Origin of the sequence: Natrinema sp. CBA1119, assembly GCF_002572525.1 — an archaeon.
In the GTDB taxonomy this organism is placed as follows: Archaea; Halobacteriota; Halobacteria; order Halobacteriales; family Natrialbaceae; genus Natrinema.
In genome coordinates this window covers 3,099,131-3,155,699 of sequence record NZ_PDBS01000001.1, presented here as the reverse complement: position 1 = coordinate 3,155,699, position 56,569 = coordinate 3,099,131, and the positions used below count along the sequence as shown (strand labels likewise).

Below are 56,569 nucleotides of genomic sequence, written 5' to 3'. Positions count from 1 at the left end.
CGAGGTGACGCCGACGGACTCGGTCGACGACGCGGAGCCAGCGGAACGCGAGACGATCGACGTCGAGCCGTCGGACGAGCCGATCGACGGCCCCGAGTACGTCCTCTACGGCGGCAAAGGCGGCGTCGGGAAGACGACGATGGCAGCTGCGACGGCGCTCGACAGCGCCCGCGGCGGCACCAGGACGCTGGTCGTCTCGACCGATCCGGCGCACTCGCTCTCGGATACCTTCGAGACCGACATCCCGGCCGACCCCGGACGGATCCGCGACGACATCCCCCTCTACGCGGCCGAAATCGATCCCGAGGCCGCGATCGAGGAGGGCGAGACTCCCTTCGGGGGCTCGAGCGCGAGTACGGACGCGAATTCGGGACCCGGACCTGGATCCGACGAGGGAACGCCCTTTGGCGGCGATGACGCCGGCAGCTCCCCGTTCCCCGGTGGCGCTGGCGGCGATGGCGGTCCGCTCGGCGGCCTCGGCGAGATGCTCGGCGGCGAGTCGCCGATGGACGCCCTCTTCGGCGGCGCGATGCCCGGAGCCGACGAGGCCGCCGCGATGCAACTCCTGCTCGAGTACATGGACGACGACCGGTTCGATCGCGTGATCGTCGACACGGCACCGACGGGCCACACCCTCCGACTGCTCCAGTTGCCCGAGATCATGGACACGATGATGGGCCGGCTCGTCAAGTTCCGCCAGCAGATCGGCGGAATGCTCGACGGCGTCAAGGGGATGTTCGGCGGGGGCGAAGACACCGAGAAGGACGATCTCGAGGATCTGGACGTGTTGCGCGAACGCATCGAGCGCCTGCGGGCGGCCCTGCGCGATCCCGCGCGGACGGACTTCCGGATCGTTATGGTCCCCGAGGAGATGAGCGTCTTCGAGTCGAAGCGCCTGCGCCAGCAACTCCGAGAGTTCGAGATCCCCGTGGGCACCGTCGTCGTCAACCGAGTGATGGAGCCGCTGTCGAACGTCACCGACGACGTCGACGGCGAGTTCCTGCAGCCGAACCTCGACGACTGCGCGTTTTGCCAGCGGCGCTGGGACGTCCAGCAGAACGCACTGGCGGAGGCCCAGGACCTTTTCCGCGGCACCGAGGTCCGGCGCGTCCCGCTGTTCGCCGACGAGGTCCGCGGCGAGGCGATGCTCGAGGTCGTGGCGGCCTGTCTGCGGTAGTCGATCGGCCGCTCCTCGCTCGTGGCCTATTCGTCGGAAACGACCGTCACCGGCCGATCCCCCTCGAGAATCACGGACTGGGCGACGCTCCCGAAGAGCGCCTTGCCGACGGGCGATCGGCCTTCGACGCCGACGACGATCGCGTCGCTGTCGGACGCCGCTGCCGCCTCGAGGATCGCGTCCGCGGGATCTCTAGTGGCCGTGCGGACCCGCCACTCGAGATCCCCCTCCTCGAGTGCGTCGACCGCCGCCTCGACCGACGCGGGGAGCGAATCGTCGTCGGTGACTCGCGCCATTTCATCGGCGTACTCCTCGGCGAACCCGCCCGCCGCCCACTCGGCGTCGGTTCCTCCCGTTTCCTCGCGGACGTGGAGGACGTCGACCGACACGTCCGTCGCCGCGCCCGGGAGGTCGCGGACGGCGGTGGCCTGGGCCCGCGCCCGCGATTCGTTCTCGTCGACTGGCAGTAGAACGCGGTACATGGGCATACGTACGAGAGCGAAACGGATAGTGGTTTCAGCGGCCGCGGAACGGCTCCAGTGCACTCATCGCTGTCCTCGGACCGAACACTGACGCATCTCGGATCGAAGCGATTGCGGACTCGAGGATCACTCCGCGCCGCCGTCCTCGTTCCACTCGCCGCCGACGCGGTCGACGCCCATCATCGACTCGCCGGGGTGTTCGGTGAAGACGGCCTTCATGTTCTCCTCGGGGATGTCGAAGCTATCCCCGACGTACCCAAACGTAGCGAGCGCGAACGCTCGCTTCCGCTCGAACGAACGGCCGCGGCGGATCTCCGCGTCGAGAAAGAGCAGCGGTCCGTCGACGGCCCGCCCGAGGTGGAGATCGGCCTCGTCGCGTTCGCGGATCGTCACGGCGACGTGTCCCCGCGTCGTCTCCATCTCAGACGTGTACAGCTCCGTTACCCGGTCGGCGAGGGCAGCCTTTTTCTCATCCGAGAGCGACAGCGTCGTATCGAACTGCAACAGCGGCATACTCCGGTTTGGCCGGTCAGCGTCTTGTGTGTTCCGCGGTCGAACCCGATCCGAAATCCGATCAGTGCTGCGTCTCGGTCCGCCCTGTTCGCTTCCGTTTCCGCTCGCGCAATCGACGTAAGCGATCACTAGTTATACGCCGTCCCGTGGGAGCATCGGAGAGGATGGAGACGGAGCGAGCGTCGACCTCCAGATCGGTCACACGGCGGTTGTGGTCGTACCTGTGGGTCGTCAACGCCCGAACGAAGGCGTATCTCACGCTCGACGCGCCGGCCATGATCGCCGATATGGACGATCTCGAGCCCGAAGAGCGACGCCTCGCTCAGCGGGTGTTTCCCGACGGCGGTCGCGATCGCGACGAACGCGGCGATCTCGATCCCGCCGACGGGACCGGAACCGACCCCGATGACGGCGGCTCCGGAGGCGACCGTGGCGACGGCGGTGGTTCCCCGTTCGACGTCGGCGGGACGTACGATCTCCGGCAGCGGATTGGGTTCGTTCTCGGGCCGCTCCTGTTCGCGCTGATCTTCCTCTCGCCGACGCCGGACGGCCTCTCGGCCGCGGGGAAGGCGGTCGCCGCCGTCACCGCGTGGGTCGCCGTCTGGTGGATGTCCGAGGCCATCCCGATCCCCGCGACATCGCTGTTGCCGATCGTCCTCTTTCCGCTGACCGGCGCGCTGCCCGTCGCGGACACGACGCCCTCCTACGGCCATCCGTTGATCTTCCTGTTCATGGGCGGGTTCTTCCTCGCGATGGCGATGCAGCGATGGGGCCTCCACCGGCGGATCGCGCTGCGGACGATCAAGGCCGTCGGCACCGAGCCCTCGCGGCTCATCCTCGGCTTCATGCTCGCCACGGCGTTCCTCTCGATGTGGGTCTCCAACAGCGCGACCGTGATGATGATGGTCCCCATCGCGCTGGCGGTCATCTACCAGACCGCCGATCTGGTCGACGAGGCCAACCTCGAGGTGGACACCAGCGAGGGGAACTTCTCCTTCGGCATCGCGCTGATGCTCTGTATCGCCTACGGCGCGTCCGTCGGCGGCGTCTCGACGCTCATCGGAACGCCGCCAAACGTCCTCTTCGCGGGCCAGGCCGACGCGCTCTTCGACCAATCGGTTTCCTTCGCGGAGTGGATGCTCTACGGCGTCCCGATCTCCGCGATCGGTCTCGTCGCCGTCTACGTCTACGTCACTCGCGCGGTGTCGCCCGAGTTCGAGGAACTCCCCGCCGGCGCGGACACGATCGACCGCGAACTCGAGCGGCTCGGGCCGATGGTTCGGCAGGAAAAAATGGTCGCCGTCGTCTTCGTCGGGATGGCGGCGGCCTGGATCGGTGCCAGCCTGATCGATCCCCTCCTCGGGATCACGCCGCCGGAGGACGCCGACACGATTGTGGCCATCGGCGGCGCGATGGTCCTGTTTACCCTACCGACGGAGACCGAAGACGGCGACCACACCTTCCTGCTCGACTGGACGAACGCCGTCGACATCCCGTGGGGCGTTATCCTGCTCTTTGGCGGCGGCCTCGCGATCGCCAGCGGCTTCGGTGACACCGGGCTCGCGGCCTGGATCGGCGAGCGCCTCGAGTTGCTCGGCGGCGTCCCGATGATCGCCATCCTGTTCGCCGTGGTCGTGATGACCATCTTCCTGACGGAGGTCACCTCGAACACGGCGACGACGGCGATGTTGATGCCCATTCTCGCGGGCGTCGCGGTCGGCATCGGCGTCCACCCCTTCGGACTCATGATCGCCGGCGCGACCGCGGCCTCCTTCGCGTTCATGCTCCCGGTCGCGACCCCGCCGAACGCGATCGTCTTCGGCAGCGGCTACATCACGCTGCCCCAGATGGCCAAGATCGGCGTCGGATTGAACGTCATCGGAATTATCCTCATTACGCTCGTCGCGGTCGGCTGGCTGCCGATCGCCTGGGGAATCGAGATCGGAACGCTCCCGACGGAGTTCGCGGACGCGTTCCAAGGATAACCGGTGCGGTTAGCGGTCCGAAAACACCGATACTTCCGCGAGCGCCGGCGGCGCGAGCGGGCCGACGACCGATGTGAGCGAGAGCGCGGCACGTGGTGACGCGAAAGCGAGCGGCTTCGCCGCGAGCAACGAGCGAACGGAGGGAGGAGTGCTTTTGATCGAAATTTTGTCGAGCGAGCGAGGCGCGTCGCGCCGCTGCTCGCGCAGAACAAAATTTCGTTGTTCTAGTCGTCCGCGGGCAACTGCGTCCCGCCCACATCGGGCCGGCTCACGTCGCGGTCGGTCTCCTCGCCCTCGATATCGTAGGGGTACTCGCCGGTCACGCAGCCCAGACAGAGGTCGAGTCGGTCCTTCTCGAGCACGTCGGCGACGGCGTCGGTCGAGAGGTAGGCGAGACTGTCGGCGTCGATCTCGTCGCGGATTTCGGCGGTCGATTTGTCGGCTGCGATGAGCTCCTCACGGGTGGCCATGTCGATGCCCATGTAGCAGGGGGCGACGATGGCCGGCGCGCCGATGCGGACGTGGACTTCCTCGGCCCCGCAGTCCTTGAGGAGCTGGACGAGCTGTGTCGAGGTGGTCCCGCGGACGATGCTGTCGTCGATGACGGTGACGGTCTTGCCCTCGATCGTGGATTTGATCGGGTTGAGCTTGAGCCGCACCGCGCGCTCGCGCTCGTCCTGGGTCGGCATGATGAACGTCCGGCCGACGTAGCGATTCTTCATCAGCCCCTCGGCGAACTCGACGCCGTCGTCGTCCGCGGCTCGGGGCTCGCCGTCGGCAGTCGTCTCGCTCGCGGCGTCGGCGTAGCCCGAGGCAAAGGCCCGCCCGGAGTCGGGGACGGGCATCACGACATCGGTTTCGACGCCGCTTTCCGACCAGAGCTTCCGGCCGAGATTGCGGCGCGCCTCGTAGACGAGCGTGTCGTCGATGACGCTGTCGGGGCGCGCGAAGTAGACGTGTTCGAAGAAGCAGTGGGCGGTGTTCTCCTGTTCGACGAGTTGGTAGGAGTCGAAGCCGTCGCCGTCCTCCTGCAGGACGACGAGTTCACCCGGCCGGACGTCGCGGACGAGTTCACCGTCTAACGTGTCGATCGCCGCCGACTCCGACGCGAGAATGTAGCCGTCCTCGAGTTCCCCGATGCACAGCGGGCGGTTCCCCTGCGGATCGCGGACGCCGAGAACGGTGTCGTCGTGGGTGATCGTCAGCGAGTACGAGCCGTGGATCCGCCCCATCGTCCGTTTGACGGCGCGGACGAGGTCCTCCTCGAGGAGGTTGCGCGCGAGGTCGTGGGCGATGACCTCGGTGTCGCCGTCGCTGGTGAACGCGTGGCCCGCGGCGGCGAGTTCGTCGCGGATCTCGTCGGCGTTGACGAGGTTGCCGTTGTGCGAAAGGCCGAGCGAACCGCTCTTGAACGAGACAGAGAACGGCTGTGCACAGGAGGAGTCGACCGAGCCGGCAGTCGGATACCGAACGTGCCCGATTCCTGCCGATCCGTTGAGCGCATCGAGATCGTCCTCGCCGAACGCGTCGCCCACGAGCCCCATCTCGACATGGCTGTGCTGCTGAAAGCCGTCGTGGGTAACGATTCCTGCGGACTCTTGCCCGCGATGCTGGAGTGCGTAAAGCGCGTAGTACAACGGTCGCGCCGCGTCCCGACCGTCAAGTGAGACGCCGACGACGCCGCACTTTTCGGTCATTCCTGTTCGCCGGGGAGTTTCGCCCCGCCCATCAGTCATGGGAGTCAGTAGGGCATCGAGCCGATAAAAATCCCCGTGTTTGTGCTTCTTCGACTCCCTCCGAATGTGAATTGTATCCACAATCGTGCATATTGATCGAGAAATTGCGCGACAGTAGTCTTTCCGTCCGACGGCGCTCGATGAATCGTTGCTATCGGCGTCTCGAGACGGAATTGACGGGATCGCACCAGTTCAGTCCGCCGAGCGTTCGTTCGCCCATTCTCGGCGCGAACAAAACACAACTCCAGTAGTGAGTGGCATTTATTTTAGCGAGATCGATACAGTTGGCCGAAACAGATAAACAATCCTGGTTTCTGATATAGGCCGATGCAACGACGACAGTTCCTGGGGACGGCCGCTGTGGCAACGGTCGGACTCGCCGGCTGAATGGGCGTTCTCAACGATAGCCCAGGCGAAGTGGTCGAGAAGTTCTATCAGGCAGCGAACGACGGGGACAGAGCGACTGTCAACGATCTTCTTCACTCCGACTCACCATCCGGCGAGATTTCGGAAGAGGAGATGTCCAATCTCGAGGACACGGAAATGACGGTCGAGGAGACTGAAGTCGTCGATGAAACGGACAGCATTGCCGAGGTCCGGACCGAGATAACGATGGAACAGGACGGCGAATCGACGACCAACGAGATGACGATCGAGCTCAGAACGGAAGACGGCGACTGGAAAATCTACGAGTGACCGCTCGACGACTCCCGCGGTGAGATTTTTGTGGGTCGAGTATCACGGCGCTCGAGACACAGCGTTCAAGAGCGTTGCCTCGAGTTCACAGCGTATGCGACTCGAGGAGTACTGGGGGGTCGGCCCGAAGACGCGGGAGACGTTGATCGAGGAGCTGGGTCACGAGCGGGCGATCCAGGCGATCGAAAGCGGAGACGTACGGGCGCTCGCCGACGCCGGGCTCGCCCGCGGGCGAGCGACGCGGATCTTGCGCCGAGCGACCGGTGGTGCGGGAATGGACGTTCTGGCGACCAGCGACGCGCGGTCGGCCTACAAGGAGCTGCTGGACCTCGCGGTCGACCACGCCGTCACGCAGCGCGCGGCGGACCGAATTCGGGTGCTGACACCCCTGGATAGCCGGGCGGCGATGGACGACCGACTCGACGACGTGCTTGCAGCCCGGGACGCCTGGGCTGGCCTCGCCGACGACGACCGCAAGGCCGTCCTCGCGGCCTACGAACGCTACGACGAGCGCGCCGGGAGCGAGCACGCGGCCGTCGAGGCCGCGCTCGCGTTGCTCGCAGCCGGCGTCGATTCGGGGCCGTTCGCCGCGATTGCCGACCTCGAGCGCGACCGGCTCGGGGCGGCCGCCGACGCGCTGGCGGCCTTGGACGGCGGCCGAGTCCGCGAGGATGCCGACGAGGAACTCGACCGTCTCCGGGACGCGCTGGGTGCGGTCGAAGACATGGACGCCGACGCCCTCGCGCTGATCGAGGACCTTCGCTCGGAGGGCGTCCACGACGTCGAGGGCTTTCGCCAGGCCTTCGAGGACCGCCTGTTGAGCGAGACCGACGTGACGATCGATCGGGTTCGGGACGCGATGCCGACCGACGCGGCGGACGCGACCGATTTCGTCGGGGACACGCTGCGAACGCTGCGGACCGATCTCACGGCGGCGGTCGACGAACGGGAGGAAACCGTCGCGAGCGAGCTCCGGGAAACGCTCGCGGACGCCCGCGATGCCGTCGATCAGGCGGTCGAAGCGGTCGACGATATCGCCTTGCACCTCTCGCTGGCCCGCTTCGCGCTCGAGTACGATTGCACTCGCCCCGTCTTCGTAACGGGCGAGGACGCGGCCGTCTCCGTGGTCAACGCGCGCAACCTCACGCTCGCCGCGCGAGACGACGAGTCGGTCCAGCCGGTCACCTACGGGCTCGGCGAGCACGGGATCGCGAGCGTTCCGGACGGTGTGAACGCGGTCCCCGGCGAACAGCGCGTCGCCGTCCTGACGGGCGCGAACAGCGGCGGGAAGACGACCCTGCTCGAGACGCTGTGTCAGATCGTTCTGCTGGCGACGATGGGGCTGCCGGTCCCCGCGGATCGGGCCGAGGTGACGCCCGTCGACTCGCTGGTCTTCCACCGCCGGCACGCGAGTTTCAACGCCGGCGTCCTCGAGTCTACGCTGCGGTCGATCGTCCCCCCGCTCTCGTCGGACGGCCGCACCCTCATGCTGGTCGACGAGTTCGAGGCGATCACGGAGCCGGGCAGCGCGGCGGACCTGCTTCACGGACTGGTCACGCTCTCCGTCGACCGCGAGGCGCTGGGCGTCTTCGTCACCCACCTCGCGGACGACCTCGAGCCGCTGCCCCCGCAAGCGCGGGTCGACGGCATCTTCGCGGAGGGGCTGAACCCCGACCTCGAGTTGCTCGTCGATTACCAGCCCCGCTTCGGCACGGTGGGCCGGTCGACGCCGGAGTTCATCGTCTCGCGGCTCGTCGCGAACGCGAGCGATCGGGGCGAGCGCTCTGGGTTCGAGACGCTGGCCGAGGCCGTCGGCAACGAGGTCGTCCAGCGGACGCTCGCGGACGCTCGCTGGACCGCCGGCGAGTGAGTTACGACGGTCCGCTCCGGTCCCCGTCGTCCGTCCGGTCCCCGCGATCGGATCGATCCTCGAGGCGGTCTTCGGTATCGGACCAGTTTTCGTCCTCGAGCCAGCGGTCCGGCGTGGGCTCGTACCCGGTTCCGGGTTCGGTATCGATCGACTCGCCGTAGGTGTAGAGCGTTCCGTCGTACTCCTCGCAGATCCGGGCCTCGAGGTACGCCTGCGCGGCTCGCCGCGAGAGCGCCCCCATCTCGATGACGTCGGCCAGTGCGGTCTTGGTCGCGCGAAACCAGCGCCCGACCGAGTTCTTTGCCTCGGAATCGGCTTCGACGATCGCGCCGCGGCCGCCGTCGCGGCCGTCGCCCCACTCGAGCCAGCAGACCCGATAGGCGTCGACCGCGTAGTCGGTCGCCGGATCGACCAGATAGAGGGCTTCGTGGACGCAGGGATCGAGATGATCCGTCAGGATTCGATCGCGGCTGATCGAGTCCGCCACCAAGGGCCCCGCGACCGAGCCGTCGGCCAGCGGCGTGGCGGACGTGATCTCCCCGGCCAGCGACAGCGTCTCGCCGCCCCAGTGGCTGTACCGCAGGTCGTAGAGCCGATCCGGTCGCCGGTAGGCGACGAGCGCCCTATGCCCCATCGTCCACCCTGTCTGCCGCGGTCGAGTCGGTTCGCTCGAGGCTCGAGCGGGGATCTGTGTGACGGGTCACGGCGACTCTGGCCGCCCGTCCGTACTTGAACCTGCGGACATCTGCGTTCTCGAGATCCGTCGGGATAGTGGTCCAGTCAGTGGAACTGTGGGGGATGGACGCCCGTTCCGGGACACCTCAGCAGGACGTCGAGATCCGCTCGCGGGGAACCGGTTCGCCGACCGGGCCGTCCGCGTCGACCGGCTGATCGACGCGGTAGACGGTCACCGACTCGACGTCGTCGGGGGCGCGGTCACAGAAGTACGCCGCCGCGGGATCGAGGTGGGCGTCTCCACCGCCGCCGCGTAGCTTCGTTCCGTAGCGCTTCCAGAGCGTCGACGGATAGCGGTCCATGGCGTCAGGCGGGCGATCGAAATCGACCGTCCCGCCGTCGACGAGATCGATCGGCTCGCCCGATTCGCGCTCGGCTTCGACGACGTACCAGCTGTACTCGTCCGGCGGATCGGGCGCGAAGAAGGCCCAGCTCGCACCGCCCAGTTCCTCGCCGCCCGGAGCCGGCCCGGTATCGACGAGGCCGGCCGCGGTCACCTGCCAGCTCACCACGGAGAGAAGGACACAGGCGAACAGCACCGTCGTCCCGAGTCGAATCCCGCGCCGGACCCGGGGCGCGCCCAAGAAATCACGCGGACCAGTTCCGCCTTCGTCCCGTGACGTTGCGAGCGCCTCGAGACGGCGTCCCGACGCGGTCCGCGACACGAACTCGTCGACGGGATCCCAGAGCCGCGGCGGGAGGAACAACAGCAGGGCGGCGATCATCACGAACGGAAAGGCACCCAGGCGCATCGTCGCCGCCATCCCGAGGTGCGCGCCGACGAACGCGCCGACGGTCGCGATCCGGAGCCGGCCGGTCGCGAGCACGAGCAGCGGCGACGTCGACAGGACGGCGATCCAGAGCCAGTTGGCCGCAGTGAGCAGCGCCGGATACTCCGCGGCGGTCGGGCCGAGCAGGAAGACGAAGTCCTGAAGCTGGAAGATGCGCCCGACCGCCGTACCGCTCATCCAGGCGTCGCTCCGGAACTTGAGGACGGCGTTGAGCAGGTAGATCACCGCGACGTGGAGGAGAACGGTCGCGGTCGCCGCCGAGACGACGCGCGGATCGCTGGGATCGGAGCGTCCGTCCGCGAGGCGACGCGGGCGAAGCGACCAGCGCCGCTCGAGCGGAAGCGTCGCTGCGAGGACGAGCAGGGAGAGGAGGATCGTATCGCCGCCGTTGACGAGATACGGATTGCGGGCGAACAGCGACGCGAGGAGGAGTGTCGAGACGACCGCCGCGAGTCGGTGTCGGTAGCCGACCAGAAGGCATGCGGCGGCACCGCCCGCGGTCGCGACCAGCAAGGCCTGTAGCCACACCGAGCCGGAGAGGGCGTGCAGGGACCATGTCGCGAGCGTCGGAGACGCCTCCGCGAGGGCGGACCGGGGGAGGACCCCCTCGTCGGTGTAGAAGGTTCCCAGCCCCGGAACGCGGAGGAAGAGGAGATCACAGAGGACGACGAGCCCCAGTCCGATCCGGAACGCAGCCAGTGCGCGGGGATCGATCCCCAGTCGCGACCGACCGAACGTGCGAAGCGACGCAAGCGTCGTCGACTCGCCGTCGGCAGTCGTGAGTGTCGATCGGTCGCCAGTCATACGGAGCAGTCGGATCGACCCCGGATTGTCAACCGGAATATAAGTATTTTCTCCTCTCCGGCGCTCGAAAACGTGAATGAACCGTCCCGACGGGAGGACCCGTCTCGGTTACGCTGGCGTCCTCGCCCGTCGTTCGGCACGGGCCGCGATCGACTCGTTCATCGCGACGAACGCGCGTTCGACCCGCCCCTCGTCGAACAGCAGCGGGACGAGCGCACCTCTGACCGTCTCTCGCTGTAGCAATCGCGTCCGCCGCCCGTCGTCGATCGGTACGAGGTGAAACTCGTGGTAGCGATCGAGCGCGAACGGGAGAACGAACCGCTCGAGCCAGGCGAGCCGTCTGTACGGCTCGACGGTGACGATCATCGGCCCGTCGAGGGATCGACGGGAATCGACGGGCGGGTACCGGCCCCGTCGCTCCGTCCCGTCGATCGCGATTCCCTCGACGGTCCGACTGACGGGGTTCCACTCCGGGTAGTATTCGAACTCGAGCAGCGCCTCCCAGACGACATCGGGCGGCGCGTCGATCTCGACGAACACTTCGACAACGTTCATAGATAACGTAGTACACACATGGGGATGGCTGTACCGGTCACCCGTCGGTGATTTCGGTCACGGCTCCGGAACGGTGAGGAGACGCGGTATCGACCACGGGAGCGATCGGTTCGGGCCTCGATCGGCCTCGAATCGCAGGCGCGTGACGAGCCGATCGGCTCGAGCGGGCTACGCGCTGTCGTTGAACCGACGGTTCGTCGAGAGCGGCGCGTCGCCGGGTTCCCCGCGGACGAAATGACCCGCCGGGTTCGTTTCGGCGTCCCGTTCCATCGAGGGGGGTCCTGCCGCGTGTGGTTTTTCGTTGGACATCCCACCGATCGACTCCCATAACTCGACGAATCAATCTTTGCTTGCGACTGCCGTACCGACCCACGTAGCGTCGACAGTCGGTCTCGCCCGACAACCACCGGTCGGCTGTCCGTCGTCCGGCCAATCGGTGTGACCGCAATATCCTTAGTTGCCAACCCCTGAGGGTCGTGTATGAACGGTTCGGATCGCGGACTCTCGCGTCGCGCGTTCGTGCGCAGCGCCGTCGCCATCGGCGGTGCGAGCGCGCTGTCAGCCTGCCTCCAGCGCGAGGAGACCGAGGACGTGCCCCAGGCCACGCTCGCCCCCGATGCGCTCCCGGATCGCCAGCACGCGTGGAACGAGTTCCTCGGGACGGACGACGACGGAAACGTTCGGCCGCCCGAACACCACCTCCTGCTCGGCCTCGAGTACGTCGGCGACGGTCCCGCCGACGCGACGGCCGAACGCGAACGACTCGAGGCCGCGTTCCGAACGCTCGAGAAAGCGTACAAGCGCGGTAACGAGGGACTGGCGTTCACGATGGCCTACGGCCCGGCCTACTTCGACCGCTTCGACGCCGACCTCGCGGGGATTGATCTGCCCGAGCCGACGTCACTGACGCCGTTCGACGATCCGGAACTCGACGAGTACGACGCCTTGCTTCAGGTGGCCAGCGACTACGGTCACGTCACCCTGAGCGTCGAGGAGGCTCTCAAAGGTGAACTCGAGGAACTCAACGGGATCGAAGTCGAGGGAACGTTCGACGGGATCTTCGAGGTGCGCGACCGCAGAACCGGGTTCATCGGCCGCGGCCTCCCGGCCGACAATCAGTCCGGCGTCCACGGCATCCCCGACGGCGATCCCGTTCCGGAGGACGCGCCGATGTTCATGGGGTTCAAATCCGGCTTCAGGCAGAATCAGGCGAGCGAGGACCGCGTGACGATCGACGAGGGACCGTTCGCCGGCGGGACGACGATCCACCTCTCGAAGATTCAGTTGCACCTGCATCAGTGGTACAATCAGGACAGCCGCGGTCAGCGCGTCTCCAAGATGTTCTCGCCGAACCACAACGCGGCGGATCTCGTCGAGGGGGCCGGCCACAATCTCGGCGACTCGAGTCGCGTGACCGAGGTCGGCGGCGACCCGGCTTCGACCGGCACTGGAACTGTCGGCCACGCCCAGAAGGCCGCTCGCGCGCGCGAAGACGGCGAACCGATCATCCTCCGGCGCGACTTCGATTCGACCGACGACGAGACCGCTGCAACCCACTTCCTCTCGCACCAGCAATCGATCGAGGACTTCGTGAAAACCCGCAAAGCGATGACCGGGACCGATCTCGATACCCCGATGTTTAACAGCGGTATTCTCCAGTACATCAGCGTCACGAACAGAGCGAACTACCTCGTTCCGCCACGGGAGCTTCGGTCCCTGCCCGCGCCGAATCCGTCGTCGGAGTGAACGGCGACGAGACGATCGGCTCGCGAGGACTCAGTCCGAACCGGTCGGGACGTGCGTTCGACTGCCGCTGGCCGCGAGCGCATCGAACAGCGCCGCGGCGTCGTCGGCCAGCGATCGGATGACCGCGAGCCGCGGCGGCTCAGTCCCTAGGATCTTTGCCCTCGAGACCGACTGGGAGAGTGATGCGAGCCGCAGCCTTCACCGACTTGATCGGCCCCGAGGGAGTAAGCGTGATCGAACGAGACGACCCCGAACCCGGCCCCGACGAGGCGCTGGTGAACGTCGAGGCCTGCGCGATAAACCGTCACGATCTCTGGATCCTCGAGGGAGATTCTGCGATGGTCGACGCCGACGACCTCCCGTTCGTCACTGGCCTCGACGTGGCCGGCGTCGTGAGCGACGTCGGGGACGGTGTTCGCGGTCTCGAGCCCGGCGAGAGGGTCGTTCTCTGTCCGAACGAGACCTGTGGATCCTGTCGATTCTGCCGCGAGGGGCCCGAGAACGTGTGCGAGCGGTTCTCCTTGTTCCACGGCGGCCTCGCCGAGACCGCCAGCGTGCAGGCTGATCGGCTCGTTCCGTTGCCCGAGGGGATGGACACGACGACGGCTGCCGCGATCCCGACGGCGTACATGACCGCGTTCCACATGCTCCGGCGGGCCGAGGTCGGCCCCGGCGACCTCGTTTTCGTCCCCGGCGCGACGGGCGGCGTCGGCGTCGCCGCGATCCAGCTTGCGGACGTTTTCGGTGCCGAGACGATCGGGACCTCCTCGTCGGCAGCGAAACTCGAGCGGGTCCGCGAACTCGGTCTCGATCACGGAATTCGATCGACCGATATCGAGGAGATCCGGAACGAGGTCGAGGCGATCGGCGCGCCGGACGCGGTGATCAACCACCTCGGCGGCGAGTTCACCGGACTCGGCCAGTCCGTCATGCGCCGCGGCGGGACGATGGCGATCTGTGGCCGCACGGCCGGCGGCGAATCCACGATCGACGTGGCGAGCCTCTTTCTTAGCCACAAGCGCATCGTCGGCTCCACGATGGGCACCCAGGACGATCTCCGACGGCTCGTCGAACTCGCCGCCGACGGCCGACTACGCCCCGAAATCGATCGGACGTACGCGCTCGAGGACACCGACGACGCCTTCGCGGCGATGCAGGATCGCGAGAGCGTCGGCAAGCTCGTCGTCGAACCGTCGGACGACAACTGGCCTTCGAACGCGTCTCGGCCACCCGATCGTTCCGCCGCGGGGCGGGAATGAAAGGGGCTTCCGGTCTGGGCGAACCCGGACGACGCAAGCACTGCAGGGAGTGAGCGGAGCGAATGACCGAAGCGCGCAGCGAGGCCCGGGAGTCCGGAACCGGAAGGGGCTTTCAGGGTATCGTCGTCTCGCGGCACCCTCGTGATCCCGGAATCCGTTCCGACTCGTCCGACTAGCCGGAAGGCGCTGGCCCGACCTATTTTGGCCTCGTTATCGTCTCTCGAGTATGACGAACATCGCGATCACCGGCGCGGCGGGGAACGTCGGCCGGGTGGCCATCGACGCGTTTCCGGACGACCACGATCTCACGCTCTTTTCCCACAGCGAGACCGAGGATTTGGACACGACACCCCTCGAGATCACCGATCGAGAGGCGTTCGTCGACGCGCTCGAGGGCCAGGACGTGCTGATCCACCTCGCGGCCAACGCCTCGCCGCGTGCGTCGTGGGATGAGGTGCGCGGGCCGAACGTCGACGGCCTCTCCAACACCTTCGAGGCCGCGGTCGAAAACGACCTCGAGCGGGTGGTCTTCGCGAGTTCGAACCACGCGGTCAACAGGCGAAACACCGTCTCGGCGATCCGGCCCGAGTCGACGGTCGGGAGCCCCGAGATCGTCCGGCCGGACGATCCGACCGATCCGGACACCTTCTACGGCGTCACGAAGGTCTTCGGCGAGGCAATGGGGTCGTACTACGCCAAGCGACACGGGTTCGAGGTGGTGAACCTCCGGATCGGCTGGTTGCTCACCCGGGACGAACTCCGCCAAGTGTGCGACGAACGCGACGGTGCCGGCGAGCGCTACGCCCGCGCGATGTGGCTCAGCCCCGGCGACTGTCGGCGGCTGCTCGACGCGGCCGCGACGGCAACGCTTCCGGAGTCACCACTGATCACCCACGGAATCTCCGACAACTCGGAGCGGTTCCTCTCGCTCGCCGAGACCATGCAGGCTCTCGAGTACCGGCCACAAGGCGACGCCGAGGCGGTCCTGAGCGACGAGTCGGACGGCCGCGACGACCTCGAGACGGCCTGATCCGCCGGCGGTCGCAAGGGAGACCTCGAGCCGTTCGTCGCCGGAGGCGACTCACGGATTCGAAAGACCGAATACCGACACGTTCGTATTACCGCACATGTCAGTTAAGGTGTCAGATTCGACGGGCTACGGGCCGAACACCCAGATGTCCCTGTTCGGCTATATTATGGGCGCAGTACTCCTAATCGTTCTTCTCCCGTTGATCCCCGTCCTCGTCCCCGTGTGGATTCTCTGGAAAGTGTTCGTCGCCGACGAGGAGTTCGAACACAGCTTCGAGAACTGGCGACGCGAATCCGGCCGTACCGGTTCCAACCGTGACGAAGCCGCCGAATCCGAACCCGAAGACGCCGCCGCCGAAGACACCGAGGCCGAAGACGCCGAACCGGAAGACGCGGACGCGGACCAGACGGCAGCCGAATCCTAACGCCGCCGTTTCCGTCTCGAGGACGAGCCCTCGTTAGTCGTCGGCGCTCGCGGCCGCGACGAGGTCGGACGGCGGGCCGCCCGGAAGCTTGTCGCGGTCATGGGGTTTTTCGAACTCGAGGTCGGGACCGCGGGCGACGATGCCGTGCGGGTTCACGTCGGGATGGGTCGTGTAGTAGTGCTCCGTGATGTGGTCCATGTTCACCGTCTGCGCCACGCTCGTTCGTTCGCTCGGCGTCCCCTCCCTTCGGTCGGCGACGCCGGTCTGATAGAGATCGCGCAGATACGGCCAGAGATTGTCGTACTCGCGGATATACTGGACGTTACACATGAAGTGCGTGTGGTAGACGTTGTCAAATCTGACGAGCGTCGTGAACATCGCGATGTCGGCCTCGGTGAGCCGATCGCCCGCGAGGTAGCGCTGGTCCGCCAGCACCTCGTCCCAGTGATCGAGCGCCGAAAAGAGGTCGTCGACCGCCTCGTCGTAGGGCTCCTGTTTCGTCGCGAAGCCCGCACGATAGACGCCGTTGTTGATTGGCTCGTAGATCTCGTCGATGATCCGGTCGACCTCGTCACGATAGCCCTCAGGGTAGAGGTCCACGTCTCGTGAGGCGATTCCGTCAAATTCGGTGTCAAGCATCCGCATGACCTCTTCGGACTCGTTGTTGACGATGGCGTCCTCCTGTTTGTCCCAGAGCACCGGCACCGTCACGCGACAGGTCGCGTCCGGATCCGCGCGCACGTACAACTCACGCAGGAAATCCGCGCCGTGGACGTGATCCGGCGTACAGCCCGCCTTCTCGGGGGTGAACTGCCAGCCGTCCTCGTCGCGATAGGGATCGACGACCGAGACGGAAATCGCGTCCTCGAGCCCCTTCAGCGCACGCGTCACCAGCGTCCGGTGGGCCCACGGGCAGGCATAGGAGACGTAGAGGTGGTACCGGCCCGCCTCGGGCTGGAATCGAGCGTCCGGATCGTCGCGAATCTCGTTCCGGAAGGTCGTTTCCTGCCGCTCGAACGAGCCGTCGTCGTCGGTCGACTCGAGCGCATCGGTTCGCCACTCGCCGTCGACGAGCATGTTCATATACGAATAGAGGGCCCGGAACGACAAAGGCTCTCGCTAACCCTCGTGTCACCGGGGCTCCACGACGACCGGAGTCGATCGATATCCGGTCGACCAGCGGGCCTAGAACACCAGCACCAAACTCGCGACCGAGTACCCCGCTCCGAGGACGACAAGCGCGACGCCCTCGAGTCGCGTCAGCCACCGCCCGGTCGCGAGCACGACCGTCGCGAACGCGGTCAGTGCGGCCAGCCACGCCAGCGCGACGAAGACGGCCGGGTCGACGGTCAGCGGTCTGACGACGGCGGCGATCCCCAGCACGCCGACGACGTTGAAGACGTTCGATCCGATGACGTTCCCTGCGGCGATACTCACGTCGTCCCCGCGGGCGGCCACGACGGAGGTCACGAGCTCCGGTATCGAGGTCCCGGCCGCGACGACCGTCGCGCCGATCGCCCACTCCGAGATACCGACGGCGAGGGCGAGTCCCACTGCCGAGTCGACCAGCACGCGTCCGCCGACGATCACGAGGAGCAGGCCGGCGAGGACGCGTCCGGCCTCGAGGCCGAATCGGACCTCGCGTTCGTCACGGCCGTCGGGAGAACCGGTTGCTCCGCCGGTCACCTCTGGCCGGGCCTCATCACCGTCGCCAGCTGTATCCCTTCGAATCGCGACGGCGAGCGCGCCCAGATAGCCGACCAGCAGTGCGAGCAGAATCGCGCCGTCGAGCCGCGAAACGACGCCGTTAGCGAGGACGGCGGCCGCGACGATCGTCGATGCGGCCATCGCGAGCGCGTCGCGGCGGAGCAGCGTTTCCGCGACGCGAAACGGCGAAATGACGGCGACAAGGCCGAGAATCACGCCGATGTTGAACACGTTCGAGCCGACGACGTTCCCGACCGAGACGTCGCCTCGACCCTCGAGTGCGGCCTCGGTCGAAACGACGACCTCGGGGGCGGAGGTTCCGAAGGCCACGACCGTGAGGCCGACGACGAGCGCGGAGACGCCGGCCGCGCTGGCGAGTCTCGAGGCACCGGTAACGAGCAGCCGCGCTCCGATCCACAGGGCGAGAATGCTGATACCGAACAGGACGACATCACCGACGGGTACCATCGATAACAGATCCATTCGAAGGGGAGCATGAAAAACGGCGGGCAAGCGGACGGGGCGATCGATTCGACCGTTCGACCGGAGCCACGGGTGTTTAAGCGATCCGAGTGAGCACTCGAGGTATGGCAGACGACGGGGATCGACACCGCCAGAGCCGCCTATTCACGGACGATGACGGCGATTTCGACGCCGATCGAGCGCGCGAAGAGTCCCTCCCGGTCGAGGACGGCGAGGTGATCGATACCGACGACCTCGCGGACCACCAGCGCTACGTCGAAGACAGAGGGATCTACGACGAGCGCAACCGGGTGAACGACCTCACGGGCAAGGAGTGGAAGTACGCCACGAAGTCCGTGATCTCCGAGGGTTACCCGCCCGCCGTCCAGCACGACCTGCGCAGCGAACACGGCGGCCAGAAACCGCCGCGACTCTGCGCGGAGCTGATCGGCCGGTTCAGCAAGGCCGGCGACACCGTCCTCGATCCCTTCGCGGGCGTCGGCGGCACCCTGTTGGGCGCGAGTTTCTGCGAACACGAGGGCACCGGCCTCCGGGAAGCGATCGGCTTCGAGCGGACCAGACGATGGATCGAAATCTACGAGACGGTTCTCGAGCGGGAGAACGAGGAGCGTCGCGCACGCGGCGAGCCGCCACTGGCCGAAGGGGACGTGCGACACGGCGACTGTGCCGAGTTGATCGACGGCGTCCCCGACGACTCGGTCGACCTCCTGCTGACCGACGTCCCCTACTGGCACATGGACGAACTCGAGCAGACGCGCAACGAGCGCCGGACTCGCGAGAGCAAGTTGGGCTCGTTCGACGGGCAGCGAGACGGCGAGACGGCGGTCGATGCCGATTCGGAGCCGTCGGATGGGGATGCCACCATGGAGTCGTCAAACGAGGATGGCAGTTCGGAACCGTCCAACGGGGATGACGGTTCGGAATCACCCGAGGAACGTCAAGAGTGGGTTACGAAAGCCGACTGGCTTGACGATATGGCGGGCAAGTTCGACCAGTTCACCGACGCCGTCGCGCCGGACGGTCACGTCGTCGTCTTCATCGGCGATATGTACCGCGAACAGTCCTACGAGTTCCTTTCGGCGGATCTCGCGCGAGCGATCGAGTCGACCGCGCCGCTAACCCTCGCGGCGAACCTGATCTGGTATGACCCCACGAAGGACCTCCACGTCTACGGCTATCCGTTTTCCTTCGTCCCCTCGATGGTCCACCAGAACGTCCTCGTCTTCCGCCTCGAGGACGAGGGCGAAAGCGACGACTGAGCCGCTATCGTCGGCCGGCAGTGAGCGAGCCGGGGTCGTCGGCCGACAGTGAGCGAGTCAAGATCGTCGGCCGACCCTGATGAGTCCGGGTTACAGCACCCGCCGAGAGCACCGTCTGAGACGGATTTCCGCACCGGGCTTCCGGCGGATCACGACCGTCATTCGGGCGCGCCGAAACCGGCTGACAGCGGTCCGTCTGACCCTCGTCAGTCGATCGTCTGACGCGGTTTTATTGGGCACCGGCGCGACGGAAGGAACAGGCGCGAGGCGGCCTCCCCACCCCTCCCCCATCCGCCTGCGCGCCTGCTCCCGTTTCTCTCCCCCTTTTATCGCGTCGACCAGCCTGATCGAGTCACAGCGGTTGGTTCGAGGGCCAATTCGAGCCCGGAGACGACCCGACTTAGGCGTTTGCGGGCGATAACGTCGACCGAACCTCTTCGGCGCGATCCGCGTCGGTGATGACCGCAACCTCGTCTCCGGCCTCGAGTTCGGTCCCCGGGAGCGGGATCGTCAGCGGTTCCCGAGCGCGACCGTGGGCGTAGATCCGTGCGGTTTCGGGCAACTCGAGTTCGCTCATTCGTTTGCCGACCGCCGGCGATCCGTCCCGAATCTCGAGGACGGTCAACTGGAGGTTCTCGGCGAGATCGGCGACAACGTTAAAGTCACCGCCCAGCAGGGCGGTCTTCGCGCCCGCAGCACCGAGCCGTTCGGGGTAGATAATCTCGTCGACCTCCTCGGCGTACTTCTCGTAGATGTCCTCGCGGTAGTCCTCGTCGATCCGGAGAACGGTCCGACAGCCGTGGTGAGTCCCGACCATACACGCGGCGAAGTTAGCGTTGAGATCGGGCGTGAACGCGCCGATCGCATCCGCGGTTTCGATCCCGGCGTCGACGAGGACGTCTTCGTCAGCTCCGTCGCCGTGTACCGTCTCGAACCCGTCGGTGGTGGCGCGTTCGATCCGGTCCGTGTTGTCGTCGACGATGCGGACCTCGTGACCCTCCTCCGCGAGGATCGTCGCCGTCCGCGAACCGACCCGACCGTAACCCACGATGACAAACCTCATGCTACCGTGGTACGCGCTCCGAGGTGAAATACGTTGGTCTCCACTCTCGAGGAGCACCGTTTCAACCGCGATGAGTCCCCGCCCCACTCGCGAGGATTTCGTCCGGTCGTTCGACCGCCGCGCGGAATCGAGTGGTGGAAATGTAGGGGTTTTAATGATACCCACGTCCGTGCCCAAATTCCGGCCGATTCGGACAAGAACATTTAACTAATCGGTGTTATTATGCTCGAGCATCCAATATGGGGGCATTCGAGACACTCGCGACGTACTTCGGGTTCGACGAACACGATACCGACCTCGGGACGGAAACGGTCGCGGGAATAACGACGTTCCTCGCGATGTCGTACATCATCGTCGTCAATCCGCTCATTCTCAGCGAGGCGATCGCACTCGAGGGCTACGATGCCGGCGAAGTCCAACAGATGATCGCCGTCGCGACGATCCTCGCGTCGGCGGTCGCCATCTTTGTCATGGCGTTCTGGGCCAACAGACCGTTCGGCCTCGCGCCCGGGATGGGGCTGAACGCGTTCTTCGCGTTCACGGTCGTCATCGGCCTCGGGGTCCCGTGGCAGGTCGCGCTCGCGGCCGTTTTCGTGGAAGGGATTATCTTCATCGCGCTGACGGCGGTCGGCGCGCGGAAGTACATCATCGAACTGTTCCCGGAACCCGTCAAATTCGCGGTCGGGGCCGGGATCGGCGTCTACCTGCTCTTTCTGGGACTTCAGGAGATGCAGATCGTCGTGGACCATCCGGACACGCTCGTTACGCTGGGTAACGTCGCGACGAGCGCGGTCGCAGCGCTTTCGGTCGTCGGCCTCGCGCTGATGCTTATCCTTCACGCTCGCGGGATTCGAGGATCGATCGTCATCGGAATCCTCGCCACTGCCGTCGCTGGATGGGTACTGACCGTCGCCGACGTCGTCTCCCCGGGAACGCTCGTTCCCGCCGCTACCTACGATCAGATTTCCAGTGACGGGATCCTAAGCCTGATCGCGAACGTCCAGTACGACTTCACGCCGCTGGCCGCCGGCTTCGTCGACGGCCTCGGGATGATCACCGACGACCCGCTCGTGTTCACGCTGGTCGTCTTCACGTTCTTCTTCGTCGACTTCTTCGACACGGCCGGGACCCTCATCGGTGTCTCGCAGATCGGCGGATTCCTCGACGAGGACGGTGACCTCCCTGAAATCGAGAAGCCGCTGATGGCCGACGCGATCGGCACCACCCTCGGCGCGATGGTCGGAACGTCCACGGTGACGACGTACATCGAATCGTCGACCGGCGTCGAGGAGGGTGGGCGAACCGGCTTCACCGCTCTCGTCGTCGGCCTCCTCTTCGTGCTCTCCCTGCTCATCGTGCCGCTGATCGGTGCCATCCCACAGTACGCATCGTACCTCGCGCTGGTCGTCGTCGGCATCATCATGCTGCAGGGTGTCACCGACATCGACTGGCAGGATCCGGCCTGGGCGATCTCCGCCGGGCTGACGATCACAGTCATGCCGCTAACCGCGTCTATCTCGAACGGACTCGCCGCTGGGATCATCAGCTACCCGCTCGTCAAAGCCGCGACGGGTGAAACCGAAGACATCTCCGTCGGACAGTGGATACTCGCCGTCGCGTTCATCCTCTATTTCGCCGTCTTCTTCGCCGTCGACGCCGGAATGGTCTCGTTCTAGCGTCGACCGCCGCTCTCCGTCGGCAACGGCTGTTCTTCCCGATCTGACCGCAGGGCCCTCAGAACCCTCGGTTCCGGCAACCGCCCGGTCGACCGGTGGGATAATACGTCTTCCGCGGCAATACGCCGTATGGCAGACATCACGATGTACGAGCTTCCCGGCTGTCCGTTCTGTGCAAAGGTCCGATCAAAGCTCGACGACCTCGAACTCGAGTACGATACCATCGAGGTGCCGCGCTCGCACGCCGACCGCACCGAAGTCGAGGACGTCAGCGGACAGACCGGCGTCCCCGTCATCGTCGACGAAGCGAACGGCGTCGACGGGATGAGCGAGAGCGACGATATCGTCGCGTACCTCGAGAAAACGTACGGAAACGGCGCAACCTGAACTCTGGAAGTCGATTGCAGTTCGTTCTTCAGCAGGCAGTTTGTCGGCGGAGCGATTACGGTTCCCACCAGAATCGGTTCGAAAGCAGGCTGCGTACCGTGAACACGAGATAGCCGCTACCGACGGAGACGCCGTCGAACACCGCCGCATCGGCCGCCGTCGTGACGGTCGTTCCGTAGTTGAAGACGAGTCCGAGAACTGTGATGATGAGACGAGGAACGCGCGGCGCCGACTGACGATTGCGACAGACCACTCCGCTCCAGCGGCGTTCCTCACGGTCAGCACTCGAGGAACTATCGCCCGTGATGAACAGTACTGACCGGATCAGGCCGCTTCTTCGTACTCGGAGCGCTCTCGAATGACGTCCCGGAGTTCGTCGGTGTTCCGGAACGTCGCGAGTTCGTCACGCTCGACCAGAGCAGTGCCGTCGACGGACTCCTGTTTCGCTCGGTCGACGACGTAGACCGATTGCGTGCGCGTAACTTGGCCGATCGAACTCATGATCCGGGCGCGTTTCTCCGCGGCCTTCGTGAACTTTGAGTGGCCGGTCAGCACGATGTCGCTGTCGTCCTCGTCCTCGCTGACGGCCGTAAACGGCGACCGTGCCGTCGGATGGACGCTGTAGCCGGCCCGCGTGAGGACGGCGACCACCTGTTCGTCGTCCGGATCCGCGTCGGGATCGTCCGGCGTCGCCTCGCTCTCGTGGACGTCGTCGGCCCCCTCGAGGACGTCGACGGGGCTCGTAAGCGGGGCATCGAACATCTCCTCGAGCGTCATCGCGACCTCGACGGAGGCGTTCATGCCGTCCTCGTACTTCGAGACTGTCCGCCGGGAGACGCCGAGTTCGCTGGCGAGTTGGCCGAGGCTCCAGTCGCGGTCCTCGCGCTCGTCGGCCAGCAGGTCGCCGTCGATATTGACATAGAGGCCGCCGGGGGCGGCGTAAATCAGCGGCGGGACTTCCTCGATGAACAGGTTATACGCCGTATCGGGGCTGAAGACGGGGACGCCGTGTCGGAAGTAGACGACGTCGGGTTTCAGATCTTCGTCGCGGCTGCGCAGGCCGATGACCAGGGGCGTCGCATTGAGGTAGGTTCCCAGGCGTCGCATCTCCTGACCGGTCGCGCGGTTGAACGCGTCGATGTTCGCGAGAATCTTGACGAGGACGAGGTCCTCACCGCGTCGTGCGGCGATATCGAAACTCTTCGGTCGGATCGCACACCGATCACTCACCATGAATCCCGCGTCCTCTAACATCGCGGTCACGTTACCGACAAGTGCGGAGCGGGACATACGGGGTTGTAAGCGATTCCTCCTATAAGACGTTTTCCCCGGGATGTCCGTGTCCCGTGTCGCGATTGCGGGTCGTATCGGGAGTATACTTATATAGGTGATTGCGCGACTGCGGCGACGGGGATCCCGAAAGGCGTTACTCGACCGGCGTGCAAGCACGGGCGATGACCGTCGTCGGGATCGACGATACCGACTCGCGCGAGCGAGGCATGTGTACGACGTACGTCGCCAGAGAGATCGCAGACCGGCTCCAGAAAGCTGACTCGGCGAGCGTCTCGAGGCTCCTCCTCGTCCGGCTCAATCCCGCCGTCGAGTACAAAACGCGGGGGAACGCCGCGCTCGCGATTCACACCGAATGCGACTCCGACCGCGCCTTCGAGATCGCTCGCGAGCGACTCGAGGCGCGTTCCGAAACCGACGACGAGCGGACGAATCCCGGACTGGTCGTGGCGGCTCACGATCCGGACGAAGCCGTTCCCGCAGACGACGTGAGTCGATTCGCGCACGCGGCGATCCGGGACCACCTCGAGATTTCCGACGCCGCGGCCCTGATCGACCGACACGGCTATCAGTCGTGGCACGCCGGCGACGGCCGCGGGCGGATCGGCGCGCTGGCCGCGATCGGCGCGTGGACGGCACTCGAGGAGTGGACCGACGAGTACATCGCCTACCGCGAACCCGAGCGCTGGGGGACGCCTCGCGAGGTCAACCACGAGAGCGTCTTCGCAGCAGCGGAGTGGGGCTATCCCGACGTGTGGGACACGGTCGACCGCGACGAGAACGAGACCGTCTGTGTCCCCCACACGCCCGGCCCGATCCTGTACGGGATCCGTGGCGACGAGACGGACGCCGTCCGGGCCGTCGCCGACCGAATCGAAAGCGAACCCGTCGCCACCAGCCAGCGCTTCGTGACCAATCAGGGGACCGACGTTCACCTGCAAGACGGCGCGATCGGAGACGTCGCGGACGGTCGAGCCTACCGGCTCGAAGGCCGGGTCGCGAGCAAACCCGAGACGCGGCGCGGCGGACACGTATTCGTTACTCTCGAGTCGCCGACCGATGGCGATGTGGTCAGTGACGGTGCGGCCAACGGCAATGCGGCTAACGACGGTGCAGCCACAGACGAGACGGCCGGTGACGAATCGGCGAACCGACTCGCGTGCGCCGCGTTCGAGCCGACGAAGCGCTTTCGGAATCGCGTGCGAGCATTGCGCGCCGGCGACCGGATCACCGCCTGCGGCGAAGTGTCCGACGGAACGCTCAAACTCGAGAAGTTCGCCGTCCGCGACCTCGTACGGACCGAACGGGTCACACCGATCTGTCCCGGCTGCGAGCGAACGATGGAGAGCGCCGGCCGAAATCAGGGCTATCGCTGCCGGGACTGCGGGACTGACGCTGCGGGGAAAGCGAACCGATCGCTCGAGCGCGACCTCGAGCCGGGGTGGTACGAGGTGCCGCCGTGTGCACGCCGACACGTCGCGAAGCCGCTCGTCCGCGGCGAATTCGACGCGCCGACGCATCCGGAGCGGTAGATCGGTCCGATTCTCGCGGAACGAGTCCGAGACGGGCTGCAGAGCGTGAGACGACGACCGCTTGACGCCGACGAGTTAGCGGACGCTGATGCCGTGGCGAGCGAGAAAGTCGCTCGCGGCTTTGATTTCGACGGGGCTGCCGATGATTCGGCAGTGGTCCTCGCCGTCCGAGACGACGGAGACCGTGAACTCATCGTCGAGCTGCGCTTCGAGGCCCTCGAGCGTCTCCCGGGGGAGGACGATCTGGGTACTGTCACGCAGCTGCGACGCGTTTGTCATAGGGAACTCATTCCTCGCGCACCGCTTATGTGTGTCGAAGTTCGTTGGTATTGGTAATGGTTTCGGGTGAGGGGGGTCCGTGCATGATCCTTCGGCAGAAAAGCGTAGCCCGGTATCTGGCGGCCCCGCTCGAGTGTCGAGCCACGGTGATCGGTACCAGTGTCAGCCCGTTCCGTGGACCGATCGGTACCAGTGTCAGCCCGTTCCGTGGACCGTCACGATTCGCTCGTCGCTCGCGTGTGGCGACCGAACGACGATCGGGAAGGTGTCGTCGTTGGTCACGGGGTAGGTTTCGTAGCCGAGCGAGAGCCGCTGGGATTGGCCGGGATTGAGACTCACGCGGAGCGTATCGACTACCTCCGGCGAGTGGCCCACGACGAGCTGGACGTCGTGTCTGCCGGGTTCGCTCCCCACGTTCTCGGCGACGGCGGTCACCGAGAGCCACTCGCCGCCGGTCACCGGCGCGTTCGTCCCGGTGATCGAGACCGCGAACGTCGCCTCGTCTCGTTCCCCGCCGTCGCCGGTATCGTCCCCGCTGCGGCCGTAGACGAGCACCTGCTGTGTGGCGGTATCATCGCTCGTCTCCACGTAGACGGGGAACTCGTCGTTGTTCTCGACGGGATAGGTTTCATACCCCAGCGTGACGGTCGTCGTCTCGCCAGCGCCGACGATCACCCCCTGCATGTCGACCGTCGTCGGGTCGTCCCCAACGACGAGTTCGACGTCACGGCTGGCCGGCCCGTCGGCGGTGTTTTCGAGCGTGGCTGTCACCTCGAGCCGTTCTCCACCCGTCACGGGCGCGTTCGTCTCGAGGCCGGTCACCTCGAGGTGGCCGTGACTCTCGGCGTCGTCGGTCCCGATGACGGTGACGTCGGTCTCCGATGCCGCGTGACGTGTCTCGACGCGAACGGGGAACGTCTGCGTGTTGCGCACGGTTGCCGTCGTGAACTCAAGTTGGACCGTCTCGCTGTTCCCCGCGAACACCTCGACCGTTTCGCTGTCGACGCGCGTGGGGTCGTGGCCGACGATCAGCTCCGGTGCCGCCTCGACGAACGCGTGGTAGGTGGAGTCCCCGTCGATCGCGATTTCTGCGTCGACGACGAGATCGTCACCCGCTCGGACTGGCGCGTTCGTCCCGGTGATCCTCACGTCGCGCACCGCGGCGATCGACGGCCCCTCGGTGCGGGCGACCGACAGTCGGCCGTCGCGACAGGCGACCCACGCCATCATCGGATAGCCGCCGATGAACCAGATCGCGTCGCGACCGGATATCGCGTACGTGACCGTCGCCGTCGCCCCCGACAGCGAAGTGCTGTCGACGTACGTTGCGTTGCGCCCTTCCTGCCAGAAGAGCCGTCGGAGCGCCCCGGATTCGTCGGCCAACGACGCGGTCACTTCGATGTCGTCGCGCACCGTGATCGTGGCGTCCGGTCCCGGATCGCAGGTCGCGTCGACGCTCGGTGGCGCCGGCGCGCTCTCGGTGACCTCGACCAACCAGGTGATCGTCGTTCCGTCGACGGTCACGCCGACCTCGTACGTCCCTGACTCGTCGAACTGACCGGAGGCCGCCGGGTTCCCCGTGACGTACGTGTAACTATAGAACGGATCCGCCGGTGTGACGTCCGGCTCGTTCGATCCGTCGACCTGCCAGTCGGTCGCCCGCGGTTCGACTCCCGGGGTCGCCGCGATTTCGAACCCGATGCCGTCGCCGGGTCGGACGGCCGTCGTGCGCTCCGCCGGGACGACTCGCTCGAGGGTCTGCGTCTGCGCACTCTCGACCCCCGTCGTCGCGATGGCACCCACGCTACTCCCCACTGCCGTAACGTACTCTCGCCGTCGCATACGAGAACAGATGCGGCACAGAACGGTATAGCTAACACAACCTTGGCGAACGGAACGCACTCGAGGAAACGAGTGTTCAGTTCGACGGGGATGTCTGTGGGGACGGGAATCGGCGGCCCGGTCGCTGTGGTCGTTAGCGTCGGTCTGAGCGCGGCGGTACTCGTTCGGACGCCGTCGCCTCGCGCGGTCCAACGCGTGTCTCGAAAGGGTTTTTCGGCACGGCCGGTTGCATACTGACAAATGGGGCTCGAGGATGAAATCGAGGAAATCGAGGACGAAATAGCCAATACGCCCTACAACAAGTCGACGGAGGCCCACATCGGCCGGCTGAAGTCGAAGCTCGCGGAGAAGAAAGAGAAACTCGAGACGCAGCAGTCCGGATCGGGCGGTGGCGGCGGGTATTCCGTCGAAAAACACGGCGACGCGACGGTCGCGCTGGTGGGGTTCCCGAGTGTCGGCAAGTCGTCGCTGCTGAACTCGCTGACCAACGCCGAGAGCGAAACCGGCTCCTACGAGTTCACGACGCTGGACGTCAACCCGGGGATGCTCAACCACCGCGGCGCGAACATTCAAATGCTCGACGTGCCGGGGCTGATCGAGGGCGCGGCGGCGGGCAAAGGCGGCGGTCAGCAGGTGCTGGCGGTCGTCCGCAACGCCGACCTCATCATCTACATGCTCTCGGTGTTCGAGATCGAGCAGTACGACCGGCTCCAGGAAGAGCTCTACGACATCAACATCCGCGTCGATCAGGAGCCCCCGCAGGTCACGGTCCGGCCGAAGATCAAAGACGGTATCAAGATCACCTCGAGCACCGACCAGGACCTGGACGAAGAGACGATCAAGCAGGTCATCCGCGAGCACGGCTACGTCAACGCCGTCGTCAACCTGCAAGAGAACGTCTCCATCGACCGGCTGGTCGACGGGCTGATGGAGAATCGGGAGTACATCCCCTCGATCACCTGCGTCAACAAGGTCGATCTGATCGATCCCGGCTACAAGGAGACGGTCGACGAGGAGCTACGTCAGCGCGACTTAGACCCCGAGGAGGTGACCTTTATCAGCGCCGAGGAGGAGAAGGGCCTCGACGTGCTCAAGGATCGGATCTGGGAGCGACTCGGCCTCATTCGGGTCTACATGGAGAAGCCCGGCCGCGGCATCGACTGGGAGGAACCGCTCGTGGTCCAGCGGGGAACAACCGTCGGCGAGGCCATCGAGAAACTCGGCGGCGAGATGGAAGAGCGGTTCCGCTTCGCCCGGGTCACCGGCCCCAGCGCGGCCCACGATCAACAGCAGGTCGGGAAAGATCACGTCCTCGAGGACGAGGACGTGCTGAAGCTGATTCTGCGTCGGTAACCGGGCGGTATCGGACGATTCGAGAGCGACGAAATCGTGCCTTACCTGCTATCGGTATTCAACCGGGCATAGTCGGTGAATAGACACTATTCGGATCGGAACGATCAAGAATATCCGGCAGCCCGAAGACTAGGTAGCTATGGTTGATTTCGGGTGGCTCTCGCAGCTGATTGAGTCCGGGGCGCTCTCACTCGTGCCGCCGGTGCTCGCGATCGTCCTCGCGATCGTAACCCGTCGGCCGATGCTCTCCCTGTTTCTGGGCATCTGGTCGGGGGCGATCATCCACACCGAGGGCCTCGGCATCGCACAGACCTTCGACTGGATCGTCAGCGCGATCATCGTCGACGACGGCTTTCACGTCCAGATTCTCCTCTTTACGCTGCTGCTGGGCTCCGGCGTCGCGCTCATCTGGCGGCTCGGTGGCGCGATCGCCGTCCGCCAGTGGGCGACCGAACACCTCGAGTCCCAGCGGGCCGTCGGGCTGACCACGTGGGGCCTGGGACTCGCCATGTTCTTCGACGACTACGCCAACACGGCCATTGTCGGGAGTACGATGCGCGAGATATCCGACGAGTTGCGGGTCTCCCGCGAGAAGCTCGCGTACATCGTCGACTCGACGGCCGCGCCCGTCGCGACGCTTGGCATCTCGAGTTGGGTCGCGTTTCAGCTGTCGCTGATCAGCAGCGCCTACGAGGACATGGGCGTCGCGGACGAGGCACCGACGGCGTTCGCGACGTTCGTGGGCTCGATTCCCTACAACACCTATGCGCTGCTGGCGATCGTCATGGTCGGGATCGTCGTCTACACCGGCCGGGACTACGGCGAGATGCTGGATGCCGAGCATCGGTCACGGACGACGGGGGCGGTCAACCGCGAGGGCGCACAGCCGCTCCAGAAGGTCGAGGAAGATCTGGGGGTGCCGATCGACGACCGGCCGATGCTCCGAACGTTCTTCGCGCCCGTCGTCGTCCTGATCGCAGTGACGCTCGGCGGCGCGTTCTGGACCGGGTACCAGTCGTGGCTCTCGAGCCAGGCCGAGGCGGGAGCGCCGACGGCGGTCGGTGCCGCCGTGGACGACACGGGGCTCACGCAGGTGCTGATCGACATCGTCGGTGCGGGCGACTTCGCGACGGCGCTGATCTGGGGCTCGTTCGCCATGGTCGCTTCGGCGATCGCGATCGGACTGGCCTACGGCCTGTTCGATATCGGCGACGGCGTCGATACTGTCATCGACGGCTTCGGTATCATGCTGACGGCGGTGACGATCCTCGTGCTCGCGTGGACGATCAGCAGCGTCGCGGAGACGCTCGGCACCGGCGAATTCGTCGCGAGCGTCGCCGAACCCTACATCACGGCTGAGTTGCTCCCCGTTCTCGTCCTGTTCGTCGCCGCGTTCGTCGCGTTCACCATGGGGTCGTCCTGGGCGACGATGGGACTCGTGACGCCCATCGCCATCCAGGTCGCCTACGAGTTCGGGACCGGGTTCGAACTCGTACCGGTCGCCGTCGGAGCCGTCTTCTCCGGGGCGATCTTCGGCGATCACGCCTCGCCGATCTCCGACACGACGGTGCTTTCGGCGACGTTCAGCGGCGCTGACCTGATCGATCACGTCCGCACGCAACTGCCCTACGCCCTGACCGTCTTCGGCGTGGTCGTCGGCTGTTACCTGCTCAACGGCTACCTCGGCGTGCCGCCGATCGTCTTCCTGCCCCTGGGGGTCGTCGCTCTCGTCGGACTCGTCGTCGGCCTCTCGAGACTCGACGCCGACCGAAAGGGGCTCGAGCCGGTCCCGACGAACCCGGCCGCCGACCTCGCCGAACGAGACGCCGAGGTCGACGCCGATTCGACCGAGCGGTCCGGCTAGACCGCCGCCTTCGCCAATTTTTTGGAGCGCGCAGGCGTCCGTTCGCGTATGGACGGAACGCTCGATCACACGATGATCCGCGTCGCTGACCTCGAGGAATCGCTCGAGTGGTATCAGACCCATCTCGAGTACGAGGAGAAGGATCGCTTCGAGGGCGACGACTTCACCATCGTCTACCTCGGGCCGGAAGACGTGCACGAGGACGGGGCGATGCTCGAGATTACACACAACGACGGCGAGGAGCCCGAGGTCGGTGACGCCTGGGGCCACATCGCGGTCCGGGTTCCGGAGGGCGAACTCGAGGACTACTACCAGCAGCTGCTGGACGAGGGCGTCGAGGACTACCGCGACCCCGAGTCCTGCGGTGGGAGCTACGCCTTCGTCAAAGACCCCGACGGCCACGAGATCGAGATCGTCCAGCGCGACCCCGACGAGGGCGCGCTGTGGTCGCTCGATCACACCATGATCCGCGTCGAGGACGCCGACGAGGCGCTGGGCTTCTGGACCCGAAAGTTCGAGTACGACGAGGTCGGCCGCTGGGAGTCCGACACCTTCGCGAACTACTTCGTCGAACCCGAAGACGCCGCCCCCGAGGCGATGTCCGTCGAACTCACCTACAACTACGACGGCCGCAGCTACGAGATGGGCGACGCCTGGGGCCACCTCTGTCTCCGCATCGACGACCTCGAGGAGGACTGGGAGCGGCTCATGACGCGGGAAGCCGCGGACTACCGCGATCCCGAGAGCTGCGATAACATGTACGCGTTCACGAAAGACCAGGACGGACACGAAATCGAACTCATCGAGCGCGACCTCGAGGCCGACTCGCTGTTCCCGTTCTAGACGAGATTCTCGTTCTCCGCTCGCTTACCCACCGATCCCGTCGGTCAGTGCAGCGGTGCCACGGAGTCGCGGACTGAATCGGGAGAAGCGTCTCGAGTGGCTCTCGAACCCGTCACACGCCAGTAGAGGGCAGCGTCTCCTGCGTGGGCGGCTCGTGGTGGTCGGGAACCGCCGTCGTCCGTTCGAACTCGTCGAGCCCCTCGAGGGACGCACAGTTGTTGTAGCGATCGGCGGTGTAGTCGGTGAACTCGCCGGATTCGAACGCGGCTCGGAGCTCCTGACAGTGATCGCGGACGGTCACGTCGGCCCCGTAGCCGAGCGCGTCGGCGATCCGATCGAAGGCGACCCGGTAACTTCGGTCGTCCGTCCGATCGTCGTGATACTCGATTGTGGCGTCGGGGAAGCAGTCGGAGACGATCGTCGCGAGTTCGTCGATCCGGTAATTCTGTAGCGTCGACCCGACGTTGAAGACGGTATCCCCGACGTCCTCGATGGGCGCAGTCAGGCAATCGACGTAGGCGCGTGCGGCGTCGTCGACGTGGACGTTCGGCCGATACTGATCGCCGCCGAAGACGGGAATGACTCCCTCGTGGTAGGCCTTGGCGGGCAGCACGTTCCCGACGAGATCGAATCGCATTCTGGGCGAGCGACCGTAGATCGTCGCCATCCGGAGAATCGTCGGCGAGAAGTTCCCATCGGCGAAGGAACGAAGTACTTGTTCGGACTGGATCTTCAACCGGGCGTACAGCGAGACGGGGTTGAGCGGCGCGTCTTCGGTGCAGCGCCCGTGGTCGGCTTCGGCCCGCCCGTAGACGCTACAGGAGGACGCGAACAGGAAGCGATTGATCTGATAGTACTTGCACAGCGACGCCAGCAACTGCGTCGAGTGATAGTTGTACTCGAGGGTCTTCTGCGGATCGAGTTCGGAGGCGGGGTCGCCGACGATGCCGCCGAGGTGGACGACGGCGTCCACTCCCGCGACCGCGTCGACGACCGTCTCGACCGATCGGGCGTCGCCCCGGATCACCGAGAATCGATCGAGCTCGAGGAGGTCGGCGATTCCGGAATCACCGTACAACAGCGGATCGAGCACGCGGACGTCGAACCCGTCGTCGAGCAGTTGGCGGCAGAGAACGGATCCCAGATACCCCGCACCGCCGACCACGAGGACCGTCTGGACGGCAGTCGGATCGATTCCCCCATCGTGCGGTCGGTCGTCGTCGGCCACCGCGGCCACGTCGACGCCGCCGTCCCCGTCGACGACCGGGACCACGCTGGAGCCGGTCCGGTTACGTTCCATCGCGAATCCGATCCGGTCTCCCGTCGTTGCAGTGCCGGTCCGATCCCCCGCCGTCGCGTCGGGTCGATCCCCACTCGCCGCGGACCCGTTTCGATCGGCCTCAGTCTTCGAACTCGGCAGTCCGCCGATCCGACGACTCGTTTCGTCCGCATCGAGGACGGTCGGATCGTCGTCAACGACGGCCGACAGCGGCGTCTCCAGTGCGATCCCCGAACGAAGTTTCCGTCTGAGACGGTCGTTCGTCGCGGTCCCGACGAGCCGATTCTCCTCGTCGACGACGACGATACCTCCCGATCCGGAGCGATCGATCCGGGCCATCGCGTCGCGGATCGACATCCCTTCGTCTGCTGTGACTGGCCATCTCATGGTTGCGTTATCGACTGCCGTCCGTGGTCGGTCGGACACCGACGCCGACACGGCTTGTTCAGTCTACCCTGACGGTACCCCTTTGTTATGGATACGTTTTGATAGCAAAACGGCCGCCAACGGACACGGTTTCGGTCCGAATCGGCCGGAACGATCGAACCGCTCGAGCGGCGATCGAATTCATTTCGACCCGGCGTCTCACTTCGACCCGTCATCTCACTTCGGCCGGGCGTCTCGAGCCTCGAGACGCGGCGCAGTAGACCGTCCGCGTTCGATGCCCGCGCTGACGCCGGCGACGATCCGATCGACCTCCGCGGAGCGCAACTCGGGATGAATCGGGAGGGAAAGCACGCGACCGGCCACGTCCTCGGTAACCGGCAGCGACGCCGACTCGCCGTTCTCCTCGCTGTAGGCCTCCGTCTGGTGGGCGGCGGGTTCCCAGTAGACTTTCGACGCGATCTCTCGCTCGGTCAGGGTGTCGATAACGACCGATCGATCGATATCCGCCTCGAGCGTGACCGTATACAGCTGATAGACGTGCCGGCCGCGACCGGCGGCCGCGTGCGGTTCGATACCGGGAACGTCGGCGAGTCCCGCCGACAACTGTTCGGCCGCGCGTCGCCGGCCGGCGATGTTAGCCTCCACCTTCTCGAGTTGGGCGCACCCGATGCTCGCGACGAGATCGGACATCCGGACGTTCGTCCCGACGCCGACGTACTCGCCGCTGTCGGCCGACTGGAAGTACTCGTCCGACGCACGACCGTGGGATCGATACCGTTTGACCCGACGGGCGATCCCATTGTCGTCGGTGACGACAGCACCACCCTCGCCCGTCGGAAGGATCTTGTTCTGGCAGAAGCTCAACGCTGCGGATTCCCCGAACGTCCCCAGGAGTTTCCCCTCGTAATCGGCCCCGAACGCCTCGGCCGCGTCCTCGATCAGCGGGATATCGGCGTCGGCGGCCAACTCGGTGAGTGCGTCGATCTCGCAGGCGGCACCGTAGGGGTGGACGGGAACGATCGCGGCCGTCTCGTCGGACATCGCGTCGGCGACGGCGTCCGGGTCGAGCCCGTAGGCAGCGCGCTGGATGTCCGCGAACACCGGGCGCGCACCGACCCGTCGTACGGCGTTCGCCGTCGCGATGAACGTAAACGAGGGGACGATCACCTCGTCGCCCTCACCGACGCCGTGAGCGGTCAGCGCGGCAACCAGTGCAGTCGTTCCCGAACTGACCGTCACCGCGTGTTCGACGCCGAGATACTCCTCGAGGCCCGCTTCGAACACCTCGACGTACGGCCCGTTCGCCCAGTGGCTCCCTCGAGTGATCGAATCGACGGCGTTGGCCACGTCCCGCTGGCCCCACGGAATTTCGAATAACGGTATCGAATCGCTCATCGACTCGTCCGTCATCGAGCGATGAATTAAGTAGACGTTCGTTACCGTCCGGAAAACTGGTGTTTCGTCGGCCCCTACTTGAGCGCTCGAACTCAGAGTTCGGGGATCGGAACGACGACGACCGGCCGGGTCGCGCCCTCGAGGAGCCGTCGCGCGGTCGAACCGAGTTCGCGCGTCGCATCGGGATCGCCGCCGTGTGCGCCGATGACGATTTCGTCGACGTCGTACTCCCTCGCTGCCTCGGCGAGCGTGTCCGCGGGGGGACCGGAGCGGCGCTCGGTCGCGACGTCGCCGACGGTAGCGAGTCGAACGGGAGCCACGTTCAGCGCTTCGTCGCCGTCGCGGCGCGCCGTTGGATCGTCGGCCGGAACGACCGCGATCGCGGTCACGGTGTCGTCGCCCGTCGCTCGCTCGTCGAGATAGTCACAGATCGCCGCCGTCGTGTGGACGGAGTCGGTTCCCGCGAGATAGTGCATAACGGATCGACGCCGTCGATCTCGAAGAAAGCTCCGGAACGTGACGCCGAGCCGCCGCGGGACGCGGTCGTTTCCGATCCGGAAGGACGCCGTATTTTCCGACCCAGAAAACGCGCTCGCATCACTAATACGACGGCACTGTCACGAACGCACGGGGGACGAGAGAGGCCATTCCCACACGCCTCGGTGGTCCCCCGGACTTCCCTGAATCCGATCGTCCCAGGGGTCGCGACGCACGTCCCACGCCGTCCCGCAATCCCCCTCCCGCGGGACCGCGTTGCGTCGGCCGCCCCTTCTCGCTGCCGGCAGGATTCGACCGTCGGTGGCTCGCTTCGGCCCGCTCCCGTCGCTCGCGGTACTGAAATCCCGTTGGCCCGATTCGCTTCTCGACGGTACTGTCGTCCGCTACTGGTGACCGTACTCTCGGCGCTGCCGTCAGTGATGACCCGTACTTCCCACGGTGTCGTCAATGATGCCCGTACAACGAATAGGTGATCGCAACGAGACCGAGCAGCCGGCTCACGTTCTCGAGTAGCGCGATGACGACCTGCTCGGGATCAACGAGCGTCGTGACCACGACGTTGAGCAGGAACGGGAACAGCGTCAACAGGAGGAGCCCGAGCGCGAGATACAGCATGGAGCGGGCGCCGTTCCGGCGATACCCACGGTAGGCCTGATAGGCGATGAGCGTCCCGAAGAGCGCGACGAGGAAGAGACTCGCGACGGTCAACAGTTCGAACACTGTCGCTTCGTCGACCCGCACGACGTTCCGACTCATCGCATCCCCTCCCACATACGCGTGAACTTGTCAGCGACGTCTTCCTCGCGGTAGGTCAACTCCAGAGAGAACGAGCCCTCGTCCAGCGACAGTTCCAGCCGGTCGAGGTTCGCACTGTAGACGCTGTAGTGGTTGCCGTCCGGCGCGAGTTCCGTCTCTTCGGTAACGAGGTGACACTCCTCGAGTCGGTCGAGTCGCCGATAGATCGTCGGGAGGGAGGCGTCACACCGTTCGCTCAGGGTACTGGCAGACATGGGTTCGACGCTCGTATGGGTGAGGATTTCACGTGCGTACTCGTCGTCGAGCACCGCGAGCAGCGTCGACAAGTCGGTGTCCTCACTCACTGGTATAGTTGTTCGTTTCGGTATAACTATGAAAAGCGGTCCGGTTTTTCTGGGTGAGAAAAGACTCCTGAACCCGTCGTGGCCACCAACGAGAGCTCGGCGTGCTCAGGCGGTGTCAGCGTCCGCGTCCGTATCGGCGTCGCCAGTGTTCATCGCCCAGACCGCGAGCAAACTCGGCAGGACGAGAATGCTCGCGAGGAACGCGTATCCGATCGCGACGCTCGTGATGATGCCAAAGCGCTGGAGCGACGGGACGAGCGCGAGCACGCCGAACCCGGCCGCGGTCGTCGTGGCGCTGGCCAGCAACGCGCCGCCGGTTCCGCGCACCGTCCGTCGAAGTGACGCGATGTGATCGCTGCCGCCGCCGCGGTACTCCTCGAGGAACCGTTCGCCGATACGGATGGCGTAGTCGACGCCGATCCCGATCCCGATCACGGCGATGATGGCCGTTTCGGGCGTGAACGCGATCCCCCCGCATCTCGTCCGTGACGGTTCCGGTATCCGCCCCGCCGGAGAGCCCCACCGAGAGACGGAGCGCTCGATACTCGCCGTCGTCGCGGTGGATCGTCGCTTTGGCCGCGTTCGAGAGGAAGCCGACGGACGGCGATACTGTCGCCGAAGAAGCGATGTGGACGGCCGGGAGCAGTATCGGCCGGATTTTAGCGCAATTCATGCAGTCCGGGATCGAGTCCGGCAAGAACCGGTACTCGTAGCGAGCGGCGTTCGCTCGACCGTGAAGTTTTGTATACCGGAATGCAGTTTATGGCCCAGTTCAGAGAGGAATCGAGCCGTCCTCAGGGGCGGTCGACCGCCCACTCGAGCCAGCCGAACAACCGCTCGAGCAACCGATCCTCGCCAGCCCGCGAAAATCGGTGGCCTTCGCCCGCGAATCGCTCTACGAGGACATCGTTCCTCAGTCGCTGAGCGGCGTCGAAGCTATCGGCGGGATCGACGACACCGTCATCCCCGCCGTGGAAGATCGCGACCGGAACCGATAGCGTCGACGCGACGTCGTCGAATGGATACCGCTCGAGGTGGTCGAAGAACCGCCGGTCGAGGCGCTCGCCGGTGTCGAAGATTACCTCGCCCTCGCGTTCGACCGTCGCACGATACTCGTCGAACGTCTCGGTGGTCGTCACCGGCGCTCGCGTAGCGATCGCTTCGACTCGGTCATCGGCTGCTCCGGCGTGGAACGCGACTTTCCCGCCGAAACTCGAGCCGAACAGGGCGTACGAGTCGGGATCGAAGTAATCGACGACGCGACGGAGATCGGTCAATCGAGCCTCGAGCGTCGACTCGACGAACTCACCGTCCGATTCACCGCAGCCGCGACAGTCGAATCGAACCGCGTTGTAACCGGCCGCGACCGCGCGGCGAGATCGCTGCTCGTAGCTGCCGGATTTGTCGCTCCGGAGGCCGTGACAAAAGACGAGCCAGTCGTCGGACGGTGCCTCGTGATGGACGGCCGCAAGTTCCGGTGGATTTCGTCCCGCTGCCGCGGTTTCGATCCGGATTCGGTGTCTGTCTGGCATTCATCTCCCACTGACGACCCCAGCTTCCTTGACAGCGATGTTCCCGTGCGAGACGACTGGACTGATCGACGCTCGAGCGCGTCGGCCGAACCCAACGGACGTGACCCACCGAGACGGACGACCTCGAGCGAGCCGCGAGGAGCGGCTCAGGGACGGACGAACCCCTGGGTCGAAGCGTTCGAACCCCCATCGCTGTGAATACGGGTCGGAGAGAGCCCCACTTACCAGACGACCGTGATATCGACCAACAGCGGCTCTCTTCCCGGTTTCAGGTGACCGGGCGAGACTTCCTGTGCATCTGTCGACGCCGAACCTTGCTGCCGACAAACGAGTCGATCCGTGGTCTCCCCAAAGCGGCCTCCGTCGGACCCCTCGCACGACGATACCTCGCGCTCGACGTACCGATCGACTCCCGGTCTCCGGCGAACCGTTTTTGCACTTCGAGAGAGTCGGTTCCGCTATGACCCACACCACCTACCGGTTGCGTGTGGTGCACACCTCGAGTTCAAACACGACCTCGAGAAGGAGTCCGGAATGACGACGCCGACCTGGAAGTGTACGGACTGCGGGACGCCAGTGCCGGGAATGACCGCCGAGAAGATCCGACATCAGGATCCGTCCTGAGAGATGGTCGGAGTCGATGAGTATTAGAAAGTGCCTTCATTCGCGACCCGGTCACTGTGATTCTGTGATCCGTAGCGACAGCGTTTCGTTCCGATGGCAGTCGCTCGCGCTGCTCGCCGCATCGCCGCCGGACAGCTCCCGTGAGTCGACTCTCCCCACCTCATAAATCGTATAACGCTATATGAAATCACCTTCTGTGCGCGATCAGTGTGAATTCCTGTCTGCTCGTCGGTCCATATCGAAGGACGACTGAGAATACGTGCGCTTACTCCACGATCGCGGCGGAAAGGCGGTCTCGAAGGGGTTCAAATATCTCGAAACAGATGGCCGATCCCAGTGCTGTCCGGCCAGATCGACACGGCGGGATTCGATACCACGCGCTGAGAACGGTCGCGATCGCTGTGAGAAGCGAGACCAGTGAAAAACGTTCGCATGGGAATTTTCCAGTTCAGGTATAGACAGAAATTATAATCGGCTTTCACGGCAGGGAGTATCCCCGAACGTACAGATGTCCGATACCACCGACGAGAGGCGAACCGATCATCCGGACACGAGCGGCTCCGCGCTCCGCCGACGGTCGTTCATCGTCGCGGCGGGCGCGTCAGCGACGGGAGTGGTCGGCACTGCCGGTGCATTTCCCGGTCGCGGGAGAGAGACCGACGGTGCCGACGATCGGCGAGACGACGAGCGAGACGGAGATCGATTCCTCGATCGCACGACCGATCCGGACCTGATCGCTCACCGCGGGTTCGCCGGGCTGTACCCCGAAAACACCGTTGGCGCTGTCGAGGCCGCGGCCCGCGGCGGGCAATCATCGTACGCGCCGTCCCGGGGTGCGGACATGATCGAGATCGACGTCGTCCCGACGGCCGACGGCGACGTCGTCGTCTTCCACGACGACCGGCTCGCGGAACGCGACGGCGGCGATCGCGGACTCACGGACACTGCGGGCGTCGTCTGGGAGACGGACACGGAGACCGTCACGAGCGCCGATGTCCTCGAGAGCGGGGAGACCGTCCCTCGCCTTCGGACCGTGCTTGAGGCGATCCCGAGTCACGTCGGCGTCAACGTCGAACTGAAGAATCCGGGCTCGTTCGACGTCCGGTTCGCCGAATCGCTTTCGGGGGACGACCTCGAGACACAGAAAGCGATCTGGCACCCGTTCGTCGCGCGAGTGCTCGCGGTCGTCGACGACTTCGATCACGAGGTCCTCTATTCGTCGTTCTACGAGGCGGCGCTGGCGACGACCCGCGACGCATCGGACTCTGCGGTCGCACCGCTGCTCTGGAACTCCGTTCGGGACGGCGTCGAAATCGCTCGACGGTACGACGCCGAGGCGATCCATCCGCCCTATCACATGATTCGGGGGACGCCGTTCTACGCCGACCAACACTACGAGGACGACACGGGCTGGTCCGATATCGACCTCCTCGATGTGGCCCACGAGGAAGGTCGGGACGTGAACGTCTTCACGCTCGAGACGTGGTACCAGGCGGAGCGGCTCGCAGCGGTCGGCGTCGACGGGCTCATCAGCGATCACGCTGACGTCCTCCGATTCGGCGCGACGAACTGAATCTCGCTCGCTGCGTCGTTGCGCTGTTGAATCGCTGCGTCGTTGTGTTGTTGAATCGCCCCGTCGTTGCATCGATAGCGTTCCGGAACCGGTACTCGATCCACTTTTTTCAGATTACGCGTGACCGAAACACAGATTTAGGGCGGGGGAACAGTATCACACGAACGGATGATACGTGGTATCGCCCCCGCGGTCCGGCCTGAGCGTCCCGACGGCTCACTCGAGCGACCGGAGAGCGATCCGCGCCCGAACCGACGACCGGCCGCGGTCGCTCGAGCGGTTCGACGGCGGGTGATCAGCCCGTGACCGAAGTGGCGGTCACGGACGCGGTCGACGCCTACCTGCAGCGGAAAGCCGTCGGCGATCCGGACGGCTCGGGTGCCGGAGCGTACGCGTCCAACGCGGAATCGATCCTCCGCCGGTGGGCCGACTGGCTCGAGCGGGACCACGGACTGACCTCGCTGTTCGCACTCGAGGTCGAACACATGCGCGCGTACGCCGAAGAACTCCGGCGCAAAACCGGTCGCGGCGAGTACACAGCCTCGACCGCCGGAACGTACTACGCGGTCGTCCGGGCGTTCCTCTCGTGGTGCGTCCGCGGTGGGATCCTCGCGGACAATCCCGCCGCGACCGACCGCGCGGAGGCCGCGCTACCGACCGCCGACGAGCGACCGACGAGCGATTTCTGGACCGCGCGACAGCGTCGCGACCTCGAATGCTACGTCCGCGAACGGGCGCTCGATACCGGTCAGTCGATGCGCGAGCGACGCAGTCGACTGCGCGAGTACGCGATGGTTGCCGTCCTCGCCCACTCGACGGTCCGCGGCGCGGAGCTGTTCCGGGTCCCCGACGACGATCGCCGGGCGGGTGCAACGTGGGACGACGTCGATTTCTATACGGGGACGATCCGCGTCCTCGGGAAGTCCCAGCGACTCGAGGACGTTCCCCTCCCCGCCCGCGCCCGGACGCCGTTGCGACGCTACCGGGTCGTCCTCGATCCGCCGTCGAACGACTGGCCGCTGTTCCCGACGGCCCACGCGCCGTCGATCGCCGGTCGCGTGCGGTCCGTGCTGCGCGATCGAGGGTACGACGAGGAGACGATCGAGTCCCTGCTCGAGGACGCGACGGCGACGGAACTCGCTCGCGAGCGCTCGATCGCGCCGCCGGCGATCACCACCGAGGGGGCGCGGTCGGTGTTGCGCCGGCTCTGCGAGGGGGCCGGGATCGACGTCGACGGCGACTATCTGACGCCGCGGGGCGTCCGCCGAGATCGATCGGGGGCGTCGTACCGACAGGAGGCGACGGCGTCGAAGCCGACGCTTCGGGCGTCGGTGCTCGAGCAGTCGATCGTCGTTCCGGACTCCCAGTCCACGGTAGTGGATGCCGAGCCGGTCGAGGGAGACGAGTCGACGGAGACGGACTGAGCGGATATGGGCGATCGTTCTATCGTGTGTTTGTATTCGATGTTGGCGATTTTCTGTCGATCCGTCTATCACGGACAAGAGTGAATGGGAACGATCTGGCCCAAGGGTGAAAATGACGACAGAGTGAGCGTTCCGCTATCGTGGCGGCGCGGGATTTCCACACCCTCCCCAACCGATTCGCTCGCTCCTATTGTCGCTCGCTCATCCCTCGCACAGTATCGTCAGCTGACCTCACTCTCGTTCGGCCAGCCGACAGCGCGCGCCACCGCACACTGAGTGACCAGACCGAAGTTATGCAGCGTTTTCCCCTTAGTCTACACGCCATGATAGCTCGACTCGATCAAACGACCAGCAGCCATAGGATCACCGTCAGGACGAGCGTCAACAGGAGGACGCTCGTCCCGATGCTCGTCCGGAGGTGGATCGTCGAGGGGCGACCGCCGTCGGTCGGCTGCCGCTCGTCGACATCGACCAGCGGGAGCCGCCGTGCGGCCGCGTCGACGGCGAGGACGGGGTTGTTTCCGACCCAGTAGCATCGTTTGACGGCTCCGACGACAGTGGCGTCGACGATAGCGTAGGTTTCCGTCACTGCGAGCATCGTCCACCGGCTGAGGTGGTAGGTCGCGGGGTAGACGACCATCGCCGGGTCGCCGAGATCGAGTTTCGAGAGCGGCTTTCTGACGACGACGAACGCAACGGCCGCGACCCCCGTGAGGATCCCGGCCGTCTCGAGGTGGCTCGGACTGTAGGGATGGAGGTTACTCTCGCCACCGTAGTAGGAGAACGCGAAATGGCTCCCGTGGATCGTCGGCGCGAGGTCGGCCAGCCCCTGCCACCAGACGCCGAAGAGGAGACAGGCACCGCCGAGGCCGAGCATCGCGACGGTCTGGCCGGGTTTGGCGTCGGCGACCTCGAGGTCGCTCTCGCCGTGGAAGAAGACGTAGTAGCCGAGCTTGATAAAGGAGAGCAGCGTTCCGATCGCGCCGAGCCAGAGCAGCCAGTACAGCGCCTGATACTCGGGCTGGCCGTAGTAGCCCGGATTGGCGGCGTCGAAGATCATTCCCTTGCTGACGTAGCCATTAAAGCCCGGGATCGCGGTGATCGAGAGCGCGCCGAGGCCGAACCCGATCGCGGTCAGGGGCATCTCGCGCCAGAGGCCACCGAGGTCGTACAGGTCCTCCTCGCCGGTCCGGTAGATTACGACGCCGACGGCCATGAACAGCAGACTCTTGAAGAGGATGTTGTTGAACAGGTGGCTCATCGCGCCGGCGACGGCGAGGTTGGAACCGATCCCGATCGCGGCGACGATGTAGCCGAGCTGGGCCTGAATGTGATAGGACAGCAGCGCCCGCATATCGTGTTGGAGCAACGCGAATGTCGCGCCGTAGACGGCCATGAGGCCGCCCATGTACGCAATGTAGATCGAGAGGTCGCTCTCTCCGCCGACTGGGAACGCCCGATAGAGGACGAACGCGCTCGTCTTCGTCGTATAGACTGAGAGGAACACCGAGGCTGCGAAGTGGGGTCGCGGATAGGTGTCGGGAAGCCACGTGTGGAACCCGATGAAAGCGACGTTGACGCCCATCCCGAGCACCGCGAGCAGCGCCGGGATCCCGTTAGCGATACCAGCCTCGGTATAGACGAACGTACCGGTCTCGACGTAGTGGATGGCGACCGCCATCATCACGAGCACCCCGCCGGTGCCGTGGAAGAGCGCGTACCGGAAGCCGGCCCGGACCGCCTCGCCGCCGTAGTGCCAGACCACGAGCGTGCTGGTGACGGCCATCAGCTCCCACATGAACAGGAGGACGAGCCAGTCGCCCGCGAACGCCGCCCCGATCGACGAGGAGACGTAGACGAGCGCGAACGCGACCAGCGTTCGACTCGCCTCGCTCGAGTACGCATAAATCACGCTACAGACGCCCAAAAAGCCGAGGCCGAGGCCGACCATTCGGGAGAAGTCGTCGACGTAGAACGGGACGACTTCGAACCCGAGGAAGGTCCCGGCGAGGTGCTGGCCTCCGGGGGCGACCAGCGAGATCGCCAGCACCGCCGCGAGGCTGAGCGCGCCGACGGCGAAGCCGGCGATTCGCGGCAGGACGAGCACGAGCAGGGCCGCCACGAAGACGATAAGCGGCGGGTAGGCCAGTGAAAGGAGTTCGAGTTCCATCAGTCGTTCACCTCCGTCACGAGTTCGTCGAGCGGAACGCCGCCCAGCTCCTCGAACGGCATCCCGAAGACGCCCTCGACGATCCGAGTCGCTAACTCGAGGAAGACGGCGTAGTCGGGGCCGATCCCGAGGACGATCGCGCCCGTCGCAATGACCGCAATCGGCGCGAGCATGAGCCACGTGCTCTCCGCGAACGGCGAGCGGCGTTGCCAGCCGTCCGCGGGCGGGCCGCCGGTGAGGTGATCGTCGTGGTCGCCGTGGTGGTCGACAGCGTCGACGGCGTCACCGTGATCGTCGTGGCCGGGTGCATCGCCGTCATCAGCTCGATCGCCGTAATCGACGGTTTCGGACGCTTGAGCGTCGGCGGAGTGGCTCGTCCCGTCCACTCCATCGGCGGTCGTGTGATCGCTCGGGTACTTGTCGACGGCGTACTCGAACTCCTCCTCATCTGCGGACTCCCCGTCAGTTGCGTCGGCCGTCTCCGCTCTGTCGGTCGGATCCCCGCCGTCAGCGGCGACGTGATCGTCGTCCGAATCGGTCCCGCCGTAGGATCGCAGTACTCCACCCCGGGGGAACTCGAGAAGCGGTTTGGCGTCGTGGCGGTCCTCGCTCTCGAAGAAGGCCGTGTAGACGACCGGCCAGAAGTACGCGACGTTGAGCACGGCCGAGAGCAACAATGCGCCGGCGAACAGCCAGTACTCGCCGCCCATGTAGCCGGCCCCGATCAGCATGTAGAACTTGCTAACGAAGCCGGCGATCGGCGGGAGCCCGGCCATGCCGGCCGCGCCGACGGTGAATGCGGCCATCGTCAGCGGCATCCGTTTCCCGATGCCGGCCATCTCGCTGATGTAGTCCGTGTGGGTCTCGACGTGGATCGCGCCCGCACAGAAGAACAGGGTTAGTTTCGCGAACGCGTGCGCGGGGATGTGGAAAAGGGCCCCCACCATGGCGTAGGGGTGGAGCATCGACAGCCCGAGCACGATGTAGGAGAGCTGTGCCGTCGTCGAGTAGGCCAGTCTGCGCTTGAGGTGGTCCTTTCGCATCGCGATGATACTCGCAGCGGTCAGCGTGAACGCGGCGACGATCGCGACCGGGATGTTCAGTCCGATCTCGCCGATTCCGGGAACGTCGAGCGGCAGGTCGCGGATCAGTCCGGGACCGAAGACCTCGAGGATGACTCGAGCGATGCCGAACGCGCCGGACTTGACGACCGCCACGGCGTGGAGCAGCCCGGAGACGGGCGTGGGCGCGACCATCGCGTCGGCGAGCCACGAGTGCAGCGGCATCAGCGCGGCCTTGACGCCGAAGCCGGCGATGAGCAGGAAGAAGGCGGCCTGCGCGTAGACCGGTTCCGCCTGCGCGGCCGTCGCGAGCGCCTCGATACCGCCCGCCTCGAAGGCGAGCGTCGGCCCCGAACTGACCAGACTCGTGAGCCAGTAGATGAGGACGGTGCCGGCCAGCAGGAAGACGCCGCCGCCGAAGAACGTGTAGGTGAGGTACTTCCGGCCGGCGATGCGGGCCTCGGTGTCCTCGTTGTGGGCGACCAGCGGATAGGTGACCAGCGAGAGCAGTTCGTAGAAGATGAAGATCGTCACCAAGTTCGCCGCGAAGGCGATTCCGACGGCAGCGGAGAGGCTGGCCGCGAACGACGCGAAGAAGCGCGTCTGGGCGTGCTCGTCGAGTCCGCGCATGTATCCAGTTGCATAGAACGACGTGAAGATCCAGAGGAAACTCGCGAGGAGCGCGAAGAAGATCCCCAGCGGGTCCGCTCGCAGGGCGAAGTCGATGCCCGCGAGGAACTGAATCCCCGTCGATTCCGCGAGACTCCACCGGAAGACGGTGCCGTCCATGACCGCGGGGAGCATGCTGACGATGATGCCGAACTTCGCGAGAGCGGCCAGGACGGACCAGCCCTCCCGGAGGTTCGGCCGGCGATGAGACGCGACGATCAGAACGATGGCGACCGCCGACACCAACACGGCGGCGAGCGGTCGGAGATCTGCGACCATCAGTTGAACACCTCCGTAACGAACGGCTCGAGCAAGTCGGCGAACGTCCCGCCGGCGAAGCCGAGCGCGACAGCGGTGAGCGCGAAGCCGACGACGATCGCGATCATACCGATCGAGACGGCGTCGGGGGTGGCGTTGCCGTACGTGGAAGTGCCGGCGGAGCCGTCGTCAGCGTCGGCAGTTCCGCCGTCCGTCGCGATCGAGCCCGGCGCGTCCGCCGAACCGACCGAGAGCGGTGGTGTGAAGTACATCTTCTCGAGCAGGCGAGCGGCGTAGGCGAGAGTGAGCATGGTGCTGAGGAAGATCACGGCGGCGACGGGCCACAGTTCCGACTGGACGGCCCCGAGGGCGATGTACCACTTGCCGACGAAGCCGACGCCCGGCGGGACGCCGACCAGAACCAGCAGGAGGACGGCCATCGAACCGGCGACGAACGGACGTTCCCTTGCGAGTCCGGCGTACTCGTCGACGGTGCGAGCCCCGTAGCTCGTCGCGACGACGGCGGCCGCCAGAAAGAGGCCTGCCTTCAACAGGCCGTGGCCGACGAGGTGGATCGCCGCACCGATCAGCGCCGTTTCGGAACTGCCGGCGATGACGACACCGTAGGCGGCGATGACCAGTCCGAACTGCGAGACCGAGGAGTAGGCGAGCATCCGTTTGACCTCGGTCTGGATCACGGCGAGGACGGTTCCCGCGAGCACGCTCACGCAGCCGACCGCGAGGACGATCGCCGCCGCGTTCGGCATCGCGGAGAGGTACTCGACCTCGAAGACGGTGACGATCACGCGGCCGAAGGCGTAGGCCGAGGCGGTCGAAACCAGCGCGGCGATCAGCGGCGTCACGCCGTCGGGAGCCCGCTGGTACGCGCTCGGCTGCCAGGTGTGCAGGGGCCACTGGGCGACCTTGACGGCGAAGCCGACGACGATGAACGCGAAGCCGGCCCGGACCAGGACGGGGCGTTCGGCCGCCGGAATCGCGTCGGCGAGTTCGATCATGTTCAGCGTCCCCGTCGCCATGAAGACGAAGGCGACGCCGATCAGGTACATCGACGCGGCGACGGTCCCGAGGATCAGGTACTGCAGGGAGGCGACCGCCGCCTCCGGGCCGTCGCCGCTCGCGACGAGCGCGTAGGTCGCGATGCTCGTGATCTCGAGGAAGACGAAGAGGTTGAAGACGTCGCCGGTCAGCGAGATGCCGAGCAGGCCGGCGACTAACAGCAGGTACGCGGTGTAGAACGTGTTCCCGCGCGGGCCGCCGCGGCGCGTGTACGCGAGGACGCCGGTAGCGACCGCCGTCACGAGCAGGACGATCAGCATGGAGAACTCGTCGGCGACGAGTTCGATCCCGTACGTCCGGGGGTAGCCGCCGAGCGTGTGGTTCACCTGCCCGTCGGTGTAGACGACGCTCGCGAGGGCGAGGGCTCCGGCGAGGAGACCGGTCGTCGTGAGCCCGGTGACGGACCAGCCGGTCCGGTCGAACCGGAGTCCCAGCGCGATCGGGATCGTCGCGGCGATGATGGGGACCGCGATCAGCAGCGGCAAGAGCAGGTCGACGCTACTCATCGGCGCGCACCTCTCGAAGGGTGTCCTCGCGGAGCGTCCCGTACTCCGCGTAGATGCGGATGATCAGGGCCAGTCCGACCGCCGTCAGCGCGATGCCGACGACGATGGCGGTCAACACGATGACCTGTGGCAGCGGGCTCGCAACCATGACCTCCCCCGGAACGCCCTCGTGGGGGACGATTGGTGCCGAGCCGCCCTCGATATAGGCCATCGAGATGAAAAACAGGAAGATGGCCGTCTGGAAGAGGTTCACCCCGATCAGCTTCTTCACGAGGTTCTCGCTGGCGATCACCATGTAGATCCCGAGACCCAGCAGGACGAACACCAGCACGTACGTGTAGTGGCTCGTCAGGAGGTCAATCATCGTCGCTCACCTCCGCACTGGGCGAGTCGGGAGCATCGGCGGCATTGGGAGCACCGCTGACGCCACCGGTCCCGCTCGGTCGATCGGGCGAGAACCCCGCTGCCATCGTAAAGAAGAGGCTGATGATGGTCCCGGAAACGATCAGCGAGATACCGGCGATCTCGACGGCCTCGAGCCCCCACTTCGGTTTGATGTGGAAGACCTCTTTGAGCATGGTGAACTCGAGGAAGTTCCCGCCGAGCGCGACCATGGCGAGGCCGATCGCGCCGAAGATGACGACGCCGCCGGTGACGAGGCCGACGAGGAACGAGTTCCGGAGCCACTGTCGGGTCGGTTCGATGCCGAAGGCGAAGGCGAGCATGAGGACGGTGACGCCGACGATGGTTCCGCCCTGGAAGCCGCCGCCGGGGGCGTCGCCACCGTGGAACGTCATGAACAGTCCGTAGGTGAGCGTGAACGGTGCGATGATCTTGACGGTGGTCATGATCACCTGACTCTCGGTGTAGGTATCGTCGACGGATTGGGACATTAGGCGAACACCTCGCGTTTCAGGACGAGCAGGGTCGAGACGCCGGCGGCGAAGACGACGACCGCCTCGCCGAAGGTGTCGAAGCCACGGTAGGCGGCGAGGACGGACGTCACCGCGTTCTCGACGCCGGTTTGGGCGTACGTCTCCGTGATGTACTGTTGGGTCACGTCCGGGTTCGACCAGACCGGCGTCTCCGTGCCGCCGACCGCGTACATCTCGGGCAGGACGGCGGTACAGAGCACGAGCACGAACGCCCCGACGACGACGACTGCCGGAACGTGAATTCGCTCCGTGAGCCGATCCGTCGAGGGCCGCGTCGTGCGCGCGATCGTCAGCAGGAGCAACAGCGTCGTCACGCCGGCACCGATCGCGGCCTCGGTCATCGCGACGTCGGGAGCCAGCAGGAACGTGTAGAGGATCGCCATTCCGAGGCTATAGGCGCCGAAGACGATGATCGCCGACAGCACGTCGCGAAACAGCGCGGTCGCGACGGCCGTCGCGAGGATGAACGCCGCGAGGGTGTACGCGAACAGACTCATCACGGCTCACCGTCCGTTTCGGTAGCGGGCTCGGTTTCGTCCGTCTCCGCGCCGGTTCCCTCCTCGGCGAGCACGGGTTCGACACCGGTCTCCGCCGCGGAGCGGGCGATCGCGTGGGCCGCCGTCGGGTTCGTGATGAACACGAAGAACAGGAGGAGGACGGTGTAAACCGCCGCGTGCTGCCAGCCGAACGCCAACGCGACGCCGGCGAGTGCGAACCCGGCACCGAGCGTGTCCGTCTGGGACGCGGTGTGAGCCCGCGCGTAAATGTCCGGGAGGCGGATGACGCCAACCGTCGAGACGAGGGTAAAGAGCACACCGAACCCGAGAAGGACGACGATCGCCCAGAATCGGAGCGTCTCGATCACAGGACATCACCTCGCTCGACGGTGAACTTCGAGATCGCGATCGACATCAGGAAGTTCAACAACGCGTAGATCAACGCCACGTCGAGGAACCACGCCTGATCGAGCCCCGCGGCTAGCAGGGCGAGGATAACGACCGTGTTCGTCCCGAGGACGTTCACCGCCAGTAACCGGTCCTGCGTCGTCGGGCCGACGATCGCGCGATAGAACATCGCGATCGCGAGGAGCACGAATAGCGCGGCCGCGGCGAGGAAGACGTCCTCGAGCGAGACCGGGGTCACAGCTCGTCACCCCCGACTATTTCGGCGTCACCGCGTTCTCTCGGCGAGGGGATCGCCGCCGAATCCCGACCGTAGAAGACGAATCGAATCGCCCGCTCGAGCCCGCCGTCGAAGAGGTCGTCGCGGGCGGTGGGAATCAGCGTGTGGACGAGCAGCTGCTGGTTGGTGGCCCGAACGGTCAGCGTCCCCGGCGTGAGCGTGATGCTGTTGGCCAGCGCGAGCAGCGGCAGGCCGCTTCGCACGCGGGAGTTAACGCGAGTCAGCGTGGGCTCGATCGGCATCGACGGCCGGAGTATCACGGCCGATACTGCGAGATTGGCCTTGACGATCTCCCAGAGCAGGTACGGGATGTAGATGGTGAACCGAACGATCCGAAGCGGCGACTGCACGCGGTCAAGCGGCACGGTAAACGTCACCCGTGCGAGCGAGACGGCGACGATACCGGCGACCGCAGCGCCGGTGAGGAGATCGAACCAGTAGGTCGGATCCCCGAGGACGAGATAGAAGCCGTAGGAGAGCAGGAACGTCGCGAACAGGCGGTCGAAGTCCTCGGTCCCGCCGGCGAGACGACCGCGGCGGGCCGACCGCTCGACCGGCGCCTCGTCGTAGGCGACCCCGATTCGCTCGAGTTCGCGCTCGAGGGGCTGGAGCATCTGTGCGGTGACGCCCGGTTGGTACTCCGGATCGAGCACGACGCGGTCGATCCCGTGTTCGTCGGCATAAGCGTCGAAGATTTCGGCGTAGTCTCGCGGCCCGAAGAGGTACTCGTCGGTCCCGAGCATCGCCGTCTCGATCGTCACGTCGGCGTCGCCGGCGTCCTCCTCGACCCAGTTTCGTGCCCGCGAGAGCAGTCCGTTGGCATCCTCGCTGTACTGCTCGCTCTCCGGAACGTCGGCGTCGTAGGGCATCGCGACGACGAGGTGACACTCGAGCGAGTCGGCGCTCTCGAGACCCGATTGAACGGCATAGCCGACCGTCTGGCGAACGGTCACCGTGTCCGACAGCGGGACGAGCAGGCGTTCAACCGCCACTGCGTTTCCCTCCTGGCGACCGTTGTTGAGCACTCATGACTCTAGTTGTTAGTCGAACCAAGCGGTAGCCGTAGGAAAACGATTTCGTTATTCGCCGGCAGTCGTCCGTTCTGGCGGGTTCGATTCGGTCGTTCGTGTCAGTTTACCGGCGTCATCGCCGATCGGCCGACGCGTGTCCAATCCCTGGTACTGCTGGACGATCGGTAGTTTTACAATCGGACTTTCAGTAGGGAAAGTTGACTTGTATGACGACAACCGAAACCGTTCACGATCGAATCGGGACCGCACGCGATGACCTCACGACCGGCCAGCTCGTGGCCGTCTTCGCGTTCGTCGCGGCGCTGGCGTTCACACTGCTGTTCCTGCAGGAGCCGCTGGCCCACGACTCCATGCACAACTTCCGGCACGCGGCCGGCGTGATCTGCCACTGATGCTCGTCGACTACCTCGAGCGCGGCGTCCTCGCCGGCGCGATCGCCGGGATCGCGTACGGCGCGTATATGGCGTTCGTTGCGAACCCGCTTATCGGGTACATGGAAACACTCGTCGAGGGCGGCGAGCACGCTCACGAAGCGGGCGAACATGCTCACGAGGCCGGTGAGCACGCCCACGCTGCCGGCGAACAGGCACATGCGGTAAGCGAAGCGACGACGGCCGCCGTGAGCATCGGCAGCGGCGTCCTCTGGGGAATCCTGCTGGGCGGCGTCTTCGCCCTCGGCTTCTACTTCCTCGAACCGGCGCTGCCTGGCCGCGGGAACGTCAAGGCCTACGTACTGGCCGGTGCCGGCTTCCTCACCGTCTCGGTCGCGCCGTGGCTGGTGTTGCCGCCGACGGTACCGGGGGCCGAACAGGCGTACGATCCAACGCTTCGGATCGCAATCTACGTCGGTCTCATCGCCGTCGGCGCAGTCGTCGCGTCGGCATCGATCTACGGGTATACCCGCGGGTCGGCTCGGAGTCTCCCACTCGGAGTGATCACGGCGGCGGTTCCCATCGTTGCCCTCGTCGCGGGTACCGCAATCGCGGCGCCGACTATCGTCGAATCCGGCGCGGTGCCGGCCGATCTCGTCGCCGCGTTCCGCGGACTGACCGTCCTGAGCCAGGCCGCCCTGTGGATCCTCGTGGCCGGGTGCTTCGGCTGGCTTCGGCCGCGATCCGACGGGCGATCGGCCGCCGAGCAACGCGAGGAACTGCTGAGCAGTCCATGAAGAATCGGACCGAAGAACACCGCGAACGCCTCGAGGCCCACGTGTTCGTCTGCACCACCGATCGCGATTCCGAACACGCGAGTTGCGGTAGCGCCGGGGCCGACGAGACCGTCGCCGCGGCGAAAACGTGGTTACGCGATCGCGACGCGTTCTGGACGAGCGTCTCGGTCAGTACGACCTCGTGTCTGGGGCTGTGCAGCGAGAGCGGAACCGCACTCTCGATTCAACCGCGAAACGCGTGGTACTCGGACGTCACACCGGCGGACGTTCCCGAGTTGCTCGCCTCGGAGTTTGGCCCGGACGCGGAGGACGTCGACGACCGGTGACTGGCTCCCGTCTGCCGGGACCCGTGCAGTCCTCGCAGTCGTACCGTCGGCGCAGTCGTGTCGTCGGTTTTTCAGTGGGACCGACTCACTCACACCAAACACTGTTGGTAGCAGAGTTATCACGCTTGCACCGTATTTTCAACCTAGATCGACACTGCGAACGGTCGGACGGATTCGCCTGACGCTCGAGCGACCGCTTGCCCCTCTTTCCTTTACGGTGCTCAGTAAAATCATTGATAGTATTGTACTATCTCATCAGTCATATAGGAATATTTTAGTTAGAATGAAGTCCCGAAGGATTTACGTAGACATGGTCTCCTTTCCCGACCGTAGCGCATGACCTCCAGATCCGATATCCCATCCCGCACTTCGGAGACGCCCTCCAGCGATCCGCAGTTCGACGAGATGGCCGAGCTATCTCCGGACGATATTTTTCACGTGCTCCAGACGAATCGAAGACGAGAGACGATCCGATATCTGCTCGACGAGGACGGACTCGTCAAGATGCGCGACGTCGCCGAGCACGTCGCGGCGACGGAACACGAGACGACGGTGGCGCAACTGACGTCTGCACAGCGCCAGCGCGTCTACATCCCGCTGTATCAGTCGCATCTTCCGAAACTCGACAAGAAGGGAATCATCGAGTACGACCAGCCCCGCGGGGTCGTTCGACCGACCGATCGACTGGAGATATTCCGACCGTATCTCGAGGCGTCGGACGACGAACTCGAGCGACCGAGAACCGACGCCGATCGATCGGCCACTGCTCGCGTCGATAGCGCGTATTTCCGGACTGCGATCGCCGCGAGCAGTAGTCTTCTGCTCATCTCAGCAATGGGCGTGCTCTCGATCCCCGGATCGGTCCTCGGAGCGATCATCATGACCCTATTCGTGCTAGCCACGGTCGCCTCGAACGGCGTCGACGCACCGCTCTCGATGCGATCCGCGAACTGACGGTCGATACTAATAGCATCTCCTGGCTGCCTGCTACTGGCGCGCAACGATTTTACGCTGATACTCCGTTGTCGAGCGTACCAGTCATGCTTGCGTGGCCAGACGAGACAATCTACGAGGGGATCGCGTCAGTGGCGGCGACCGACCCGGAGCGGCGGGCCGTGGTCTTCGACGAAACAGTGTGGAGTTACGACGACCTGCTCGCGGAGAGTCGCGCACTCGCCCGCGGGCTCGCCGATCTGGGCGTGTCCCGGGGCGACGTCGTCGCGGTCTGGCTGGGAAACCGCCCCGAGTGGATCGCCTGTCAGCTCGCGACCTCGTTGCTGGGCGCGGCGATGGTCGCGGTCAACACCCGCTACCGAACCCACGAACTCGAGTACATGCTCGAGGATTCGGGCGCGAGCGTCCTCGTCACCGAGGACGCACTGCTCGGACGGGACTACCACGAGATGCTCGCGACGGCCGTTCCCGAGGTTCGCGAACAGTCGCCCGCGGAATTCGATCCCGATTCGATTCCCGCCCTCGAGGCGGCCGTGAGCCTCGAGCCGTCGGCCGACCTGCCAGCGCTGAGAGCCTACGACGATGTCCTGAAGACCGGCCGAGCGCGGGATCGGGTCGATCTCGAGCCAGCGAGCGATCCCGAGGCCCCCGCAGCGATCTTCTACACGAGCGGAACGACGAGTGATCCGAAAGGGTGTCTCCAGTCGAGTCGGTCGCTGCTGAATCACTCCGCCCACGTCGCGGACCATCTCGGCGTGACCGAGGATGACGTCGGTGTCGCAACGCTTCCGTTCTGTGGCATCTGGGGGTACAACACGCTCTTCAGCGCACTCGCAACGGGAGCGACGCTCGTAACGCAGACTCACTTCGACCCCGGCGAGACGATTCGGCTAGTCGACGAGTACGACGCGACGTACCTCACGGGGCTGGGCGTGATGTTCGAACGGATGCTCGAGCACGATGTCTTCGACCCATCGCGGGTCGAGACCGTCGAGACGGGTGTCGTGGGCTTCATCAGCAAGGGGTTCGACGAGGAGTTGTTCGAGCGTATCGAATCGACGTTCGGCTTCCCATTGGTCCAGCCCTACGGTCTCTCGGAGGCCAACAGCCAGATCTTCGTCGGCGATCCCGACGATCCGGCGGAGCAACGCAAACGCGTCGGCGGGCCGCCGATCCACCCAGAGATCGAGGCGAGAGTCGTCGATCCCGAAACGCGCGCGGAACTGCCGGCCGGCGAGGAGGGCGAACTGGCGATCAGGGGCTATCTACTGGCCGACGGCTACCTCGGCAAGCCGACGGCGACGGCCGCGGCCTTCGATGAAGAGGGATGGTTCTACACCGGTGATCTCGCCGAGACGGACGCTGACGGTTACGTCTACTATCGGTCGCGGCTCGACGACGCCCTGCGAGTTCGCGGCTTCCTCGTCGCACCCCGCGAGATCGGAGCCGCCGTCGAGGACCACCCCGACGTTCGCTCCTGCGAGGTCGTCGGCGCGCCCCATCCCCGCCACGGCGAGGTGCCGGTCGCGTTCGTCGTCCCCGTCGAGTCCGATGGTGACGAGCCCACGTCCGACGGCCTCGAGGCGTTCCTCGAGTCCCGCGTGGCCGACTACAAGGTCCCCGAGGCGTTCGAGTTCGTCGACGGCTTCCCCACGACGGAGGGACCGAACGGGGAGAAGGTCCGAAAGACCGCGCTCAGGGAGCGGATACGAGACCGATTTGGGGGATAGCGAACGGATCCGAAATTCCGGAAATCGAGGGGGAGCGGCGCAACGCTTTTTGCCCGACTGGATGAGGGTAACCCGATGGTCCAACCTCTGCGCGATGCGGTCGAGCTGACGGAAAGCCAGCGGCTCGTCCGCTCGAGCGTTCGCAACGTCTGCTCCGATTACGACGCCGAGTGCCGGCGTCGACACCCCGCGGAGGGGGAGTCCCCTCACGAGTTCGTCGACGCGCTGGTCGACCACGGCTGGATGAGACTCCTGCTTCCGGAGGATCTGTAGTGATGCCCGCAGGCGAGAGCGGCGTGGCAACCGACCTCGCAGCGTTCGTGGTATCGCTCTCGGACGACGACGTGCCCGACGACGCGCGTCGACTGGCCGAACGCGCGATCCTCGATACCGTCGGCGTGACCCTCGCGGGAGCGGGTGCCGAGGGCGGGACCGTCGCCGGGAGTGCGACCGCCGCCGAAACCGGCGAGACGACGGTGCTCGGTCGCGACCGGCAACTCCCGCTGTCCGACGCCGTCCTGGTGAACGCGACCGCCGGCCACGCGCTGGACTTCGACGACGTCGCGCTGGCGGCGATGGACGGTCACCCGAGCGTGCCGATGGTCGCCCCGCTGCTGGCCGTCGGCGAGCGCGAGGGAGCGAGCGGACGAGACGTTCTTACGGCCTTCGTCGCCGGTTTCGAGGCGCAACACTACCTCTCGAGACCGATCAGCCCCGGCCACTACGAGGGCGGCTGGCACGCCACGTCGACGATCGGCCTCTTCGGTGCCACCGCGGCCGTCGCGAACTTGCTCGGGCTCTCCCCCGGCCACGCCGAACACGCGCTCAATATCGCCGCCTCGATGCCGGCCGGCCTCAAGCGAAACTTCGGGACGACGACCAAGTCGATCCACGCTGGCCAGGCCGCTCGATCGGGCACGACCGCGGCCCTACTCGCCGCCGAGGGGGCGACCGCCGATTCGAGAGCGATCGACGGAGATCGCGGCTTCTTCGACCTCTATCGCGGGGACCGCGAACCGGACCTCGAGCGGGTGCCCGACCTCGGCTCGCACTGGGCGCTGTGCGAGGACGGCATCGACGTCAAGAAGTATCCCTGCTGTTACTACACTCACACCGCGATCTACGCCGCGATCGAGCTCGCCGAGGAGTACGCCCTCGAGGCGGCCGATATCGACGAGGTTCGGGTGACGGCCTCCCAGGGCGCGGCCGACGCGCTCGCCCACGACGACCCTGCGACGGGACTCGAGGCGAAGTTCTCGATGCCGTACCTGATCGGGCGCGCGATCGCCGACCGGGACGTCGGACTCGCCGCATTCGACGAGGACAACATCGACGAGCCGGCGGTTCAGACCGTTCGTGAACGGGTCTCGCTGGCCGTCGACGAGGAGTTGCCCTACGACTCCAACGCCGCCCGCGTCGCGGTGACGACCCGCGACGGCGAGACCCACGAACGCATGCAAGAGCGGCCGCCGGGCACCCACGACGACCCACTCTCGATCGAGGAGCTCCACGAGAAGTTCCAGATGTGCGCCGCGTACGCCCCGGCATCTGTGGCCGTCGACGACGCGCTGGCAGCCCTGGACGACCTGCGGTCGGTATCGGACGTGAGCGACGCACTCGAGTCACTCTGATCGCGACCGACTCGACGAGTGGTCGGTCGCGACCGCTTCGGGACGTTTACCTGTTGCCCGCTCTCACGTCCCGGCAATGACGCTGTACTCGCGGATTCGCTCCTTCGCGTTCAAACTGCCGGCCGAGACGGCCCACGATCTGGGCAAGCGGACGCTCCGGGCGGCCCAGTCGACGTGGCCGACACGTGCAGCCCTCTCGTACGCGTATCGGTACGACGATCCGGCGCTCGAGGTCGACCTGTTCGACGCGACGTTTCCGAACCCGGTCGGCGTCGCCGCCGGGTTCGACAAGAACGCCGAAGTGACCCACGCGCTCGCGGCGCTGGGCTTCGGTTTCGTCGAAATCGGAACCGTCACGCCCTATCCGCAGTCGGGTAACGACCGGCCCCGACTCTTCCGCCTGCGCGAGGACAAGGCGATGGTCAACCGGATGGGATTCAACGGCCAGGGAATGGAGCGCGTCAAATCGCGACTCGAGGCCGACGGCACCCCCGACGTCCCGCTGGGCGTCAACGTCGGCAAGATGAACTCCTCGAGCGAAGCAGAGGCGATCGAGGATTATCGGCGCGTCTTCGATCGGCTCTCGCCGTTCGCCGACTACGTCGTAGTCAACGTCTCCTGTCCGAACACGCCCGACGAGTTCGACGAGGGGTCACCCGAGCACCTCCGGGCGATCTT

55 protein-coding genes and 1 pseudogene (2 of these 56 cut by a window edge) are annotated in these 56,569 nt (G+C 65.7%); 26 read left to right on the top strand and 30 right to left on the bottom strand.

Features of this window, described 5'->3' with window-relative positions:
• A protein-coding gene (locus tag CP556_RS15660; RefSeq protein WP_098726456.1) for an ArsA family ATPase crosses the window boundary here: on the top strand, positions 1-1,177 show its 3' portion. 77 nt of this gene lie to the left of the window's left edge; the window shows 1,177 of its 1,254 coding nt (coding positions 78-1,254); its start codon lies off the left edge, out of view; its stop codon occupies positions 1,175-1,177.
• A 26-nt stretch (positions 1,178-1,203) separates the two neighbouring features.
• On the opposite strand, the gene CP556_RS15655 is transcribed toward CP556_RS15660, so the two are convergent.
• Together CP556_RS15655 and CP556_RS15650 are read right to left on the bottom strand one after the other, a co-directional pair.
• Positions 1,204-1,659 (bottom strand): universal stress protein, encoded by a 456-nt coding sequence (locus CP556_RS15655; protein ID WP_098726455.1) that lies wholly within the window; start codon positions 1,657-1,659, stop codon positions 1,204-1,206.
• A 126-nt stretch (positions 1,660-1,785) separates the two neighbouring features.
• A complete protein-coding gene (locus CP556_RS15650; RefSeq protein WP_098726454.1) occupies positions 1,786-2,172 on the bottom strand; it encodes a tautomerase family protein in 387 nt (128 codons plus the stop codon).
• A 164-nt stretch (positions 2,173-2,336) separates the two neighbouring features.
• On the opposite strand from CP556_RS15650, the gene CP556_RS15645 reads away from it, so the two are divergent.
• A complete protein-coding gene (locus tag CP556_RS15645; RefSeq protein WP_098726453.1) occupies positions 2,337-4,157 on the top strand; it encodes an SLC13 family permease in 1,821 nt (606 codons plus the stop codon).
• 224 nt (positions 4,158-4,381) lie between these two features.
• Here the strand turns inward: CP556_RS15645 and purF are convergent, their stop codons facing one another.
• Complete coding sequence (gene purF / locus CP556_RS15640) at positions 4,382-5,854, bottom strand: amidophosphoribosyltransferase (RefSeq protein WP_098726452.1); 1,473 nt, start codon at positions 5,852-5,854, stop codon at positions 4,382-4,384.
• Positions 5,855-6,220: 366 nt separating this feature from the next.
• On the opposite strand from purF, the gene CP556_RS27285 reads away from it, so the two are divergent.
• The 3 genes from CP556_RS27285 to CP556_RS15625 all read left to right on the top strand — a co-directional run bounded on the left by CP556_RS27285 (position 6,221) and on the right by CP556_RS15625 (position 8,459).
• Positions 6,221-6,280 (top strand): twin-arginine translocation signal domain-containing protein, encoded by a 60-nt coding sequence (locus CP556_RS27285; RefSeq protein WP_098727432.1) that lies wholly within the window; start codon positions 6,221-6,223, stop codon positions 6,278-6,280.
• Positions 6,281-6,589, top strand: coding sequence for a nuclear transport factor 2 family protein (locus CP556_RS15630; protein ID WP_098726451.1), 309 nt, complete (start codon positions 6,281-6,283; stop codon positions 6,587-6,589).
• Between the two features lie 94 nt (positions 6,590-6,683).
• Positions 6,684-8,459: a MutS-related protein gene (locus CP556_RS15625; protein ID WP_098726450.1), complete on the top strand. Its 1,776-nt coding sequence runs from the start codon at positions 6,684-6,686 to the stop codon at positions 8,457-8,459.
• A 1-nt stretch (position 8,460) separates the two neighbouring features.
• Here the strand turns inward: CP556_RS15625 and CP556_RS15620 are convergent, their stop codons facing one another.
• The 4 genes and pseudogenes from CP556_RS15620 to CP556_RS27155 form a co-directional block, all read right to left on the bottom strand.
• Positions 8,461-9,093: a DUF6735 family protein gene (locus CP556_RS15620; RefSeq protein ID WP_098726449.1), complete on the bottom strand. Its 633-nt coding sequence runs from the start codon at positions 9,091-9,093 to the stop codon at positions 8,461-8,463.
• A 187-nt stretch (positions 9,094-9,280) separates the two neighbouring features.
• Entirely contained in the window at positions 9,281-10,789 is a 1,509-nt protein-coding gene (locus CP556_RS15615) for an HTTM domain-containing protein (RefSeq protein WP_098726448.1), read from the bottom strand.
• 108 nt (positions 10,790-10,897) lie between these two features.
• Positions 10,898-11,344, bottom strand: coding sequence for an SRPBCC domain-containing protein (locus tag CP556_RS15610; RefSeq protein WP_098726447.1), 447 nt, complete (start codon positions 11,342-11,344; stop codon positions 10,898-10,900).
• A gap of 168 nt (positions 11,345-11,512) precedes the next feature.
• A pseudogene (locus CP556_RS27155) lies at positions 11,513-11,617 on the bottom strand (DNA protection protein DPS); the annotation flags it as partial.
• A gap of 207 nt (positions 11,618-11,824) precedes the next feature.
• Here CP556_RS27155 and CP556_RS15600 point away from each other — a divergent pair.
• The 4 genes from CP556_RS15600 to CP556_RS15585 all read left to right on the top strand — a co-directional run bounded on the left by CP556_RS15600 (position 11,825) and on the right by CP556_RS15585 (position 15,803).
• A complete protein-coding gene (locus CP556_RS15600; RefSeq protein WP_098726446.1) occupies positions 11,825-13,090 on the top strand; it encodes a DUF7405 family protein in 1,266 nt (421 codons plus the stop codon).
• 182 nt (positions 13,091-13,272) lie between these two features.
• The gene (locus CP556_RS15595; RefSeq protein ID WP_098726445.1) at positions 13,273-14,349 is read left to right on the top strand and encodes an alcohol dehydrogenase catalytic domain-containing protein; all 1,077 of its coding nucleotides are present in this window, start codon (positions 13,273-13,275) and stop codon (positions 14,347-14,349) included.
• Positions 14,350-14,575: 226 nt separating this feature from the next.
• Positions 14,576-15,379, top strand: a complete 804-nt coding sequence (locus CP556_RS15590) for an NAD-dependent epimerase/dehydratase family protein (RefSeq protein ID WP_098726444.1) — start codon at positions 14,576-14,578, stop codon at positions 15,377-15,379.
• Positions 15,380-15,476: 97 nt separating this feature from the next.
• Entirely contained in the window at positions 15,477-15,803 is a 327-nt protein-coding gene (locus CP556_RS15585) for a DUF7535 family protein (RefSeq protein WP_098726443.1), read from the top strand.
• Positions 15,804-15,836: 33 nt separating this feature from the next.
• On the opposite strand, the gene CP556_RS15580 is transcribed toward CP556_RS15585, so the two are convergent.
• Positions 15,837-16,886 (bottom strand): glutathione S-transferase family protein, encoded by a 1,050-nt coding sequence (locus CP556_RS15580; protein ID WP_098726442.1) that lies wholly within the window; start codon positions 16,884-16,886, stop codon positions 15,837-15,839.
• 102 nt (positions 16,887-16,988) lie between these two features.
• Positions 16,989-17,978, bottom strand: coding sequence for a calcium/sodium antiporter (locus CP556_RS15575; protein WP_098727431.1), 990 nt, complete (start codon positions 17,976-17,978; stop codon positions 16,989-16,991).
• Between the two features lie 119 nt (positions 17,979-18,097).
• Between CP556_RS15575 and CP556_RS15570 the strand changes: the two genes are divergently transcribed.
• Positions 18,098-19,252: a DNA methyltransferase gene (locus CP556_RS15570; protein ID WP_098726441.1), complete on the top strand. Its 1,155-nt coding sequence runs from the start codon at positions 18,098-18,100 to the stop codon at positions 19,250-19,252.
• A gap of 400 nt (positions 19,253-19,652) precedes the next feature.
• On the opposite strand, the gene CP556_RS15565 is transcribed toward CP556_RS15570, so the two are convergent.
• Positions 19,653-20,315 carry a potassium channel family protein gene (locus CP556_RS15565; protein ID WP_098726440.1) on the bottom strand — a complete coding sequence of 221 codons (663 nt, stop codon included), beginning with the start codon at positions 20,313-20,315 and terminating at the stop codon, positions 19,653-19,655.
• Between the two features lie 239 nt (positions 20,316-20,554).
• Here CP556_RS15565 and CP556_RS15560 point away from each other — a divergent pair, with 239 nt between their 5' ends.
• Both CP556_RS15560 and CP556_RS15555 read left to right on the top strand, forming a co-directional pair.
• Positions 20,555-21,991, top strand: a complete 1,437-nt coding sequence (locus tag CP556_RS15560; RefSeq protein WP_098726439.1) for an NCS2 family permease — start codon at positions 20,555-20,557, stop codon at positions 21,989-21,991.
• Between the two features lie 129 nt (positions 21,992-22,120).
• Positions 22,121-22,378 (top strand): glutaredoxin domain-containing protein, encoded by a 258-nt coding sequence (locus CP556_RS15555; RefSeq protein ID WP_098726438.1) that lies wholly within the window; start codon positions 22,121-22,123, stop codon positions 22,376-22,378.
• Between the two features lie 55 nt (positions 22,379-22,433).
• On the opposite strand, the gene CP556_RS15550 is transcribed toward CP556_RS15555, so the two are convergent.
• Entirely contained in the window at positions 22,434-22,631 is a 198-nt protein-coding gene (locus tag CP556_RS15550; protein ID WP_255291480.1) for a hypothetical protein, read from the bottom strand.
• A 71-nt stretch (positions 22,632-22,702) separates the two neighbouring features.
• Positions 22,703-23,668 carry a transcriptional regulator gene (locus tag CP556_RS15545; protein WP_098726437.1) on the bottom strand — a complete coding sequence of 322 codons (966 nt, stop codon included), beginning with the start codon at positions 23,666-23,668 and terminating at the stop codon, positions 22,703-22,705.
• A gap of 164 nt (positions 23,669-23,832) precedes the next feature.
• Here CP556_RS15545 and CP556_RS15540 point away from each other — a divergent pair, with 164 nt between their 5' ends.
• The gene (locus CP556_RS15540) at positions 23,833-25,200 is read left to right on the top strand and encodes a tRNA(Ile)(2)-agmatinylcytidine synthase (RefSeq protein WP_098726436.1); all 1,368 of its coding nucleotides are present in this window, start codon (positions 23,833-23,835) and stop codon (positions 25,198-25,200) included.
• Positions 25,201-25,275: 75 nt separating this feature from the next.
• On the opposite strand, the gene CP556_RS15535 is transcribed toward CP556_RS15540, so the two are convergent.
• Together CP556_RS15535 and CP556_RS15530 are read right to left on the bottom strand one after the other, a co-directional pair.
• Positions 25,276-25,479, bottom strand: a complete 204-nt coding sequence (locus CP556_RS15535; protein WP_098726435.1) for a VNG_1110C family protein — start codon at positions 25,477-25,479, stop codon at positions 25,276-25,278.
• A 195-nt stretch (positions 25,480-25,674) separates the two neighbouring features.
• Positions 25,675-27,321, bottom strand: a complete 1,647-nt coding sequence (locus CP556_RS15530; protein ID WP_098726434.1) for a hypothetical protein — start codon at positions 27,319-27,321, stop codon at positions 25,675-25,677.
• Positions 27,322-27,561: 240 nt separating this feature from the next.
• Here CP556_RS15530 and CP556_RS15525 point away from each other — a divergent pair, with 240 nt between their 5' ends.
• From CP556_RS15525 to CP556_RS15515, 3 genes are all read left to right on the top strand, one after another.
• On the top strand, positions 27,562-28,674 hold the full coding sequence (locus CP556_RS15525) for an OBG GTPase family GTP-binding protein (RefSeq protein WP_098726433.1): 1,113 nt from the start codon (positions 27,562-27,564) through the stop codon (positions 28,672-28,674).
• A 139-nt stretch (positions 28,675-28,813) separates the two neighbouring features.
• On the top strand, positions 28,814-30,538 hold the full coding sequence (locus CP556_RS15520) for a Na+/H+ antiporter NhaC family protein (protein ID WP_098726432.1): 1,725 nt from the start codon (positions 28,814-28,816) through the stop codon (positions 30,536-30,538).
• 48 nt (positions 30,539-30,586) lie between these two features.
• On the top strand, positions 30,587-31,381 hold the full coding sequence (locus tag CP556_RS15515) for a VOC family protein (protein WP_098726431.1): 795 nt from the start codon (positions 30,587-30,589) through the stop codon (positions 31,379-31,381).
• A 112-nt stretch (positions 31,382-31,493) separates the two neighbouring features.
• Here CP556_RS15515 and CP556_RS15510 read toward each other — a convergent pair whose 3' ends face one another.
• From CP556_RS15510 to CP556_RS15475, 7 genes are all read right to left on the bottom strand, one after another.
• Positions 31,494-33,047 carry an NAD-dependent epimerase/dehydratase family protein gene (locus CP556_RS15510; protein WP_098726430.1) on the bottom strand — a complete coding sequence of 518 codons (1,554 nt, stop codon included), beginning with the start codon at positions 33,045-33,047 and terminating at the stop codon, positions 31,494-31,496.
• Positions 33,048-33,263: 216 nt separating this feature from the next.
• The gene (locus tag CP556_RS15505; RefSeq protein WP_098727430.1) at positions 33,264-34,442 is read right to left on the bottom strand and encodes a DegT/DnrJ/EryC1/StrS family aminotransferase; all 1,179 of its coding nucleotides are present in this window, start codon (positions 34,440-34,442) and stop codon (positions 33,264-33,266) included.
• Between the two features lie 92 nt (positions 34,443-34,534).
• Entirely contained in the window at positions 34,535-34,918 is a 384-nt protein-coding gene (locus CP556_RS15500) for a universal stress protein (protein WP_098726429.1), read from the bottom strand.
• 466 nt (positions 34,919-35,384) lie between these two features.
• Positions 35,385-35,696 (bottom strand): DUF7521 family protein, encoded by a 312-nt coding sequence (locus CP556_RS15495; RefSeq protein WP_098726428.1) that lies wholly within the window; start codon positions 35,694-35,696, stop codon positions 35,385-35,387.
• On the bottom strand, positions 35,693-36,040 hold the full coding sequence (locus tag CP556_RS15490) for an ArsR/SmtB family transcription factor (RefSeq protein ID WP_098726427.1): 348 nt from the start codon (positions 36,038-36,040) through the stop codon (positions 35,693-35,695). Before CP556_RS15490 ends, CP556_RS15495 begins: the two co-directional genes overlap by 4 nt.
• A gap of 105 nt (positions 36,041-36,145) precedes the next feature.
• Positions 36,146-36,475, bottom strand: coding sequence for an MMPL family transporter (locus tag CP556_RS15485; protein ID WP_255291479.1), 330 nt, complete (start codon positions 36,473-36,475; stop codon positions 36,146-36,148).
• 359 nt (positions 36,476-36,834) lie between these two features.
• Positions 36,835-37,572, bottom strand: a complete 738-nt coding sequence (locus tag CP556_RS15475) for an alpha/beta hydrolase family protein (protein ID WP_098726425.1) — start codon at positions 37,570-37,572, stop codon at positions 36,835-36,837.
• A 1,132-nt stretch (positions 37,573-38,704) separates the two neighbouring features.
• Here CP556_RS15475 and CP556_RS15470 point away from each other — a divergent pair.
• Positions 38,705-39,769, top strand: a complete 1,065-nt coding sequence (locus CP556_RS15470; RefSeq protein ID WP_098726424.1) for a glycerophosphodiester phosphodiesterase — start codon at positions 38,705-38,707, stop codon at positions 39,767-39,769.
• 302 nt (positions 39,770-40,071) lie between these two features.
• Positions 40,072-41,193, top strand: a complete 1,122-nt coding sequence (locus CP556_RS15465; RefSeq protein WP_098726423.1) for a tyrosine-type recombinase/integrase — start codon at positions 40,072-40,074, stop codon at positions 41,191-41,193.
• A gap of 340 nt (positions 41,194-41,533) precedes the next feature.
• Here the strand turns inward: CP556_RS15465 and CP556_RS15460 are convergent, their stop codons facing one another.
• From CP556_RS15460 to CP556_RS15420, 9 genes are read right to left on the bottom strand one after another with little or no spacing between them, the layout of a single operon-like run.
• Complete coding sequence (locus CP556_RS15460) at positions 41,534-43,363, bottom strand: Na(+)/H(+) antiporter subunit D (protein ID WP_098726422.1); 1,830 nt, start codon at positions 43,361-43,363, stop codon at positions 41,534-41,536.
• A complete protein-coding gene (locus CP556_RS15455) occupies positions 43,363-45,372 on the bottom strand; it encodes a proton-conducting transporter transmembrane domain-containing protein (protein ID WP_098726421.1) in 2,010 nt (669 codons plus the stop codon). Before CP556_RS15455 ends, CP556_RS15460 begins: the two co-directional genes overlap by 1 nt.
• Positions 45,372-46,934 (bottom strand): proton-conducting transporter transmembrane domain-containing protein, encoded by a 1,563-nt coding sequence (locus CP556_RS15450; protein ID WP_098726420.1) that lies wholly within the window; start codon positions 46,932-46,934, stop codon positions 45,372-45,374. Before CP556_RS15450 ends, CP556_RS15455 begins: the two co-directional genes overlap by 1 nt.
• Entirely contained in the window at positions 46,927-47,298 is a 372-nt protein-coding gene (locus tag CP556_RS15445; RefSeq protein ID WP_098726419.1) for a cation:proton antiporter subunit C, read from the bottom strand. Before CP556_RS15445 ends, CP556_RS15450 begins: the two co-directional genes overlap by 8 nt.
• Entirely contained in the window at positions 47,291-47,827 is a 537-nt protein-coding gene (locus tag CP556_RS15440) for an MnhB domain-containing protein (RefSeq protein ID WP_098726418.1), read from the bottom strand. Before CP556_RS15440 ends, CP556_RS15445 begins: the two co-directional genes overlap by 8 nt.
• Positions 47,827-48,366 (bottom strand): DUF4040 domain-containing protein, encoded by a 540-nt coding sequence (locus tag CP556_RS15435; RefSeq protein WP_098726417.1) that lies wholly within the window; start codon positions 48,364-48,366, stop codon positions 47,827-47,829. Before CP556_RS15435 ends, CP556_RS15440 begins: the two co-directional genes overlap by 1 nt.
• Positions 48,366-48,734: a monovalent cation/H(+) antiporter subunit G gene (mnhG, locus tag CP556_RS15430; protein ID WP_098726416.1), complete on the bottom strand. Its 369-nt coding sequence runs from the start codon at positions 48,732-48,734 to the stop codon at positions 48,366-48,368. Before mnhG ends, CP556_RS15435 begins: the two co-directional genes overlap by 1 nt.
• Positions 48,731-49,012, bottom strand: coding sequence for a cation:proton antiporter (locus CP556_RS15425; RefSeq protein ID WP_098726415.1), 282 nt, complete (start codon positions 49,010-49,012; stop codon positions 48,731-48,733). Before CP556_RS15425 ends, mnhG begins: the two co-directional genes overlap by 4 nt.
• Positions 49,009-50,043: a monovalent cation/H+ antiporter subunit E gene (locus tag CP556_RS15420; protein ID WP_098727429.1), complete on the bottom strand. Its 1,035-nt coding sequence runs from the start codon at positions 50,041-50,043 to the stop codon at positions 49,009-49,011. The genes CP556_RS15425 and CP556_RS15420 overlap by 4 nt, the downstream gene beginning before the upstream one ends.
• Before the next feature lie 245 nt (positions 50,044-50,288).
• Between CP556_RS15420 and CP556_RS15415 the strand changes: the two genes are divergently transcribed.
• The 8 genes from CP556_RS15415 to CP556_RS15380 all read left to right on the top strand — a co-directional run.
• Positions 50,289-50,474 carry a CbtB domain-containing protein gene (locus CP556_RS15415; RefSeq protein WP_098726414.1) on the top strand — a complete coding sequence of 62 codons (186 nt, stop codon included), beginning with the start codon at positions 50,289-50,291 and terminating at the stop codon, positions 50,472-50,474.
• On the top strand, positions 50,474-51,250 hold the full coding sequence (locus CP556_RS15410; protein WP_098726413.1) for a CbtA family protein: 777 nt from the start codon (positions 50,474-50,476) through the stop codon (positions 51,248-51,250). Before CP556_RS15415 ends, CP556_RS15410 begins: the two co-directional genes overlap by 1 nt.
• Positions 51,247-51,576 (top strand): (2Fe-2S) ferredoxin domain-containing protein, encoded by a 330-nt coding sequence (locus CP556_RS15405; protein ID WP_098726412.1) that lies wholly within the window; start codon positions 51,247-51,249, stop codon positions 51,574-51,576. The genes CP556_RS15410 and CP556_RS15405 overlap by 4 nt, the downstream gene beginning before the upstream one ends.
• A gap of 336 nt (positions 51,577-51,912) precedes the next feature.
• On the top strand, positions 51,913-52,530 hold the full coding sequence (locus CP556_RS15400) for a DUF7344 domain-containing protein (protein ID WP_098726411.1): 618 nt from the start codon (positions 51,913-51,915) through the stop codon (positions 52,528-52,530).
• A gap of 86 nt (positions 52,531-52,616) precedes the next feature.
• On the top strand, positions 52,617-54,260 hold the full coding sequence (locus CP556_RS15395) for a class I adenylate-forming enzyme family protein (RefSeq protein ID WP_098726410.1): 1,644 nt from the start codon (positions 52,617-52,619) through the stop codon (positions 54,258-54,260).
• 75 nt (positions 54,261-54,335) lie between these two features.
• On the top strand, positions 54,336-54,533 hold the full coding sequence (locus tag CP556_RS15390; protein WP_098726409.1) for an acyl-CoA dehydrogenase family protein: 198 nt from the start codon (positions 54,336-54,338) through the stop codon (positions 54,531-54,533).
• A gap of 2 nt (positions 54,534-54,535) precedes the next feature.
• Positions 54,536-55,891, top strand: coding sequence for an MmgE/PrpD family protein (locus CP556_RS15385; RefSeq protein ID WP_098726408.1), 1,356 nt, complete (start codon positions 54,536-54,538; stop codon positions 55,889-55,891).
• A 76-nt stretch (positions 55,892-55,967) separates the two neighbouring features.
• Positions 55,968-56,569, top strand: the 5' portion of a protein-coding gene (locus CP556_RS15380) for a quinone-dependent dihydroorotate dehydrogenase (RefSeq protein WP_098726407.1). 472 nt of this gene lie beyond the right edge of the window; only the first 602 of its 1,074 coding nucleotides appear in the window; the start codon lies at positions 55,968-55,970; the stop codon falls past the right edge of the window.

Bases quoted from the DNA above. Each gene is read 5' to 3' on its own strand.
- purF (WP_098726452.1), bottom strand. From the start codon at position 5,854: ATGACCGAAAAGTGCGGCGTCGTCGGCGTCTCACTTGACGGTCGGGAC.
- CP556_RS15595 (WP_098726445.1), top strand. From the start codon at position 13,273: ATGCGAGCCGCAGCCTTCACCGACTTGATCGGCCCCGAGGGAGTAAGC.
- CP556_RS15455 (WP_098726421.1), bottom strand. From the start codon at position 45,372: ATGGTCGCAGATCTCCGACCGCTCGCCGCCGTGTTGGTGTCGGCGGTC.
- CP556_RS15645 (WP_098726453.1), top strand. From the start codon at position 2,337: ATGGAGACGGAGCGAGCGTCGACCTCCAGATCGGTCACACGGCGGTTG.
- CP556_RS15565 (WP_098726440.1), bottom strand. From the start codon at position 20,315: ATGAGGTTTGTCATCGTGGGTTACGGTCGGGTCGGTTCGCGGACGGCG.
- CP556_RS15400 (WP_098726411.1), top strand. From the start codon at position 51,913: ATGACCTCCAGATCCGATATCCCATCCCGCACTTCGGAGACGCCCTCC.
- CP556_RS15625 (WP_098726450.1), top strand. From the start codon at position 6,684: ATGCGACTCGAGGAGTACTGGGGGGTCGGCCCGAAGACGCGGGAGACG.
- CP556_RS15600 (WP_098726446.1), top strand. From the start codon at position 11,825: ATGAACGGTTCGGATCGCGGACTCTCGCGTCGCGCGTTCGTGCGCAGC.
- CP556_RS15505 (WP_098727430.1), bottom strand. From the start codon at position 34,442: ATGAGCGATTCGATACCGTTATTCGAAATTCCGTGGGGCCAGCGGGAC.
- CP556_RS15575 (WP_098727431.1), bottom strand. From the start codon at position 17,978: ATGGTACCCGTCGGTGATGTCGTCCTGTTCGGTATCAGCATTCTCGCC.
- CP556_RS15450 (WP_098726420.1), bottom strand. From the start codon at position 46,934: ATGAGTAGCGTCGACCTGCTCTTGCCGCTGCTGATCGCGGTCCCCATC.
- CP556_RS15405 (WP_098726412.1), top strand. From the start codon at position 51,247: ATGAAGAATCGGACCGAAGAACACCGCGAACGCCTCGAGGCCCACGTG.
- CP556_RS15530 (WP_098726434.1), bottom strand. From the start codon at position 27,321: ATGCGACGGCGAGAGTACGTTACGGCAGTGGGGAGTAGCGTGGGTGCC.
- CP556_RS15610 (WP_098726447.1), bottom strand. From the start codon at position 11,344: ATGAACGTTGTCGAAGTGTTCGTCGAGATCGACGCGCCGCCCGATGTC.
- CP556_RS15560 (WP_098726439.1), top strand. From the start codon at position 20,555: ATGGGGGCATTCGAGACACTCGCGACGTACTTCGGGTTCGACGAACAC.
- CP556_RS15570 (WP_098726441.1), top strand. From the start codon at position 18,098: ATGGCAGACGACGGGGATCGACACCGCCAGAGCCGCCTATTCACGGAC.
- CP556_RS15650 (WP_098726454.1), bottom strand. From the start codon at position 2,172: ATGCCGCTGTTGCAGTTCGATACGACGCTGTCGCTCTCGGATGAGAAA.
- CP556_RS15445 (WP_098726419.1), bottom strand. From the start codon at position 47,298: ATGATTGACCTCCTGACGAGCCACTACACGTACGTGCTGGTGTTCGTC.
- CP556_RS15415 (WP_098726414.1), top strand. From the start codon at position 50,289: ATGACGACAACCGAAACCGTTCACGATCGAATCGGGACCGCACGCGAT.
- CP556_RS15525 (WP_098726433.1), top strand. From the start codon at position 27,562: ATGGGGCTCGAGGATGAAATCGAGGAAATCGAGGACGAAATAGCCAAT.
- CP556_RS15620 (WP_098726449.1), bottom strand. From the start codon at position 9,093: ATGGGGCATAGGGCGCTCGTCGCCTACCGGCGACCGGATCGGCTCTAC.
- CP556_RS15655 (WP_098726455.1), bottom strand. From the start codon at position 1,659: ATGTACCGCGTTCTACTGCCAGTCGACGAGAACGAATCGCGGGCGCGG.
- CP556_RS15545 (WP_098726437.1), bottom strand. From the start codon at position 23,668: ATGTCCCGCTCCGCACTTGTCGGTAACGTGACCGCGATGTTAGAGGAC.
- CP556_RS15495 (WP_098726428.1), bottom strand. From the start codon at position 35,696: ATGAGTCGGAACGTCGTGCGGGTCGACGAAGCGACAGTGTTCGAACTG.
- CP556_RS15580 (WP_098726442.1), bottom strand. From the start codon at position 16,886: ATGAACATGCTCGTCGACGGCGAGTGGCGAACCGATGCGCTCGAGTCG.
- CP556_RS15390 (WP_098726409.1), top strand. From the start codon at position 54,336: ATGGTCCAACCTCTGCGCGATGCGGTCGAGCTGACGGAAAGCCAGCGG.
- CP556_RS15615 (WP_098726448.1), bottom strand. From the start codon at position 10,789: ATGACTGGCGACCGATCGACACTCACGACTGCCGACGGCGAGTCGACG.
- CP556_RS15590 (WP_098726444.1), top strand. From the start codon at position 14,576: ATGACGAACATCGCGATCACCGGCGCGGCGGGGAACGTCGGCCGGGTG.
- CP556_RS15435 (WP_098726417.1), bottom strand. From the start codon at position 48,366: ATGAGTCTGTTCGCGTACACCCTCGCGGCGTTCATCCTCGCGACGGCC.
- CP556_RS15555 (WP_098726438.1), top strand. From the start codon at position 22,121: ATGGCAGACATCACGATGTACGAGCTTCCCGGCTGTCCGTTCTGTGCA.
- CP556_RS15510 (WP_098726430.1), bottom strand. From the start codon at position 33,047: ATGAGATGGCCAGTCACAGCAGACGAAGGGATGTCGATCCGCGACGCG.
- CP556_RS15385 (WP_098726408.1), top strand. From the start codon at position 54,536: ATGCCCGCAGGCGAGAGCGGCGTGGCAACCGACCTCGCAGCGTTCGTG.
- CP556_RS15515 (WP_098726431.1), top strand. From the start codon at position 30,587: ATGGACGGAACGCTCGATCACACGATGATCCGCGTCGCTGACCTCGAG.
- CP556_RS15460 (WP_098726422.1), bottom strand. From the start codon at position 43,363: ATGGAACTCGAACTCCTTTCACTGGCCTACCCGCCGCTTATCGTCTTC.
- CP556_RS15475 (WP_098726425.1), bottom strand. From the start codon at position 37,572: ATGCCAGACAGACACCGAATCCGGATCGAAACCGCGGCAGCGGGACGA.
- CP556_RS15535 (WP_098726435.1), bottom strand. From the start codon at position 25,479: ATGACAAACGCGTCGCAGCTGCGTGACAGTACCCAGATCGTCCTCCCC.
- CP556_RS15630 (WP_098726451.1), top strand. From the start codon at position 6,281: ATGGGCGTTCTCAACGATAGCCCAGGCGAAGTGGTCGAGAAGTTCTAT.
- CP556_RS15500 (WP_098726429.1), bottom strand. From the start codon at position 34,918: ATGCACTATCTCGCGGGAACCGACTCCGTCCACACGACGGCGGCGATC.
- CP556_RS15440 (WP_098726418.1), bottom strand. From the start codon at position 47,827: ATGTCCCAATCCGTCGACGATACCTACACCGAGAGTCAGGTGATCATG.
- CP556_RS15540 (WP_098726436.1), top strand. From the start codon at position 23,833: ATGACCGTCGTCGGGATCGACGATACCGACTCGCGCGAGCGAGGCATG.
- CP556_RS15520 (WP_098726432.1), top strand. From the start codon at position 28,814: ATGGTTGATTTCGGGTGGCTCTCGCAGCTGATTGAGTCCGGGGCGCTC.
- CP556_RS15395 (WP_098726410.1), top strand. From the start codon at position 52,617: ATGCTTGCGTGGCCAGACGAGACAATCTACGAGGGGATCGCGTCAGTG.
- CP556_RS15585 (WP_098726443.1), top strand. From the start codon at position 15,477: ATGTCAGTTAAGGTGTCAGATTCGACGGGCTACGGGCCGAACACCCAG.
- CP556_RS15470 (WP_098726424.1), top strand. From the start codon at position 38,705: ATGTCCGATACCACCGACGAGAGGCGAACCGATCATCCGGACACGAGC.
- CP556_RS15410 (WP_098726413.1), top strand. From the start codon at position 50,474: ATGCTCGTCGACTACCTCGAGCGCGGCGTCCTCGCCGGCGCGATCGCC.